The organism is Streptomyces sp. NBC_00887, assembly GCF_045207585.1.
On record NZ_CP108788.1, the window covers coordinates 1,829,842 to 1,885,815 of the forward strand.

Below are 55,974 nucleotides of genomic sequence, written 5' to 3' on the forward strand. Positions count from 1 at the left end.
CGCCTTCGCGGTGGCCACGTCAGCCTTCAGCACATGGACGGGGCGGCCACGCTCCGCTCCGTCGAGCTCCACGCTGAGCGCGGTCTCGTCGGCACTCGCGGGTGCCTGCACCTCGTTCAGCGTGGCCTTGAGCGGCACCTCGACCGACTTGTTCAGGAGCGAGACGTCGAGTGCGGCACGGAGCACGACCGCGCTCGCCTTTCCGCGGCCTTCGGCCGGGGTGGCCGGCGCCGTCGCGGTGGCGGCCTGTGCGGGGACGGCGACCAGCAGTGCGACGGGCGCGGCGGCGACCGCCAGGGCAGCCAGGCGGAAGGTGTTGCTGTTCAAAATGGTGGAACCCCCACAAGAGACATGGAGCCCTCCGGCGCCGTCAATGGGGGACATCGCGTGCGCCGGGGGCCTCGACTCCGTGAATCTTCACTCACTGAGAGTGAACTGACAGACACCTGGCGTCAGTTCACTCCAAAGGGGGGTTTTCGCGTGCCTCTTCGAATATTCCGGCACAGGAGTTCCCCGGAGTCACTCTTTTCGCCCAGCGTGGGCAGCGCGGTCACCGAACGACGGGGAGACGCAACAAGGTGCTTCAACGAGTGGGCGGCGGCCTGGTCACCTGCCGGTCAACTCGGCGCCTCCCCCGGCAGGTCAGCCGACCACCCGTCCGTCGAGCACCACCCGCCGCGGATCCGCCAGCACGCGCACGTCCGCCCGCGGATCCTCGTCGTACACCACCAGGTCCGCCGGAGCGCCCTCCTCCAGCACCGGCCGGCCGAGCCACTTCCGGGCGCCCCAGGCCGTCGCGGAGAGGGCTTCGAGGGGCGGGATGCCCGCCTTCACCAGTTCGGCGACCTCCGCCGCCACCAGGCCGTGGGCCAGCGAGCCGCCCGCATCGGTGCCGACGAAGACCGGGATGCCCGCGTCGTACGCCGCGCGCACGGTGTCGTAGCGGCGCTCGTACAGCTGCCGCATGTGTGCGGACCACCGGGGGAACTTGGACTCGCCGCCCGCCGCGAGGGCGGGGAACGTGGCGATGTTGACCAGCGTCGGGACGATCGCGACGCCTCGCTCCGCGAAGAGCGGAATGGTGTCCTCGGTCAGCCCCGTCGCATGCTCGATGCAGTCGATCCCGGCCTCCACCAGGTCGCGCAGGGCCGCCTCGGCGAAGCAGTGTGCGGTGACCCTGGCGCCCAGGCGGTGCGCCTCGGCGATGGCTGCCTCGACCTCGGCGCGCGGCCAGCAGGCGGTCAGGTCGCCGGCGTCGCGGTCGATCCAGTCGCCTACCAGCTTCACCCAGCCGTCCCCGCGCCTCGCCTCCCGCGCGACGTACGCGACCAGGTCACCGGGCTCGATCTCATGGGCGTAGTTCCTGATGTACCGGCGGGTCCTGGCGATGTGACGGCCCGCCCTGATGATCTTCGGCAGGTCCTCGCGGTCGTCGATCCACCGCGTGTCGGAGGGTGATCCCGCGTCCCGGATGAGCAGCGTGCCCGCCTCCCGGTCGCTGAGTGCCTGCTTCTCGCTGGTCGCCGCGTCGACGGGCCCGTGGCGGTCGAGGCCGACATGGCAGTGCGCGTCGACGAGACCGGGCAGGGCCCAGCCGGTGACGGTCACCGCGTCGTCCGCGCCGGGCGGCCGCTCGTAGGTGATCCGCCCGTCGACGGCCCAGAGACCGTCCCTGACGTCGTCGGGGCCGACGAGCACCCGCCCCTTGATCCGCAGCACCGGGGCCACCTCGTGATCACTCATACCAGCACTGTACGAGGCGGTGGACAAGGCTCCCGAAGAGGCGCTGGGTACCCTCGACGCAAGCGCTGACCGCAGCTGGACCGATCCGAAGAGAGCACCACCGTGACGCACCCCTTCCTCGGCCTTCCCCCGCTCACCGCCGCGCATTTCGCGGCGATCGAGCGTCGGGTGGCCGGCCTCCTCGCCACCGAGCAGGACGTCGTCATCATGCAGGGCGAGGCGCTGCTGCCCCTCGAAGGCTGCATCCGGGGCGGGGCCGGGCCCGGTTCGACCGCGCTGAACATCGTCACGGGTCCTTACGGCCAGACCTTCGGGAACTGGCTGCGCGACTGCGGCGCCGATGTCGTCGATCTCGCGGTGCCGTTCCACACGGCGGTCACCGCCGAGCAGGTCGCACAGGCGCTCGCCGCGCGCCCGGAGATCGACTTGGTGTCGCTGGTGCACGCCGAGGCCGCGACGGGCAACACCAATCCGGTCGCGGAGATCGGCGAGGTGGTCCGGGCCCACGGCGCGCTGTTCATGCTGGACGCCGTCGCGTCGGTGGGGGCGGAGCCGCTGCTGCCGGACGCCTGGGGCGTGGATCTGTGTGTCATCGGCGCCCAGAAGGCGATGGGCGGCCCGGCCGGGGTCTCGGCGGTGTCGGTGAGCGGGCGGGCCTGGGAGCGGATCTCGGCCAACCCGAAGGCCCCGCGGCACTCGTACCTCTCTCTCCTGGACTGGAAGACGCGCTGGATCGACGGTGGGCGCAAGGCGCTGCTGCACGCGCCCGCACAGCTGGAGATGCTGGCGCTGGAGGCTTGTCTGGAGCGGATCGAGGCCGAGGGCCTGGACTCCCTGATGGCCCGGCACGCCTCGGCGGCGGCGGCGACCCGGGCGGGCGCCCTGGCGCTCGGCGGCGGGCTGGAGCCGTACGTCCACGACGCCCGCGACGCGGCGCCGGTCGCCACGACGCTGCGCGCCCCCGAGGGCGTCGACGCCTCCGCCCTGGTCGAGCGGGCGCTCGCCGCCGACCGGTCGCTGCCGCTGATCGCGGGCGGCGGCGCGCTGTCCAAGGAGATGATCCGGGTCAACCACTACGGCGTGGACGCGACGCCGGACGCGGTGCGGTCCTCCCTCGCCGCCCTGGGCGCCGCACTGGACGGCGCCGGACGGACGACCGACCCGGAGGCTGCCCGCAAGGCCGTGTCGGAAACCTGGCCGGGGAAGTGAATTCACCCGGATCCGCAATCCGGAGCCTGAATCGATGAATGCGGGGAGCTGCTTTATCCGAAGCAGCTCCCCGCATTCTTCTTCCCGCTTTCCTCGCAGCTAAACGCCCCAGTTCCGACATGGCCGGGCCGCGTAATCCGGATGCGTGTCACGAGAGTTACAGCCCTGTGACCGACTCCACAGAGAGGCCGTTATGCCGGATAAATTCCGGTCAAATGGCGAGAAAACGTCCACCGATCCGGCCCGGATCGCACCCGCGTGATAACACAGTGAGGCCTCTCGCCCAACCCTCTACGTCGATGCAATTTTGATTTTTGCTGGGTAAATTCAATTCGCATGACCGCAGCACCAGCAGACTTTGCACGTGCCCGAAGCGAATTCCTCAGAATCGACACCCCGCGAGTGGAGGACGGAGCCGCGATCTGGCGCCTTGCCCGCGACTCCGAGGTCCTGGACCTCAACTCCTCGTACAGCTACCTGCTGTGGTGCCGTGACTTCGCGGCGACCTCCGTGGTCGCCCGCGACGAGAACGGCGCCCCGGTCGCCTTCGTTACGGGATACATCCGCCCCGACCGCCCCGAGACGCTCGTCGTCTGGCAGGTGGCCGTCGACCGTGCCCACCGCGGGAGGGGACTGGCCGCCACGCTGTTGGACGCCCTGACCACCCGCGTCGCCGCCGCCCAGGGCCTGGCTTCGGTCGAGACGACCGTCACTCCGGACAACACCGCGTCCGACCGCCTGTTCACCTCCTTCGCGCAGCGCCACGACGTTCCCCTGGAGCGCGAGGTGCTCTTCGACGGCGGGCTGTTCCCGGAGGGAACGCACCTGCCGGAGGTCCTGTACCGCATCGGCCCGCTCCACGCGTAGGGCCTGACCCGCCCCCCGCCCGGGCGCGCCTCACCCACCGCCCGTCACACCCCCCTCGAGCAGGAGATTCGCTGTGACCATCACCCCGCCCGCCCTGAGTGTCTTCGAGACCCTGGAGTCGGAAGTACGGAGCTACTGCCGCGGTTGGCCCGCAGTCTTCGACCGCGCGCAGGGCGCCCGGCTGACGGACGAGGACGGACACTCGTACCTCGACTTCTTCGCCGGTGCCGGATCCCTCAACTACGGCCACAACAACCCGGTGCTGAAACGCGCGCTGATCGACTACATCGAGCGCGACGGCATCACCCACGGTCTGGACATGGCCACGACGGCCAAACGCGCCTTCCTGGAGACCTTCCAGAACGTGATCCTGCGCCCCCGTGACCTGCCGTACAAGGTGATGTTCCCCGGCCCGACCGGCACCAACGCGGTCGAGTCGGCGTTGAAGCTCGCCCGCAAGGTCAAGGGCCGCGAGTCCGTCGTCTCGTTCACCAACGCCTTCCACGGCATGTCGCTCGGCTCGCTCGCCGTGACCGGCAACGCCTTCAAGCGCGCCGGTGCCGGCATCCCGCTGGTGCACGGCACCCCGATGCCGTTCGACAACTACTTCGACGGCCAGGTCCCCGACTTCCTGTGGTTCGAGCGGCTCCTGGAGGACCAGGGCTCCGGGCTCAACAAGCCCGCCGCCGTGATCGTGGAGACCGTGCAGGGCGAGGGCGGCATCAACGTCGCCCGCGCCGAGTGGCTCCGCGCGCTCCAGGACCTCTGCCACCGCCAGGACATGCTCCTGATCGTCGACGACATCCAGATGGGCTGCGGGCGTACCGGCGGCTTCTTCTCCTTCGAGGAGGCCGGCATCGTCCCGGACATCGTCACGCTGTCGAAGTCCATCAGCGGCTACGGCATGCCGATGGCGCTCTGCCTGTTCAAGCCCGAGCTGGACATCTGGGAGCCGGGCGAGCACAACGGCACCTTCCGCGGCAACAACCCGGCCTTCGTCACGGCCGCCGCCGCGCTCGACGCCTACTGGGCGGACGGCCAGATGGAGAAGCAGACCCTGGCACGCGGCGAGCAGGTGGAGCGTGCGCTGCTCGCGATCTGCGACGAGAACCCGCAGCTCGGCGGTCACTTCCGCGGTCGCGGCCTGGTCTGGGGCCTGGAGTTCCCCGACGCCTCGCGCGCCACCGCCGTCTGCGCCCGCGCCTTCGAGCTGGGCCTGCTGCTGGAGACCTCGGGCCCGCAGAGCGAGGTCGTGAAGCTGCTTCCGTCGCTGACCATCACCCCCGAAGAGCTGGACGAGGGCCTGCGCACACTGGCCCGGTCCGTCCGTGAGACCGCCTGACCGGGGTACGCCCCCGGGGCAGGCACAGCTGAGCAGTACAGAAGAGAAAGGCACCATCCCACCGTGATCGTCCGATCGTTCAGTGACATCGAGAACACCGACCGGCATGTCAAGGCCGCCTCCGGCACCTGGGAGAGCAAGCGCATCGTGCTCGCCAAGGAGAAGGTGGGCTTCTCGCTCCACGAAACCGTGCTGTACGCGGGCACGGAGACGTCCATGTGGTACGCGAACCACATCGAGGCCGTGCTGTGCACCGAGGGCGAGGCCGAGCTCACCAACGACGAGACCGGCGAGAAGCACTGGATCTCCCCGGGAACGATGTACCTGCTGAACGGGCACGAGCACCACACGCTGCGGCCCAAGACCGACTTCCGCTGCGTGTGCGTCTTCAACCCCCCCGTCACCGGACGGGAGGACCATGACGAGAACGGTGTCTATCCGCTGCTGACAGAGGAGGGCTGAACCCCATGACCACCGAAGTACGCGCCGACCTGTACCCCTCGCGCGGCGCCGCCGAGATGACCACTCCCCGCCAGGACCCGGTCATCTGGTCCGCGCCGGGCGTACCCGGTCCCGTCGCCGCGAAGGACCTACAGGGCTTCGAGCAGGACGGCTTCCTCACCGTCGACCAGATCATCACGGACGACGAGGTGGCCGGCTACCACGCCGAGCTGGAACGGCTCATCGCCGATCCCGCGGTCCGTGCCGACGAGCGCTCGATCATCGAGCCGACGTCGCAGAGCGTGCGGTCCGTCTTCGAGGTCCACAAGCTCAGTGAGGTCTTCGCCCGGCTCGTGAGCGACGAGCGCGTGGTGGGCAGGGCCCGTCAGATCCTCGGCTCGGACGTGTACGTCCACCAGTCCCGGATCAACGTGAAGCCGGGCTTCGGTGCTTCGGGCTTCTACTGGCACTCGGACTTCGAGACCTGGCACGCCGAGGACGGCCTGCCGAACATGCGGACGGTGTCCGTCTCGATCGCGCTGACCGAGAACTACGACACCAACGGCGGGCTGATGATCATGCCCGGTTCGCACAAGTCGTTCCTCGGCTGTGCGGGCGAGACGCCGAAGGACAACTACAAGAGGTCACTGCAGATGCAGGACGCCGGCACCCCGTCCGACGAGGCGCTGACGAAGATGGCCGACCGGCACGGCATCAGGCTCTTCACGGGCAGGGCCGGTTCGGCGACCTGGTTCGACTGCAACTGCATGCACGGCTCGGGGGACAACATCACCCCGTACGCGCGCAGCAATGTCTTCATCGTGTTCAACAGCGTGGAGAACACGGCCGAGGAGCCCTTCGCGGCTCCGATCCGCCGCCCCGAGTTCATCGGGGCGCGCGACTTCACGCCGGTGAAGTAGGGACGTACGACGGTCAGGAGGGGCGGGTCGCGTCACGCGTCCCGCCCCTCCGGCGTTCTTCGGCCATTGCCAGGAACGTACAAGACGTGCGGAGCCCGAGCACGGCAGGCTCGTGACGCCGGGCGGCCACCTGAGAGGCCGCCGTCCCTCGAGGAAGGACTCCCTGTGTCCATGTCCGCTCTTCCTGTCAACCTCGCTGACAAGCTCTCGCAGTTCAGCGACCTGTGGTCGCAGAAGAAGGTAGCTGTCCTCAACGACTACGAGGTCAAACTGGCCAAATTGAAAGGGGAGTTCGTCTGGCACTCCCACGAGGACACCGATGAACTGTTCCTGGTCATCAGCGGGCGGCTCACGATCCGGCTCAGGGATACCGATGTGGTGCTGGAGCCCGGCGAGTTGTTCGTGGTGCCCCGCGGTGTCGAACACTGCCCCGTGGCCGAGGAGGAGACCGCGATCCTGCTGTTCGAACCGGCGGGAACGATGAACACCGGTGACGCAGGGGGGCCGATGACCAAGGCGGCCGAGATCCTCGGCTGACGGGAACGAGGAGCGCCACCGGCGTCCACCACCGCGGGCCCCACCCCGTCCGTTCACGTCGCTGGACCTCGGACCGGGTCAGCGGAGAGGGTGGCGCCCATGACATCCCTCGTACAGCACGTCACCATCGACTGCGCCGACGCCTACGAGCTGGCCGGTTTCTGGGCCGAGGTCCTCGGTTCCTCCGTGTCCGACGACGACGAGCCCGGGGACCCCGAGGCGCTCGTCGAGACGCCTCGTGCCGCACTGCTCTTCGTCACGGTTCCCGAACCCAAACGCACCAAGAACCGCGTCCACCTCGATCTGCGCCCCGACGACCGCAGCCGTGACGCGGAGGTCGAGCGGCTGCTCGCTCTCGGTGCCACGCTGGTCGCCGACCACCGCAAGCCCAACGGGCGGGGCTGGGCGACGATGGCCGACCCCGAGGGCAACGAGTTCTGCGTGGAGTGCAGCGCCGCCGAGCGCGCGGCGTTGAGCGGGACCCGGATGCCGGTCTCCGCGGACGACGTGGCACGGGCCGTGCATCTCGCGGTCGACGTCCTCAAGGAGTCCCCGGCGGACAACTGGCACGCACCGGCGGGGTCGTTGGAGTGGAGCTGCTGGGAGACCGTCGAGCACCTGAGCGACGATCTTTTCGCGTACGCGGTCCAGCTCGGCCCCCGGAAGCCGCCGACGGGCACCGAAGTGCCCTATCGGTGGGCTGCGGAGCGCGAGGGCGGCCCGGCGAACTCGATCTTCGCGGATCCGGCGGCCGGGTCCGCCGGGCTGCTGCAGACCCTGGAGGCGAGCGGCGCCCTGCTCACGGCGATGGTGCGGACGACTCCGGCGGACGTCCGTTCGCACCATGTGTTCGGGCTCTCCGACCCGGAGGGCTTCGCCGCGATGGGCATCGTGGAGACCCTCGTGCACACCCACGACATCGCCGAGGGCCTGTCCCTGTCCTGGGCGCCGCCCGCGGATCTGTGCGACCGGGTGCTGGCCCGGCTCTTCCCCGGTGCGCCGGACGACGAGGACCGGTGGGCCGTCCTGCTCTGGTCCACCGGCCGCGCCGAACTCCCGGGCCGCGACCGTGTCACCTCGTGGAAGTGGCACGGCGCGCCCCTGTAACCCCTACCGGTGCGAGAACCAGCTCGCCGCCGGGAGCAGCTTCCCGTCGTAGTCGAACACCGCCTGGTTCTCCCACGCGTTGCCCGAAGAGGGGTCGGCCGGGTCCCAGCCGCTGCCGGTGACCGCGGTCCAGGACGGCTCCCAGTAGACGGCGCCGAGCCCGCGGCCGTTCGGGACGGCCTCGACGACGTTCATGACGTCGCGGAGGTTGGCGGCCTGGCCGGCCGGCGTCGCCGGGTAGCCGGTGACCAGCTGGGAGGCGGTGGCCACGTTGTTCTCCAGGCCGTCGTCGTCCGCGAGCGTGTGGGCGTACGCGGTCTCGGCGACCAGCACCGGCTTTCCGTACCGGGAGGCGGTGTCGTCGAGGTTGGTCTGCAGCTCGGACAGCGAGCCGTGCCAGTAGCCGTAGTAGGAGAGGGCGATGACGTCGAAGGGGACGCCCCGCGACACGGCGTTGTCGAACCACCAGCGGGTGCCGGCGTTGTCGCCGCCCTTGGCGAGGTGCAGCGCCACCTTCGTACCGGAGGAGACGGCCTTGGCGGCGTTCGCCCCGGAGGTCAGGAGGCCGGCCAGCTGGGACCAGTTGTCCGTGGACCCCTCGGGCCACAGCATTCCGGCGTTGGTCTCGTTGCCGATCTGCACCATGTCGGCGGTGGTGCCCTGGGCCTTCAGCGCGTTCAGCACGTCGTATGTGTGGCTGTAGACGTCGGTGCGGAGCTGGCTGTAGCTGTGGCCGGCCCAGGCGGCGGGCTTGTTCTGCTTGCCCGGGTCGGCCCAGGCGTCGGAGTAGTGGAAGTCGATGAGCGTCTTCATGCCGAGTGCCTTGGCGCGCTTGGCCATGGCGAGCACACGGGCCTTGTTGTTGTAGCCGTCGGCCGGGTTCACCCAGACCTTGAGACGCACGTAGTTCATCCCGGAGTTCTTGAGGATGGTCATCGCGTCGCCGGCCGTACCGCTCGCGTTGCGGTACGTGGCGCCGTGCGCCTCGTTCTTCGGGAGGGTGGAGAGGTCACCGCCCTTGACGCTCAGCCCGGTGGTGCCCCGGGTGAAGGTGATGTCGTCGAAGTTGGCCCACTCCCCCGCGTGCGCGTCGGAGTTGAGGCTGATCGTGCAGGCCCCTCCGGTCACCTTGACGGAGGTGACGAGCCGGATCCAGGCGCCGTTGGCGGTGGGCGGCAGGTCGGTGCGCTGCTCGGCGCCGCCGCAGTTGCGCAGGGCCATGTAGGCGGAGTTCTGGCCGCCGCCGGAACGGACCCAGGCGCTGAGGGTGTACGTGCCGTCGGTGAGACCGGAGAGGTACTGGTAGGTCTCGACCTTGTACGCCGAGGCGGACCAGTGGCTGAGCCTGGTGCTGCCTGCGTGGCCGCCCGCCTCGGTGAAGGAGGCGGCGGACTGCCCGCCCGCCGAGTAGGTCGACCAGCCGGTGCTGCCCGATTCGAAACCGGGGTTGGCGGGGGTGGTGGCCGCGTGGGCGGCCTGGGCGGGGAGGGCGGCGAACAGCAGGCCGGAGAGTGCGGCCACCGTTCCTGCGGCTCTGCGGGTGTGCGTCGTTCCGTACATCGTCGATGTCCCTTCGACAGTTGTGCGGGGTAACGGGGGATGTGTGTGCGGGTCCTGCGGGGGTTCTCGGTGCGCCTCAGCCGTCGAGCCGTACGACGCGCACCGCGCCCGCCGGGACGGCGAGGGAGTGGGCGGCGGGCTCGCCGGTGAGGAGTTCGGTGCCGGGGGCGTCCAGCGCCACCTCGGTGTCGGTGCCGGTGTGGTTGATCGCGAAGAGGTACGTGCCGTCGTCCCCGGTGCGCCGTACGATCTCGACGTCATGGGCGAGGCCGACGCGCGGTGTGATGGCGGCGTCGGCGCAGGCACGGTCCAGGACGGCGTCCAGGTGGGGGCCGGAGAGCCGCGTGGAGACGTACCAGGCGGTGCCCTTGCCGAGCCTGTTGCGGGTGACGGCGGGGCGGCCGCCCGGGATGCCGTCGGCGTAGGACCAGAGGGTCTCGGCGCCGCGCGGGATCACCACGTCCGTCCAGAGGTCGCCGGTCAGTTCCGGTCCTTCGGGTGCGCCCTCGGGAGTGATCAGGCGGACGTTCTCGCCTTCGCCGAGCGGGGAGAACTCCTCGATCGTCAGGCCCAGGACGTCCCGCAGCGCGCCCGGGTAGGGGCCGGGGTGCACGGCGTCGTGGGTGTCGACGATGCCGGAGAAGTACGAGACGACGAGGGTGCCGCCGTTCTCGACGTAGCGGCGCAGGTTGCGGCCGGTCTCCTCGGTGGCGAGGTAGAGGGCGGGGACGACGACGAGGGGGTACGCGGACAGGTCGGCGTCCGGGTGGGCGAAGTCCACGGTGAGGTGGCGGTCGTAGAGCGAGGCGTAGAACGTGTCGGCGCGCTCGCGGGCGTCGTGGTCCTCGCTGGGGCGCCACTCCAGGGACTGCGCCCACCAGGACTGCCAGTCCCAGAGCATCGCGGCGTCGGCGACGGTACGGGTGCCCCGGATGCCCTCCAGCAGGCCGAGGCCCGCACCGAGCGCCGTCACTTCCCGCCAGACACGGGAGTCGGTGCCGGCGTGCGGAACCATCGCGGAGTGGAACTTCTCGGCGCCGCGCCGGGACTGGCGCCACTGGAAGAACATCGCGCCCTCGGAGCCGCGGGCGACGTGGGCGAGGCTGTTGCGGGCCATTTCGCCGGGGCGCTTGGCGGGGTTGCGGGGCTGCCAGTTGACGCCGCTGGTGGAGTGCTCCAGGAGCAGCCAGGGGGCGCCGCCCGCCACGGAGCGGGTGAGGTCGGCCGCCATGGCGAGGTTGACGTGGGTGCGGCGGCCGTCGGTGATCAGGTAGTGGTCGTTGGTGACGATGTCGACCTCGCGGCCCCAGGCCCAGTAGTCGACGGAGTCGCACTGGCTGAGGGCGGTCATGAAGTTGGTGGTGACGGGGACGCCGGGGGCGAGCCGGTGCAGGATGTCGCGTTCGGCGGTGAAGTTCTCGCGCATCGTGGCGTCGGCGAAGCGGGCGTAGTCCAGCTGCTGGGCGGGATTGCCCACCGTGGGGGTGGTGCGGGGCGGGTCGATCTCGTCGAGGGTGCGGTAGCGCTGGCCCCAGAAGTTGGTGCCCCAGGCCTCGTTGACCGCTTCGACGGAGCCGTGCCGATCGGTGAGCCAGCGGCGGAAGTGGGCGGCGCAGTTGTCGCAGTAACAGGCGCTGACGGGGACGCCGTACTCGTTGTGGACGTGCCACATCGCGAGGGCCGGGTGTTTCGCGTACCGGCGGGCGAGCTGTTCGGTGATGTTCGCGGCGGCCGCACGGTACGGGGCCGAGCTGTGGCAGATCGCGCCGCGTGATCCGAAGGCGTGGCGGACCCCGTCGCGGCTGACCGGGAGGGCTTCGGGGTGGGCGCGGTAGAACCAGGCGGGCGGGGCCACGGTGGGGGTGCCGAGGTCGGCGCGGATGCCGTTGACGTGCAGCAGGTCCAGGAGGCGGTCGAGCCATCCGAAGTCGTAGCTGCCCGGCTCGGGTTCCAGCAGCGCCCAGGAGAAGATCCCGACGCTGACCATGGTGACGCCGGCTTCCCGCATCAGGCGCACGTCCTCGTGCCAGACCTCCTCGGGCCACTGCTCGGGGTTGTAGTCGCCGCCGAAGGCCAGCTTGTGCAGACCGATCGGGGTGGCAGCGGGCGCTGAGTGCGGCATGGACGTCTCCTGGCTCTTTGGAACAACTTCTGGGAACGTGCACACACACTCGTGGCGACGCAGGCCCAACATAACCGCACAGCAACAACCATTGACAAGTGTCGGTTTCGTTTCTCTACTGTGAACGCTCACAGCGTCCGATCGGCCGGTCCGCCGATGCGCCCGCCCGTCTCGTCAGGGGAGAAACCCATGAAATACCGCTCCGTCGCGGTGACCACCGCAGCCGCACTCGCCGCCGGCGCCCTGCTCTCGGGCTGCGGCTCCTCGGACGACGGGGGCGACGAGCCGGCCGCCTCCGGGCCCGCCTCGCTGACCTACTGGGCCTGGGCCCCCGGCCTGGACAAGGTCGCGGACATCTGGAACAAGGGACCGGGCAAGGAAGCCGGCATCACGGTCACGGTGAAGAAGCAGGCGTCGGGCGACGACCTCGTCACCAAGATCATCACCGCGGCGAAGGCGCACAAGGCCCCCGACCTGGTCCAGGCCGAGTACCAGGCCCTCCCCACCCTGGTCTCCAACGACGTCCTCGCCGACATATCCAAGGAGGCGGGCGACGCGAAGAGCGCCTTCGCGGACGGGGTCTGGCAGCAGACGACCCTGGGCTCCGACGCCCTGTACGCCCTGCCGCAGGACTCGGGCCCGCTGATGTTCTACTACCGCCAGGACCTCTTCAAGCAGTACGGCCTGACCGTGCCGACCACCTGGGACGAGTTCGCCGAGACCGCCCGCGCGCTGAAGAAGAAGGCGCCGGACAAGGACCTCACGACCTTCTCCTCCAACGACTCGGGCCTCTTCGCGGGCCTCGCCCAGCAGGCCGGCGCCCAGTGGTGGACCACCGGCGGCGACAAGTGGAAGGTCGCGATCGACGACCCCGCCACGCAGAAGGTCGCCGACTTCTGGGGCGGCCTCGTCAAGGAGGGCGCCATCGACAACCAGCCGATGTACACCCCGGCCTGGAACAAGGCGCTCAACACCGGCAAGCAGGTGGCCTGGGTCAGCGCCGTCTGGGCGCCGGGCACCCTGACCACGGCGGCGCCGGAGACGAAGGGCAAGTGGGCGATGGCCCCGCTCCCCCAGTGGACGGCCGGCGAGAACGTCACCGGCAGCTGGGGCGGCTCCTCCACCGCGGTCACCAATGACTCCAAGAACAAGAAGGCCGCGGCCACGTTCGCGAAGTGGCTGAACACGGACCCGGCCGCGCTCGCCGCCCTCGTCAAGGAGAGCGGCATCTACCCCGCCGCGACGGCCGCCCAGACCGGTGGGGCGCTCGCCCAGGCCCCGGACTACTTCTCCAACCAGCCCGACTTCTACACCGAGGCCGCCAGGATCGCCCAGGGCACCGCGCCCGCCGCGTGGGGGCCGAACGTCAACGTCGCGTACACCGCCTTCAAGGACAACTTCGCGCAGGCCGCCAAGAACAAGTCGGACTTCGGTCCCGCGCTGACCGCGATGCAGGACGCCACCGTCGCCGACCTCAAGAAGCAGGGCTTCGGAGTCTCCGAGTGACACGCGCACCCCGCAGGAGGCCGTACGGGGTCAAGAGCGCCCCGTACGCCTTCCTGATACCCGCGACCGTCCTCTTCCTCCTCTTCTTCGCCCTGCCCATCGGGTACGCGCTCTACCTGAGTTTCCGCAGGACCGAGGTCAAGGGGCTCGGCCTGGGCAAGGGCGCCAGGGACGAGATCTGGGCGGGACCGGCCAACTACACCGACGCGCTCTCCGACTCGGAGCTGCTGCACGGAGCGCTGCGCATCCTCGGGTACGGCGCGATCGTCGTCCCCGTGATGCTCGGGCTGGCCCTGCTGTTCGCCCTGCTGCTGGACACCGAACGGGTCCGGCTGCGCGGCTTCACCCGGCTGGCGATCTTCCTGCCGTACGCGATCCCTGGTGTCATCGCCGCGCTGATGTGGGGCTTCCTGTACCTGCCCGACGTCAGCCCCTTCCTCTACCTGCTCGACAAGGCGGGGCTGCCGCAGCCGGACCTCCTGGACGGCGGCCCGCTGTACCTCTCCCTGGCCAACATCGCGGTGTGGGGCGGCACCGGATTCAACATGATCGTGATCTACACGTCGCTGCGGGCGATCCCCGTCGAGATCTTCGAGGCCGCGCGCCTCGACGGCTGCTCGCAGCTGCAGATCGCGCTGCGGATCAAGATCCCGATGGTGGCGCCCTCGCTGATCCTGACCTTCTTCTTCTCGATCATCGCGACGCTCCAGGTGTTCAGCGAGCCCACCACGCTGAAGCCGCTGACCAACTCGCTCTCCACCACCTGGAGTCCGCTGATGAAGGTCTACCAGGACGCCTTCGTCAACAACGACATCTACGCGGCGGCGGCGCAGGCGGTCATCATCGCCCTGGCCACGCTGGCCCTGTCCTTCGGCTTCCTCAAGGCGGCCAACTCCCGTACGAAGCAGGGAGACTCCCGATGAGTACGCAGTCCCTTGCCACCGGCCCCCGCCGTTTTCCGCTCGTCCCGACGGCCGCGCTGCTCTTCGGCGCGCTGTACTGCCTGCTGCCCGTCGTCTGGGTCCTGGTCGCCTCGACCAAGTCCGGCAGCGAGCTGTTCTCCACCTTCACCTTCCTGCCCGGCTCCGGCTTCTCCGACAACGTCGCCGACCTGACGGCGTACCGGGACGGCGTGTACTGGAAGTGGATGGCCAACTCGGCCTTCTACGCCGGGGTGGGCGCCCTGCTGTCCACGGCGGTGTCCGCGGTCTCGGGGTACGCGCTGGCCGTGTACCGCTTCCGCGGGAAGGAGACCGTCTTCAACATCCTGCTGGCCGGGGTGCTGATGCCGCCGGTGATCCTCGCCGTACCGCAGTACCTGCTGCTGGCCAAGGCGGACATGACCGACTCCTACCTGTCGGTGCTGCTGCCGGTGATCCTCTCCCCGTACGGCGTCTACCTGGCCCGGATCTACGCCGCGGCGGCCGTGCCGGCCGATGTGATCGAGGCCGGGCGCATGGACGGCGGCGGCGAGTGGCGGATCTTCCGGACCATCGCGCTGCCGATGATGCTGCCGGGACTGGTGACGGTGTTCCTGTTCCAGTTCGTGGCTGTCTGGAACAACTTCCTGCTCCCGTACATCATGCTCGGTGACGACGAGAAGTTCCCGGTGACCCTGGGGCTCTACACCCTGCTCCAGCAGGGTTCGAGCACCCCGGCGCTGTACACGCTGGTCATCACGGGCGCCCTGCTGGCGATCATCCCGCTCATCGCCCTGTTCCTCGTGATCCAGCGGTTCTGGAGCCTCGACCTGCTCTCCGGCGCCGTAAAGTCCTGACAGCTCCTCAACAGGGCTCCCCTTGATGAAAGATCATGCACCATGAGCCGCACAGAACAGAACGGCGCGGGACGGCGCCGGCCGCCGACGATCCACGATGTCGCACGGGAGGCCGGAGTATCCCGGGGCACGGTCTCCCGCGTGCTCAACGGCGGCCACAACGTCAGCCCCGCCGCGCTCGACGCGGTCAACTCCGCCATACACAAGACCGGGTACACCGTGAACCGGCACGCCCGGTCGCTGATCACCGGCCGTTCCGACTCCGTGGCGTTCCTGCTGACCGAACCGCAGGAGCGGTTCTTCGAGGACCCGAACTTCAACGTCCTGCTGCGCGGCTGCACCACGGCGCTCGCCGCGCACGACATCCCGCTGCTGCTGATGATCGCGGGTACGGAGGCGGAGCGCCGCCGGAACATGCGGTACATCGCCGGGCACGTCGACGGGGTGCTGCTGGTGTCCAGCCACTCGGGCGACCCGGTCGCCGCCCAGCTGCACGAGGCGGGCGTGCCGCTGGTCGCCTGCGGGAAGCCGCTCGGGCAGGGATCGAAGGTCAGCTACGTGGCGGCGGCCGACCGGGACGGCGCACGGGACATGGTGCGGTTCCTGCACGAGTCCGGGCGCCGCCGGATCGCCACGGTCACCGGCCCGCTGGACACCCCCGGCGGCGTGGAGCGGCTGGCGGGTTACCGCGAGACGCTCGCCGAGTGCGGGCTGCCCTTCGACGAGGCGCTGGTCGTGCCGGGCGACTACAGCCGTGCGGGCGGTCAGGCCGCGGCATCGCTCCTGCTGGAGCGCGCACCGGACATCGACGCGGTGTTCGTGGCGTCCGACCTGATGGCGCAGGGGGTGCTGACCGCCATGGAGCAGGCGGGCCGACGGGTGCCGCAGGACATCGCGGTCGGCGGTTTCGACGACTCGCCCGCGGCGCTCGCGGCCCGTCCCGCTCTGACGACGGTCCGTCAGCCGTGGGACCGGATCAGCTCCGAGATGGTACGGGTGCTGCTGGCGCAGATCGGCGGGGAGGACCCGGCGGCGGTGATCCTGCCCACCGAACTGGTCCGCCGGGACTCGGCGTGATGTCGTCGGGCGGGCCCCGCACCTCTCGGTGATCACACGCGTCGCCCCTGGCGGGCCGAAGCCCGTCAGGGGGCCGGAGCACGCGGTGTGACAGCAGGCCGGTTACCGGTCCTGCAGCGCCGGGTAGTCGGTGTAGCCCTTCGCCCCGCCGCCGAAGAACGTCGACGGGTCCGGAGTGTTGAACGGCCCGCCGGCCTTCAGGCGGGCCGGCAGGTCCGGGTTGGCGAGGAAGAGCGCGCCGTAGGAGATGAGGTCCGCGATCCCGTCGTCGATCACCGTGTGGTGCTCCGGTCCGGTCGGCCCGTCGGTGAAGACGTTGAGGACCACCGTTCCGGAGAACTGCTTGCGCAGCGCGAGTGTCAGCTCACGGATCTCGGCCTCCTCCAGGATGTGCAGATAGGCGAGCCCGAGCGGTTCGAGCTCCGCGACGAGCGCGGTGTAGACGGCGTCGGGAGCGGGCTCCTCGATGCCGTTGTACGGGTTTCCGGGCGAGATGCGCAGCCCGGTGCGCTCCCCGCCGATCTCGGCGACGACGGCTTTGGTCACCTCGACGGCGAACCGGATGCGGGCCTGCTCTGAGCCGCCCCACTCGTCGGTGCGCAGGTTGGTGTTCGGTGCGAGGAACTGGTGGATCAGGTAGCCGTTGGCGCCGTGCAGCTCGACCCCGTCGAAGCCCGCGTCGACGGCGTTGCGGGCGGCCGTGGCGAAGTCCCCGACGGTCGCCCGGATCTCGGCGTCGGTCAGCTCGCGCGGCTCGACGAAGTCCTTCGGGCCCACCTGCGTGTAGACCTGGCCGGGCGCCGCGACCGGGGAGGGGGCGACCGGGGTGAGTCCGTCCGGCAGCAGTACGGGGTGGCCGATCCGGCCCGCGTGCATGATCTGGGCGAAGATGCGCCCGCCGGCCTCGTGGACGGAGTCGGTGACCCTGCGCCACGAGGCGACCTGCTCGGCACTGTGCAGTCCGGGGGTCGCGGGGTAGCCCTGTCCCACCACCGACGGCTGGATGCCCTCGGTGATGATCAGTCCGGCCGAAGCCCGCTGGGTGTAGTACTCGACGACGAGATCGGTGGCCGTACCGCCGTGACCGGCCCGGCTGCGGGTCATCGGGGCGAGCGCGATGCGGTTGGCGAGCTGTGTTCCGGAGAGGTCGATGGGGTCGAACACGGTGGTCATGGAAGCTCCCGTGAAATTTACATGGTCGGCCAAGTAATTATCTCCGCCGCACTGTAACCCATTAGTTGGTCGGCCAAGGTAAAGTTCATGGAGACGTCATGGACCAGGCGACGTCGCGGACCCGGCAGCGGAAACGACCGGGCAGCACCACCGCCCCGAGGAGTCCCGATGAAGGCCGACAGCACGGCCCCCGCAGATCCCGTCTGTGCCGAGGCGCTGCCCAGCGCCGCCCGCGGCGGCCCCGTCAGCCATGCCGTTTCGCGCATCGCCAGGCTGCACCGCATCGCGGCGGGCAGGCTGCTCAAGGGGCTCGGCCTCTATCCCGGCCAGGAACTCCTGATGATGCACCTGTGGGACGGCGGGGCGGTCCGCCAGTCGGAGCTCATCAAGGCCGTGGACCTCGACCCGTCCACCGTCACCAAGATGCTCCAGCGGCTCGACCAGGCCGGGCATGTGCGCCGCTGCCCCGACCCCGACGACCGGCGGGCCGTCCTGGTCGAGGCCACCGCGGACAGCTGCGGGCTCCACACCTCCGTGCGCGACGCCTGGTCCAGCCTGGAGGAGCACACACTGGCGGGGCTGGACCCGGCGGAGCGTACCGAGCTGGCCAGGCTCCTGGCCAAGGTCGAGGCGAACCTCTGCCGGGAGACCGAGGGGTGCCCCGGCACGGAGTGACCGGTTCGGCCGGGCCGCTTCAGCCCGAGAGCACGTCCAGCGCACGGTCCACGTCGGCCTCGGTGTTGTACAGGTGGAACGCCGCCCGCAGGTTCCCCGCCCGGTCCGAGACCATGACCCCCGCCCGCGTCAGCTCGTCCAGGCGGCCGCCGAGTCCCGGCACGGCGACGATCGCCGACTCCCCCGGTACCGCCTCGTGCCCGATCCCGGCCAGCCCGTCCCGGAAGAGTGCGGCGAGCCCGGTGGCATGGGCGTACAGCGCGTCGACCCCGACCTCCGCGAGCAGCTCCAGGGAGTGCTCGGCGCCGTGGTACGCGAGGAAGGCGGCCGGTTCGTCGAAGCGCCGTGCGGTGACGGCCAGTTGCTCGACCGGCCCGTACGTGCTGTTCCAGCGGTCCTCGGCGGAGACCCAGCCCGCGTACAGCACGGGAATCGTCTCCTGCGCCTCCTCGGTCACGGTCAGGAACGACGCGCCCCGGGGGCAGAGCAGGAACTTGAAGCCTCCGGTGACCGTGTAGTCGTAGGCCCCGGCGTCCAGCGGCAGCCAGCCCGCGGACTGGCTGGCGTCGAGGAGGGTCCGCGCGCCGTGCGCGGTGGCTGCCGCCCGGACCGCGTCCAGGTCGGCGACCCTGCCGTCGGCGGACTGGACGGCGGAGAAGGCGACGAGCGCGGTCTCCGGCCGTACGGACTCGGCGAGCTCCTCCAGCGGGACGTACCGCATCTTCAGATCACCGCGGACGGCGAACGGGCTGACGACCGAGCTGAACTCGCCCTCCGGGGCGAGGACCTCGGAGCCCGGCGCCAGCGAGGCCGCGACGAGCCCCACATGGGCGGCGACGGAGCCGCCGGTGGCTACCCGGTCGGGACCGACACCGGCGAGCCGGGCGAAGCCGGCCCGTGCGGCGTCCACCGACTCGAAGCTGCCCGCACCGGCCCGGCGGCCCGTGGCGTTGTCGTCGGCCAGTTCCTTGACCGCCTCGACGGTCCGGCGGGGCAGCAGACCGCAGCTGGACGTGTTGAGGTAGGTGGTCTCCGGTGCGAACTCGGCGGCTGTGACCTGGTGAATCGTAGACGTCTCCATGTGTCCAGCCTGTCTTCCCCTCAACCCCTCGTCAATCACGAAGAGTTGAGGGGCGGACCCAAGAAGTGCTTATGCGTGGCGGTCGGAGGCGCCCTGGGGGACCTCGCAGGCCCCGTCCGCGTCGCAGGCCTCGGCGTCGCCGAGGGTGGTGAGCGCGCTGACCGGACGGTCCTTCCACGCCCGCTCCAGGGCCTGGACGAAGACCTCGGAGGGCTGGCCGCCGGAGATTCCGTAGCGCCGGTCGAACACGAAGAACGGCACCGCGTTCGCGCCCAACTCGGCCGCCTCGCGCTCATCGGCCCGCACCTCGTCGGCGTACGCCGCGGGGTCGGCCAGCACCGCCAGGGCCTCCTCCCGGTCGAGTCCCGCCTCCTCGGCGAGGTCGGCAAGTACCGCGTCGTCGAAGACCGAGCGCTCCTCGGCGAAGTTCGCCCGGTAGGCGAGGCTCAGCAGCTCGTCCTGGCGACCGCGCGCCTTGGCCAGGTGCAGCAGCCGGTGGATGTCGAAGGTGCTGCCGTGGTCACGCCCCTCGGAGCGGTAGCCGAGCCCTTCGGACTGCGCGTTCGCCGCGACATTGGCCTCCATGCCGCGGGCCTCCTCGAGGGTGCGCCCGTACTTCTGCGCCAGCATGTCGATCACCTTGTCGGTGTCGCCCTTCGCACGCCCGGGGTCGAGCTCGAAGGAGCGGTGCACCACCTCGACCTCGTCACGGTGGGCGAACTCGGCCAGGCCCTTCTCGAAGCGCGCCTTCCCGATGTAGCACCAGGGGCAGGCGATGTCGCTCCAGATCTCGACGCGCATGACTCTTCTTCTCTCCAGCTCTGCCGTACGGGTGCGGAGCCACCCTCCGCCGCCCGTTCAACGTTCAAGGGCGACGGCTGATTCCCAGGTGCCCATGGGGCCGGAACCTGACCTGATGGCTTCCTGGCCTGTCCGCATGACACCTGAGACCGAGGGCGTCCTGACCGCTCTGCACGATGCGCGGCGACTCCTCCTCATCACCGTGCAGGACATCACGGACACGCAGGTCGCGGAGCGTCCACCGTGAGCGAGCTGGCGCTCGGAGGCATCCTCAACCACCTCACCCATGGCGAGCGGGTCTGGACGCACATCCTGACCGACACCCCCGGCCGGCCCCCGGACGGCATGGGGACATGACCCAGTACCTGGCACCGGAAGGCGCGACGACCGCCGGTCTGCGCACCGCCTACGAGGAGGCCGCGCGCGCCACCGACGAGGCCGTCTCGAAGGCGGACCCTGCCACGGAGGTACACCTGCCGGAGGCACCCTGGGAGCCGGGCGTCGTGCACCACTGGCCGGTGCGCCGGATCCCGCTGCACCTCCTCCAGGAGACGGCCCAGCACACGGGGCACGCGGACATCATCCGTGAGTCGCTCGACGGTGCGAGCAGCACGGCCCGCCGGGTCCGGTGACGGCGCCGCGCGATCCCGGTGGCGTTGCGGTCACCCGGCCCGCGCGGCGACAACCCGCGCACAGTCCAGGGACTCCGTGTGCGTGGTGTCGACCTCGAGGTCGTAGACCACGCCCCGGTGGACCGTCTCCGCCTGCAGGGCGGCCATCCCCTGGGCACGGTCCCCGCGGGCGACCTCGCGGGCCGCGGCGACCTCACCCTCGCACCTGACGCCGACCCACAGCACGTCCAGTCCGCCCAGGGCCTTCCGCCACCGCTCCTGGGACGCCGCTCCGCCGAGGAAGACGTCGTCGACGATGATCCGGGCGCCCGCACGGGCCATCGCGGCCACCCCCTCCATCCACGCCGCCTCCAGCTCCCGGAACTGCGCGCCGACAGTCACCCCGCCGTCCGCGGCGAACTCGATTCCCGCGTCGGATGTCTGCATGGACGCGGGCATCGCCTCGATCAGCGAGTCGACCGCCGCGGCGAGCCACGGATCCCGCAGTACCGCCTGCAGACACCGGACGATCCCGGACTTGCCCGAGCTGGACCCGCCGTTCAACACAATCACCTGAGTGGCCATCCGGGCACGGTAGAGGCAACCCCTCGGCGCCCGAAGCGATTTTCCCGCCCCTGTGACGATCTCCCCTTGACCTCAATCAGACTTGAGGTCCGACGATGTCTCCCATGACTACGCAATCCACGTCCCGCGCGGCTGACCTCGAAGCGATCAGCCGGCTCGTCGCCACCGTCGAGCACTCCCAGCAGGCCAAGGACCCCGAGGAGTTCCTCGGCCTCTTCCACCCGGACGCGATCTGGACGACCGCCCACGGCAAGGTCCTCGTCGGCCGCGACGCCATCTCGGAATTCACCCGCGAGGTGCTCCCCGCCTCGAACTGGGACGGCAGGGTCACCTACGAGGTCGCCCACGTCCTGTTCATCCGCCCCGACGTCGCGGCGGTCAAGGTCCGTCAGCGCTACCTGGCCTTGGGCGAGGAGAGCGAGGGCGCACCGCTCTACGTCATCTCCAAGCAGGACGACGGCCGTTGGCTGCTGACCGCCTGCCAGAACACCGTGGTCGTCACCTGATTCCGATCTCCGCCCAGACCGTCTTCCCCGAGGGCGGGAACGGCCTCACGCCCCAGTCCACAGCGAGCGCGTCGACGATGACCAGCCCGCACCCCCCGCCGGACGGGGCCAGGGCCCGTTCACCACGCGGGTCCGTGACCTCGATGCGCAACCGCGCACCCGGCAGGAGTACGAGCCCGAGCCGGAAACCCCGCCCCTCCAGCCGCCCGTGCCGCACGGCGTTGGCCGCCAGTTCGGCGACGACGAGCGCGGCCGCGTCGATGGGTTCGCCGCCGCGCGGCCACCCCCAGGCGGCGAGCTGCTCCACGGCGAGCAGCCGGGCGAGGCGCGCACCCCGCCGGGTGGCGCTCAGCAGCTGCGTGAACTGTGGTGCGGGTGTTACCGGTCGGCGCATGCCTGTGTGTACGGATTCGCTCTTCACGCCACTCAGCGTGGCCGGGTGACCGTACGCTGACCAGGAGTGACTACGGTACGCAGCGTGCGTGTACCGGTGCGGGTGGTGATCGGTACCGGTCGTCCGCCGTGCGGCACGCGGGACGAACGGGGCCGGCGATGGGGCTGACGGACGCGATCGGGGAGAACGACGACTCGGAGGGTGCGACGGACCTGTTCCGGGTGATCGGCCGCCAGGTCAGGCTGCTCCGTGAACGGGCGGGGCTCACCCAGCGGGAACTCGGTGAGCGGCTCGGCTACAGCGAGGACCTGGTCCGCTCGCTGGAGGGCGGACGCAGGACGCCGCAGCCGGAGTTCCTGGACGCTGCGCGGACGACGCGCTGGATGCGGGCGGGCTGCTGCGGGCCGCAACGGAGGACGTCGCCCGGGCGAAGGCCCGGGCGCGGGTGAAGCATCCGGCGTGGTTCAGGGACTATGCGCGGCTGGAGGCGGATGCGGTGGAGGTCCACGAGTACGGCAGCCATGTCGTGCCCGGCCTTCTGCAGACCGAGGACCACGCGCGTGCCCTGTTCGCGATGCGCAAGCCGCTGCTGGACGATGCGACCATCGAACTACGGGTCGCGTCGCGCATGGTTCGTCAGGAGCTCCTGACGCGATGGCCTGCGGCGATCCTGACATGCATCATCGAGGAGGCCGTGCTGCGTCGGCCGATCGGCGGTTCCGCAGTGCACACGGCGCAACTGGAGAAGCTGCTCGAACTGGGCCGGCTGAGAAGCCTGGAGCTTCAGGTCATGCCGACCGACCGGGAGCAGCATGCCGGTATGGGTGGGCCGTTCATTCTTCTGACGCCCAAGGGGCGAGCCCAGGTCGCGTACCTGGAGATTCAGAACATCAGCCGTCTGGTCACCGATCCGGACGAAGTCCGTATCCTGGCCGCACGCTACGGCAGCATCAGGGCACAGGCACTCAACCCGCCCGAATCCCTCGCTGTCATCATGGAGTTGCTGGGAGCGGCATGAGTGACAACGGCGCTGTGGACATGACGGCATCCCTCACGTGGACCAAGAGCACCTACAGCTCCAACGAAGGGGGAGCGTGCGTCGAGGTCGCCTCCGGCGGACCCGTCGTCCTCGTACGTGACTCGAAGGACGTCACCCGCCCCCACCTGACCGTCTCCCCCGCCCACTGGGCCCGTTTCCTGCGATTCGCGGCCGACCGCTGAGGGGTGCGCCGCCCGCGTCCGGGCCGCGCACCCCTCGCTCATCCGTCGCGGGTCAGATCTTGCCGGCGCCCGCGCCACCGGTCACCGAGGCCGCGACGGACGAGGCGGGCTCGGCCGTGTACGAGTACGGCGGCGTGGTGAACGAGCCCGTCTGCGAGATCTCCGTGGCCGCGCCGCCGAGGTCGTTGCCCCGCTGGACGACATAGCCGTCCTCGTCGCTGCTGCGGCTGGTCGTGATGGCGATCTTCGTGTTGCGGAAGACGTTGTTCTCGACCAGCATCTGCGCGCCCATGCGGGAGTGCACGGCGGTGTCCGCGCCTTCGACGTAGTTGTCGTAGAAGTGGCCCGTGCCGAAGCGGAGGCTCGGGATGCGGGAGAAGATGTTCTGGAAGTGGTTGTGGTGGTACGTCACGCGCAGATGGCCCTTGTCCTCGCTCTCGTTGCTGTCGCTGTGGCCGACGAGGCTGCCCTTGAAGTGGTTCTTGAAGGTGTTCCAGGACACGGTGACGTTGTCGGACGCGTGCGTGATGTCCAGCAGGCCGTCGTAGTAGTCCTTGTCGTGGTCGCGGTCCGCGAAGAAGGAGTTGTGGTCGATCCAGACCTTGGTGGAGTTCTGGACGGTGATGCCGTCGGAGGGGGCGAGCGGCTTGCTGATGTTCAGGTTGCGGATGACGATGTTCGACTCGCTCTTGAGGCGCAGGCCACCGCCGGTGAATCCGGAGGACGAACCGACGCCGAGCACGGTGGTGTTGGAGCCGATGTCGACCTGGCCGCTGAGTGAGATGAGCCCGCTCACCTTGACCGTCTTGGCGGTGTCGCCGGTGACGGCCGACTTGAACGCGGCGAGGCTGCTGACGGTCACCGCGGCGGCGCTGCCACCGCCGGTGGTACCCGCGCCGAAGCCCACGGGGCTGGACTCGGCGGCACCTGCGGAGTGGGGGAGCACCGCGACGGTGAGCGCCGCGACGGCGGAGGCGGCGGCCAGTGCCGTGATACGGCTTCGGCGGCTGCGGAGAGGGGTGCGCATGGGGGCCCTTTCTCGGTACGACTGAGTACGGGGTGCACTCATGGGTCGCCGCAGGTGGCGCTCAGGTTGCCGGGTCGGGACGATTAATTCACGTACGTGGAACTGGACTTGGATATGTGACACCGTCGGCTGCCGCCGTCTGCGGCAGCCGGGCGGCCGGGACGTCGTCGTCACCGGCGACGCACTGGTGCATGCCGTCCAGTTGGGCAACCCGGCGGTCGACGCCGGCGAGCGTGACCCGGACGCGCCCCCGCCTCCCGTGAGGCGCTGCTGGAGCAGCCCGCGGCGCACCGCGCCCTGTCGGCCCCCGCCCACCTGACTCCGGCGTTCATCGCACCGTAGTGGCCCGACCGCACCTGCCCGGAGCGGTTCTGCGTACGGTTCCTCCACGACACAGGCGGACGGGCAGGCGCGCGGGCGGGAACAACAGGGGGATCGGCCATGGGTGCGCTGGGCTTCACGTGCTTCGCCGCATGCGTGCCCAGCAGGCAAGGGCGATGGGGGTCCCGTCCGTCGTGTTCCTGGTGACGGGGCTGCTGTGCGTCCTGACGCCCGTCGGCCTCGTGGGCTACCTCTGGCTCACGCTGTGGACAACGGGGCCCACCCCCCGGCCGGGGCCGGGGGGTGGGCGCCGCCGGTCGTCAGCTGCCGTCGCGCAGGTCGCCGAGGCCGCCGGGCCGGTACGCGATCCGGTCGAAGGCCACCTCGCAGCCCTCGCCCGTGGGCGCCTGGGCGAGGAAGCCGGCCAGTACCGGGGCACGCTCCGCCCCGAGGGCGAAGACGCGCACGAAGGTCCACTTCTCGCCGTCCTCGGAGGCGTGGAAGGCGAACGCCTTGCCGGTGCGGCTGAGCCGCAGCCAGACGGTGTCACCGTCCACGACGAAGGAGTTGGCGTCGTCGGAGTGGCCTCGGGTGACGACCGTGCAGATGGTGGGGCGCTCCGGGGACAGCTCGAAGCAGAGCTTCGCCCACTCCCGTTCGCCGGCGTGCAGATAGAGCACGCCCGCGTCGAACGCCCCCGCGAAGCCGACCTTCACCCGGGCGGCCAGCCGGAAGTCTCCCTCCGGCACGGCACCCAGCAGGCGCGGGGCGTCGGAGGCGGGTTCCAGGGCGTCGCCGCCCGGCGGGACGAAGCGGTCCTGCTGGGCGCCCGCCCGGCCGGTCAGCACGCCGTCCTCGTACCCCCAGGACCCCTCCGGGCCGAACGGCTCCAGCGGAAAGGGCACTTCGGGGAGGTGCACGGTCATGCGCGGCGCCCGTCGACCCGGCGGGGCAGGCCCTGCGGGTTGTCCTCGCGCAGCTCCGGAGGGAGCAGCGCCTCGGGCGTCGACTGGTAGCTGACCGGGCGCAGCCAGCGCTCGATCGCCGTCGCGCCGACCGAGGTCGAGGTGGAGGTGGTGGCCGGGTACGGGCCGCCGTGGTGCTGGGCCGGGGCGACGGCGACCCCGGTCGGCCAGCCGTTGACCAGGACGCGTCCGGCCAGCGGGGTGAGCGCCGCGAGCAGACCGGCGGCGCTTCCGTCGGCCTCCTCGGTGGCGATCTGGAGGGTGGCCGTGAGGTTGCCGGGGAGGCGGGAGAGGACGGCGGTGATCTCGTCCTCGGAGTCGTAGCGTGCGACGACGGTGACCGGGCCGAAGCACTCCTCCAGCAGCGCGTCGTGCGGCCCTTCGGCGGCCAGCCGCTGTGCGGGGACGGTCAGGAAGCCCGCAGAGACGGTGTGCTCGCTGCCCGCGCCGGGGGTGACGGGGGCCTCCACGTCCGCGAGTGCCGCCCTCTCGGCCACTCCCGCGACGAAGGCGTCCCGCATGCGGTGGTCGAGCATGACGCCCGCACCGGTGTCGCTGACCGTCTCGGTGAGGGACTTCAGCAGTCGGTCACCGGCCTCGCCGGACGGGGCGAAGACGAAGCCGGGCTTGGTGCAGAACTGTCCCGCGCCCATGGTCATGGAGCCGCCGAGCCCGGCACCGAGCTGCTCGCCGCGCTCCGCGGCGGCGGCCGCGGTGATGACGACGGGGTTGAGGGAGCCGAGCTCGCCGTGGAAGGGGATCGGGGTGGGCCGGGCCGCCGCGGCGTCGAAGAGTGCCCTGCCGCCACGGATCGAGCCCGTGAACCCGGCGGCGGTGACGAGGGGGTGCTTGACCAGCTCGACGCCCGCGTCGAAGCCGTGCACCACGGTCACCACGTCTTCGGGCAGGCCGTTCTGCGCGGCGGCCCTGCGCAGGAGCGAGGCGCAGAGTTCGGAGGTGGCCGGGTGGTCGGGGTGCGCCTTGACGACGACCGGGCAGCCCGCGGCGAGCGCGCTCGCGGTGTCGCCGCCGGGGACGGAGAAGGCGAGCGGGAAGTTGCTGGCCGCGTAGACGGCGACGACGCCGAGCGGGATCTTGTAGCGGCGCAGGTCCGGCCAGGGCGGGGTCCTGCTGCCGTCCTCGTGGTCGATGTGGATGTCGAGGAAGGAACCCTCCTCGACGACCTCCGCGAAGGCCCGCAACTGGGCTGCCGTGCGGGCGAGTTCGCCGGTGAGCCGGGCCGGGCCGAGCGCGGTCTCCGCGTCGGCGGCCTCGATGACGTGCTCCCCCGCACCGGCGAGCAGATCGGCCGCGGTACGCAGGAACGCGGCGCGCACCGTGCGGTCGGCCAGCGTGTCGCGCACGGCATGCGCGGCCCTGACCGCGCGGTCGACCTCCTCCGCTGTAGCCTCCACCGCAACCTGCTCACGCGGGTTCCCGGTTCGGGGGTCGACACTCCAGACTGGTGCTGCTGCCACCGTGTTTCCTTCCGGTCCACTGCCACACATCAGGAGTTGTTCGGTATTCTGAACAGAGTTCCTGATCGTGAATATGCAGGGGACTCTATTTCCGGGCGTTCCGTGTTGGCAAGAAGTCGCAGCGTTGCGCAGGTTGTACAAGATGGCTGGAAGGGGCATAGGGCGATGTCGGTTGCCGAGTCCGGTGGGACACAGGTCAAGTCAGCGGTACGGACGGTGGAGCTCCTCGAATACTTCGCGGGGCGCCCCGGTATGCACTCACTGGCCGCCGTGCAGGAGGCCGTCGGGTACCCCAAGTCCAGCCTCTACATGCTGCTCCGCACGCTGGTGGAGCTGGGCTGGGTCGAGACCGACGCGACGGGCACGCGGTACGGGATCGGGGTGCGTGCCCTGCTCGTCGGCACCTCGTACATCGACGGTGACGAGGTGGTCGCGGCCGCCCGTCCCACCCTGGACCGGCTCTCCGACGACACCACGGAGACCATCCACCTGGCCCGTCTGGACGGGACGAACGTGGTGTACCTCGCCACCCGGCAGTCCCAGCACTATCTGCGCCCGTTCACCCGCGTCGGCCGCCGGCTGCCCGCCCACTCCACCTCGCTCGGCAAGGCGCTGCTGGCCACCCACAGCGACGAGCAGGTCCGCAAGATGCTGCCCGAGACGCTGCCCGCGCTGACGGAGCACACCCTCACCGACCGCGAGAAGCTGATCGAGGAACTGCACCTCATCCGCGAGCAGGGGTACTCGGTGGACCGCGAGGAGAACACGCTGGGACTGCGCTGCTTCGGGGTCGCGATCCCGTACCGCACCCCGGCGCGCGACGCGATCAGCTGCTCGGTGCCGGTCGCCCGGCTCACGCCCGCGCACGAACAGATGGTCAAGGACGCCCTGTTCGACGCCCGCGACCGGCTGACCCTGGCGACCCGGAGGCTCTGACACCGTGCGCATCGAACTGCGCGAGGTGCGGGACGGCGACCTGCCCCTGTTCTTCGCGTTCATGAGCGACCCGGAAGCGACCCGGATGGCGGCCTTCACCAGCGCCGACCCCTCCGACCGTGCCATGTTCGACGCCCACTGGCAGCGCATCCGCGCCTCGGACACGGTGATCATACGCACGGTGCTCGCGGATGACGTGGTGGTCGGCAGCGTGGGGGTGTACGGGCCGCCTGCCGAGCGTGAGGTGACCTACTGGCTGGACAGGGCGCAGTGGGGCCGGGGGCTGGCGACCGCCGCGCTGCGGGCCATGCTCGACGCCGTGCCCGAGCGTCCGCTGCACGCGCGTGCCGCGGCCGACAACACCGGTTCGGTGCGGGTGCTGCAGAAGTGCGGGTTCACCCTGACCGGCACGGACCGGGGCTATGCGGAGGCGAGGGGCGAGGAGACCGACGAGGTGCTCCTGCGCCTGGACGCCTGACACACCTGGGCCGATGGCACGGCAGCTGAGAAAACGGTGAGAAGGGACACGAACGGGAACGTCCCGGGCTCCCCCGCTCGTCCTCCAGCGGGATGAACAAGACAATCAGGCGCGCTTCGGTCTTCTGTCTGCTCATGGTCCTCGCCCTGCTGGTGCGGGCGACCTGGGTGCAGGCGTACGAGGCCCGGGCGCTCGCGGACGACGAACACAACCGGCGGAACACGATCGCGCGGTACGCGCAGCCGCTCGGTGACATCATCGTGGCCGGTTCCCCGGTCACCGGTTCGAAGGAGACCACGGGCGGCGATCTCCGCCACAAGCGGACCTACACCCGGGGCGAGCTGTACGCGTCGGTCACGGGCTACAGCTCACAGGCCTACGGCGCCACGCAGCTCGAAGGCATCTACAGCGATGTGCTCGACGGCACCGACAACCGGCTGAAGGATCCCGCCGCGGTGCTCACGGGCGAGCAGTCAGCCCCGGGGCAGGTTCTGACGACCATCGACCCGGACGTCCAGAAGGCGGCCTTCGAGGCGCTCGGGGACGACCGGGGCGCAGCCGTCGCGATGGATCCGGAGACCGGCCGGATCCTCGGCATGGTGTCCTCGCCGTCGTACGACCCGTCCGCCATCAGCGGGACGACCGACGGGGACGCATGGCAGAAGCTGCTCGACGACAGGAGCAAGCCCCTGGTCAACCGGGCGCTGCGGCAGCCGCTCCCGCCCGGCTCGACCTTCAAGCTGGTGGTGGCCTCGGCGGCCCTGGACAACGGTCTGTACGACTCGGTCGACGAGCCGACGGACAGCCCCGACCCGTACACCCTGCCGGGCACGACGACGGTCCTGTCGAACGAGAACCCCTCCGCCCCCTGCGAGAACGCCACGCTGCGCACCGCGCTCCAGTACTCCTGCAACAACGTCTTCGCGAAGGCGGCCGCCGACCTCGGGCAGGACGAGCTGAAGGCGATGGCGGACGCGTTCGGGTTCGACACCGGGAAGCTGGACGTGCCGGTGCGGGCCGCCGAGAGCGTGTACCCGACGGGCATGGACGAGGCGCAGACCGCGCTGACCGGTATCGGCCAGTTCGAGGTGACGGCGACCCCGATGCAGATGGCCATGGTCTCGGCGGCCCTCGCGAACGGCGGTGAGCTGGCCGCGCCGCACATGGTCTCCGAGGTGACCGACGCCGGCGGCTCCGCGCTGCAGGAGTTCGAGGACGGCGACACCGAGCGGGTCGTGTCGGAGTCCACGGCCGAGCAGCTGCGCAGTGCGATGGTCACCGTCGTGGAGGAGGGCACGGGCACCAACGCCCGGATCGACGGCGCGGAGGTGGGCGGCAAGACGGGCACGGCGCAGAACGGCGTGGACAACAGCAACACCCCGTACGCCTGGTTCACCTCGTACGCGAAGGACGACTCCACCGGCAAGCAGGTCGCGGTCGCGGTGGTCGTCGAGGACTCGGGGGCGGCCCGCTCGGAGGTCAGCGGCAACGGTCTGGCGGCGCCGATCGCGCAGAAGATGACGAAGGCGGCGCTCAAGGGCTGACGCACGGTGGGTTCCGGCAGCGGCCGGAACCCACCGTGCCCGCTACTTCACCCCGAGCAGCTGCTCGATCGGGTCGATGGCGAAGTACACCGCGAACAGCGCCGAGGTGCCCCACAGCAGCCAGTGCACCTCGCGCGCCTTGCCGAGGAACGCCTTGATGACGACGTACGCGACGAAGCCGGCGCCGATGCCATTGGTGATGGAGTACGTGAACGGCATCACGGCGATGGTCAGGAAGGCCGGGATGGCCAGCTCGAAGCGGTCCCAGTCGATGTGCTTGACCTGGGTCATCATCAGGAAGCCGACCGCGATCAGCGCAGGCGCCGCGGCCTGCATCGGCACGATGGTCAGGACCGGGGTGAGGAACAGGGCGAGCGCGAACAGGCCGCCGGTGACCATGTTGGCGAACCCGGTGCGTGCGCCCTCGCCGACGCCCGCGGCCGACTCGATGTAGGTCGTGGCGGAGGAAGCGGACGCCGCGCCACCCGCGACGGCAGCCGCGCCGTCGATGAGCAGGACCCGGCCGAGGCCCGGGACCTGGCCGCGCTCGTCGAGCAGTCCGGCCTCGGCCGTGACGCCGACGACGGTGCCCATCGTGTCGAAGAAGTCCGACAGGATCAGGGTGAAGACCAGGAGCACCACGGTCAGCACGCTCACCTGACCGAAGGAGCCGAACAGGTCGAAGTTGCCGAGGAGCCCGAAGTCCGGCGAGGCGACGATCTCGTCCGGCATCTGGGGCACGGTCAGGCCCCAGGACTTGACCTCGGCGAACTCGTTGACCGCAATGGCGACCACGGTCATCAGGAGGATGCTGATGAGGATCGCACCCTTGACCTTGCGGGCGAGCAGCACGATCGTCAGGAGCAGCCCGGCGCAGAAGACCAGCATGGGCCAGCCGCTCAGCGTGCCGGTGCCGAGCTGGACCGGCACGGTGGTCTGGGCGACATCCGGGATGCGTGTGACGAATCCGGCGTCGACGAAGCCGATGAAGGCGATGAACAGGCCGATGCCGACGCTGATGGCTTGCTTGAGCGGCTGCGGAATGGCGTGCATCACCGCCTCTCGCAGACCCGTCAGGACGAGAACGCAGATCAGCAGGCCCTCGAGCACGATGAGACCCATCGCGTCGTCCCAGCTCATGAGAGGCGCGATCTGGAAGGCGACGACTGCGTTGAGTCCGAGCCCGGCAGCCAGAGCCAGCGGCAGATTGCCGCCCACACCCATGATCACTGTCATCACGGCGGCCACCAGAGCCGTGGCCGTGACGAGTTGGACCGGATCGAGCTGGTCGCCGAACTTGTCCTTGGCGCTGCCCAGGATGATCGGATTGAGCACGAGAATGTACGCCATCGTGAAGAACGTGGCGAACCCGCCGCGTATCTCCCTTCCGTACGTCGAACCGCGCTCCGTGATGCGGAAGTAGCGATCCACGGCCGATCCTGATCCTGATCCTGGCCCTGGCCCTGCGGCAGGCGTTCTGGCGGAATCCGCCTTGCCGGTCGCGCTGGTCTGCATGGTTTCTCCTGTTGTCTACGGATGGGCGCGAGGAGTGCACACCCCCAAGCGCACGGCACGGCATGGAGGGGTCAACGCCCTGGTGGGATACGCCGATAGCCGCACAGCGGACGTCACGGACGAACGCACACGCGACGACGGGACGCGTGTGCGGATCATACGCGCGCCACAGGAGTGCCTGATTCCCTTACGGAAAAGGGGAGTTACAGGATCCTCGGGTGTTCGAGACGCGCCATTCGTGCACTGCTTCTTGTCATTTTCCACAAATCGAGCCAGCAGGTTTCCACCAAATCCGACAACTGGCGATACAGACCAATGGGCAGCATGACGATCGCCCCCTACCCTGTGCCCGTGCAGCATCACTCCTCAGCCGACCCGGCGCCCCCCTTCAACGCGCGTGCCTCTCGGGCCATGCGCGAGAGTTTGGGCATGGCGCCCGGGCATGTGGCCTACGGCATGCGCGCCTCATACGGGATGACCCACGTCACCGCGGATCACATCACCGCCTGGGAGCGCGGCACCTCCTTACCCTCGGCATCCGAACTCGCGGCGCTGGCCGGGGCATTGTGGTGTTCGCAGAGTCAACTCATCGGGGCGCCACGAAACTTGCGGGAGCACCGACTCGCGCGCGGACTCGCCGTCGACGACATAGCCCGCGCCACCGGACTGGATGTTCACGCCTACCAGCTCATGGAGTCGACCGGGGAGTGGACCGGCACCAGCCGCCAGTCCGCGGCACTCGCGAGGGTCCTCGCGCTCAACCCCCGGGACTTCATCACAGTGACCGGACTGGACGGGGAACTGACGCAGATGCTGCACGACGCGGTCGGCACTCGCTGGCAGGCCCACACCCGCCCGATCGCCCGCCTGCTGTCCGTGGACCGCCGCGAGCTGTCGGACCCGTTGCGCGAGATGCACCAGGAGTACCAGGCACTGATGACCGCGACCCTGAGCAGGGCCGGCGGTTCGTCCGCCTCGGGCGAGGCGGGTCAGCGCTACCTGGAGGAGATCCTGGACCACTTCTGGTCGAAACTCCCGCCCTCGGGTGCGGGTAGTTGACCTTGGTCCACAGGGTTCACGTTTTCGCTGTGTTACGTCTTACTGGGTTGTGCACCGTGTCGAAGCGCTTCCGCGGTGCGCTGGTACGCTCACGCACCTTGCCCGCGCTCCGCGGGCCGGACCGGGAGCGTACGCAGCCAACAGCCTGAGCGCACGGAATCGGATGCAGGGAGACGTACCCGTGGGCACAGTCGTCGACGATGCTGCCGCCGCCGAGTTCCATGCGTTCTTCGAGGCGCACTATGCCGAACTCGCCCGGCTCGCCCATCTGCTGACCGGTGAGGCCGACGCGGCGGACGATCTGGCGGCCGATGCGCTCATGGCGCTCTGGCACCGGTGGGACCGGGTCAGGGGCGCCGACCACCCCGTCGCGTACGCGCGCGGGGTCGTCGCCAACCTGGCCCGTACGCGCATCCGCAGCGCCGTGCGGGAGCGCCGCAGGATCGCACTGTTCTGGGCGCCGCGCGGGTCCGGTGACGGATACGCCGTGGACGACCCCGATGTGTCGGCGGTGGTGGACGTGCAGGGGGCTCTGCGGAGGCTGCCGTTCCGTAAGCGCGCGTGCGTGGTGCTGCGGCACGCCTTCGATCTGTCCGAACGGGACACCTCGCTGGTGCTGGGGATAACGGTCGGTACGGTGAAGAGCCAGACCTCGCGCGGTGTGGCGGAGCTGCAACGACTGCTGGGCCCCGAAGCCCCGGCGGCGCAGAAGCAGGTGGCCACCGCGGGGCAGCGCACCGGAGGAAGGCACTGATGGACGACGACCTGCGTGAGCGGCTGCGCCACGCCGCCGCCTCGCACCGCCCCGACCGGGAGCGGATGCTGGCCCGGATCGAGCGGAGCATGGCCGAGGAGCCGCCGGTCCGTCTCCCCCTGCGCGCCCCGCACGCCCCGAAGCCGTGGCTCCGGGTCGTGGGCGCGACGGCGGCGGTGTGCGGGGTCCTGGTGGCCGGCGCGATCGCCGTGACCTCGGCGGGGCAGGGCGAGCAGGGCATGGGACGGCCGGGGCAGCAGGTGGCCGGTGAACCCGTGTCACCCGCGCCGGAGTCGCGGCCCACCGCGCGGGGCGGTGCGCTGCCCGCCGAGAACGGGCCGCTGTGGTCGGACGGTTCGGTCGACGCCCACAGCAACAGGTACTGGGCGCAGAGCAATGTGACGCTCAGGACCACGCAGCCGCTGACCGCGCTCGCCGTCGAACTCCGGGTCGCGCTGAACGGCGGGGTGAACACCACCGGATCCTGGCGGTCCCTGCCGGAGGAGGACTTCGTGGCCTCCGCGCAGGAGGAGGACGGGTTCCTCGTCTACCGGTGGACGCTGAAGCCGGGACGGAACGTGCAGGCGGGCACGTACACCTTCGCGGCGCAGTACAACCACACCGAAGGCGTCCGGAGCGCGGGACGGGACGACTACACGGCGCGGGCCCGTGGGGCGGGCGGACAGGCCTCGGTGGGCGGCGGCTTCGGCCTGGGCCGCTGAGGCACCCGGGCCGGCCGGGGCAGGTGGTGCGAGGAACGAGCGCCGGAAAATGATCCGTACACGGCAACCCTTCCGCGCGTCGGTGGCGACCAAGGAGCGCAACACTCCCCCACCACCGAGGAACGGAACAAGGAACATGAGGGAACGAGCCGCACTCCGGCACACCCACCGGCGCCGTCCCGGCCGCCGCCGCATGGCAGCCGCGCTCACCGCGGCGCTGGGCCTCACCGGCGCCGCCCTGGCCACCAACGTGATGCTCCAGCCGGCCGGCGCGGCAGCCGCCGCGGTGCCCGCCTGGCCCACGGCCAAAGGCAGCCAGGCGGCCTCGTCGACCATCGAGGTCTCGGGGACGTACGACGGCGGCCTGAAGCGCTTCTACGGGAGCGGCGACCTCGGCGACGGGGGCCAGGACGAGGGCCAGGACCCGATCTTCAAGCTGAAGGACGGGGCGACGCTCAAGAACGTCATCCTGGGCTCGCCCGCCGCCGACGGCATCCACTGCTCCGGCAGTTGCACGCTCCAGAACGTCTGGTGGGAGGACGTCGGCGAGGACGCCGCGTCCTTCAAGGGCACGTCGACCGGCTCCGTGTACACGGTGTACGGCGGCGGCGCCCGAAAGGCCTCCGACAAGGTCTTCCAGTTCAACGGGGCCGGCAAGCTGGTCATCACGAAGTTCCAGGTCGCCGACTTCGGCAAGCTCGTCCGGTCCTGCGGCAACTGTTCCAAGCAGTACAAGCGCGACATCATCGTCAACGACGTGGACGTGACGGCGCCCGGCAAGTCCCTCGTCGGCATCAACACCAACTACGGGGACACGGCCGCGCTCCGCTCGGTCCGCATCCACGGCGACAGCAGCAAGAAGATCAAGCCCTGTGTCCGCTACACGGGCAACAACACGGGTGCCGAGCCGAAGGAGACCGGCAGCGGCCCGGACGGCACGTACTGCCGCTACTCCTCGTCGGACATCAGTTACGACTAGGAGTCTTCCTTCCGGATCAGGCACAAGGGCCGTGGTCCGGCGCTGTCGGCGCCGGACCACGGCCCTTCGCGGCCGCAGGGTCGATCGCCGGTACACCCCCTCGTATATACGCTCAAGGTAAGTCATCTGTACGAAGAGATCGCATGTCCAAGTTTCTGCTCGAAATCGACGACGCCGCTCCTGCCGGGCCGCCGAGCGAGATCCTCCACCCGGCCCGTTCGGGAACGGACCGACTGGCCAAACAGGAACGGCTGCACCACCTGTTGACCTGGGCGCCCACCCCCGACGGCGTCTTCCGCGGGGCTCGGGAGGTCCAGGAGATCCTGACCGGGTACGGAGAGCACCACTCGGCAGGGCCGGTCGACCCGGTCGTCGCCGCCGTCGCCGAGATGTCGGACCTCACGCTCCGCCACTACGATGCCGACTTCGAAACGATCGCGCGCCGCACGGACCTGCGGACCGGTGGCTCGCCGAACCCGGCACCGCGTAACGGGCTGCCGGGCGGCGACACCAGGTCACACGCAGGGCCGCCAGTCGCCGAGGTAGTCGGCGGGGGTGTGCGAGCGGGCCTCGGAGGCTGCGAGCTGGGGGCGGTTTTCGGGGACGGTGACGCGGGCGCCGGGGCCGGTGTTGCGGTATTCGGCGAAGCGCTGGTCCTGCCAGGGGAAGCCGGCGGACATGGTGGCGTACGGCGTGACGGCGTCGATGCCCGCGCCGAGGTGGCTGTCGCGGACGGTCAGCATCGGCCGTGCGGTGGGATCGGACGAGGGCACCCACGGGCGGGCCAGTTTGTAGTACGCGTCGGGGGCGGTACCGGTGACCCGGGAGCGCAGGACCAGGTAGCCGTGCGGGTTCGCACCGGCGGTGCTGGGCGCGAAGACGAAGCCGTACGGGGCCGACGCGAGGTCGGTACGGGTCAGGGTGCGGAAGTGACAGCGGTCGTACACGGCGGTGGCGCGGCCGAACACGAAGTCGACGTCACCCTCCACGTAGCAGTCGCGGTAGTACTGGCGGGCGAACGCGGTCAGGGACAGCGAGTCGGCGTACAGGGTGTCCTGGTGGCCGAGGAAGCGGCAGCCGTAGAACGCCGAACGGTCGCCCTGGACCTTGATCGCGACGGCCTGGGTACCGGTGTACTCGGGGTTGTCCGAGCGCAGCCAGTCGTTGGCGAACGTCAGGTCGCGGGCGGTGAAGTCGGCGGCCTGGACCGTGACGGTGGCCGATCCGCTGGTGCCGTAGGTGCCCGAGCCGTCGGGCTTGGGCGTGCCGGCCGCGTTGTTGTGGACGATGACGGTGTCACGCGGGTCGCCGCTCGCCCCGATGAGGGTGAGGCCGGCCCGGTCCGCCGGGACGGTGACCGTTCCGCGGTAGACGCCGGGGGCGAGCACCAGGGTGTGCCCCGTACCGGTGGCCGCGGCCACGGCGGACCGGACGTCGGTGTGGTCGCCCCGGCCCTGCGGGTCGACGTAGAGGGTGCGGGAGTCCAGGCGGCGGTCGGGTGCGCCGTAGCGGCCGAACGGACGGACCTGCGCGGGCCGGGCGTGTGCGGTGGGGGCGCCGACGGCGAGGGCGGCGCCCGCGCCGGCGAGCAGTGACAGCGCGCTGCGTCTGCTGGTCATGGCGGTACTCCTGACATGCGAGGCGGGGAAAGTGAGTGGCCGGAGCGGCTCTCTCCGGGGTGGTGGGGAGAGTGCGGTGCCGCTCCGGCCGGTTCGGATGTGCGTCGTCAGCGGCCCGAGACCCTGCCCGCTCCGGCCTTGAGTGCGACGAGCACGGGGACGACGAGCGGGTGGTCGACCTTCGTGCGCAGCTCGGGCGTCCAGCCGGCGCCCACGGTGAGCTGCTCGGCGGGCACACCCGCGTTGTGCACGGCGATCAGGTCGGTCTTGCGCCCGTTGACGTAGTTGTTGTCCGCGGTGAGCGGGGACTCGGACCACTTCTTGAGGATGGTGGCCTTGTCGAAGCCGCTGCCGAGGCTGAACGCGTTGTGCTCGGCGACGAGCTTGGATTCGAATCCGATGCCGTACGAGTAGCCGTAGGCGCTGCCGGTGGTGGCGACGAAGTGGTTGTTGTACGAGTCGACCTGGCCGAAGCGGACGCGGGGCGCGCGCTCCTTCACGTCCTTGAAGAGGTTGTGGTGCAGCGTGACGCGGAGCTTGCCGCGGTCGCTCGCCCCGGCGCCGTCGCTGTTGCCGATGAGCATGGTCTTGTCGTGGTCCTTGAGGACGTTCCACGACACGGTGACGAGGTCGGCGCCGCGGACGATGTCGAAGAGCCCGTCGTGCTGCTGGAACACCTGGCCGAAGTAGAGGGGCTGGTCGGCGTCGGGCCGGTCGCCGTCGCTGAAGGTGTTGTGGTCGACCCAGACGTGGGTGGAGCCGTAGACGACGAGGTTGTCGTACTCGGAGTTCCAGGCGCCCTTGTCCCCGTCGGTGGGGTCCCACTGCGGGAAGCAGTCGTAGGTGTCCTCGAAGGCGATGTTGCGGATGATGACGTTGGAGACGCCCTTCACCTGCAGGCTGGCGCCGATGATCGTCGCGTCGTCGCCGACGCCGACGAGGGTGGTGTTGGAGGGGACCTTCACGTTGACCGCGGCCGCCTGCAGCTTCGCGGAGGCCACACGGGCGTCCTCCAGCGGACCCGCCGGAACCTCGGTCGTGCCCCATACCGCGGGGTCGTAGGCCGCGAGGTACTTCTCCAGGGTGTAGCCGTCCTGCTCGTAGTCCTCGCAGCCGATCGGGGTGCCGTTGACATCGGAGTTGCCGTGGACGGTGCCGGCGATTCTGATGATCTTGGGGGCGTCGCCCGCGTCCTGGAAGGCCGCGATGAGCTCGGCGCGGTTCGTGACGGTGTAGATGTGGTCGGGAGTGGCCTGCGAGCCGCCGGTGGTGGAGCCGTCGGCCGCGGCCCAGCCGTCGCCTGCGGGAAGTACGGCGCGCTCGATCCCCTTGCCGTGGTGCGTGGCCGCCTGGGCGGGGACGCTCACGGCGAGGGCCAGCGATGCGCAGCCCAGCACCACGGCGGTGGCACGGGCGTGGGACATGCGTGCGGGCATGGCGAATCCTTAACTGTCGTACGGGAGGAAGAAGAAGGGGGTGAAGCGGTTCAGGCCTGCGGCCAGGTGATCCACTCGACGGGGACCGGGTCGTCGAGACGGCGCAGGTCCCGCGGGGCGAGCACGCGTTCCGCGCCGAGGGCGCGGGCGGTCGCCCGGGCCACGTCGATCGCGCCCGCAGGCCGGAAGTGGGTGTTGTCCTGCTTGCCGTCCGGGTAGTTCGGGGACTCCCCCGGCTCCAGCCAGTTGAAGTAGGGCTCGGTCCCGTCCGGGCCGAGTTCCTGCCAGCGGGCGAGGGAGAGCGCCTGGAGGTCGAGCAGCGGCACGCGCTCCTCGGCCGCCAGGGCGCGCATGGCGGCGGGATACTCGCCGTGGGTGGGCTTGGCGGTGCCGTCGGCCGCGAAACGGCGTCGCTCCACCGGCGTCAGCAGCACGGGCTCCGCCCGGCGGGCCCGCGCGCCGTTCACGTACTGGCGCAGGTACTCCTGGTACGTGGTGTACGGGTCGGTGCCGCGGGCCGGGTCCTCCGTCTTCTCGTCGTTGTGCCCGAACTGGATGAGGACGAGGTCGCCGGGGCGGACACCTTCGAGGAGGGCGGTGAGGCGGCCCTCGTCGATGAAGCTCTTGGAACTCCGGCCGTTCATCGCGTGGTTGGCGACGGTGAGCCCACGGCCGAGGAAGAAGGGGAGGGCCATGCCCCACCCGGTCTCGGGTGCGGCGTCGGCGTACTTCTGGGCGGCCGTGGAGTCGCCCGCGATGTGGAGCGTCCGGGACCGTGGCCGGCCCCCGCCGTGGGCGAGTGCGGGGGTGGCGGTGAGTGCGAGCGGCAGCGCGAGGAGCGCGGCTGCCGTCTGCCTGCGGGTGAGTGACACAGCGGGACTGCCTCTCTCGTACGACTGGCTCGTACGACGTACCGAACGTGCTCGACGTACCTGACGTACTGGGCCTGGTGTACAGGGGGAGAGGGACCGGCGGCGGGGCGCGACCCGAACCGCCGCCGGATCCCGGTCATCGGGTACCGGCCGTGGCGAGACGGACGGATCAGTGGCCCAGGTCCTTCCACTCCTTCTGGGCGGTGTTCAGCTCGTCGGCCATCTTGTCCAGGAACTGCTTGGCCGTGACCTTGCCGAGCAGCAGCTTCTGGAACTCCGGCTCGTTGTCCGCCTTGCTGATGTTGTTCCAGTCGGGCAGGTAGTACGGCAGCTGCACGATCTTGGTGGAACCGTCGGTGAGCGCCTTCGCGGCGAGCGCCGTCGGCTCGGTCTTGGAGATCCAGGGGTCCTTGGCGGCCTCGGTGTTGGCCGGGATGGCACCCGCGGCCTCGTTCCACTTGCTGTTCGACTCGTGCGAGGCGGCGAACTCGATGAACTTCCAGGCCGCCGTCTTGTTCTCGCTCGCCCGGAACAGGCCGAGCCCGTCGACCGGGTTGGAGACCTGGACCCGGGTGCCGCCCGCGCCGATCGGTGCCGGGATGCCGGCGAACTTCTCCGCCCCCAGTGCCTTCAGGTGGTCCTGGTAGGAACCGAGGTTGTGGCTGAGCATGCCGATGGTGCCGGTGTCCCACTGGGCGACCATCTTGGTGAAGTCGTTGTTGACGTCGGCCGCGGGCGTCGTCTTCTTGAAGAGGGCGGCGTACTTCTCCAGCGCGGCGACGTTCTTGGGGTCGTTGAGCGTCGTCTTGTCGCCGGCCCAGAACTCCGTGATGCCGGACTGGCCGTAGGACGCGTCCAGGGCCTGCGCGATGGAGCCGGCGCCGCCGCGGATGGTGTAGCCGAATTTGTTGTTCTTCGCGTCGGTGAGCTTGTCGGCAGCCGTGTAGAAGCTGTCCCAGGTGGTGGGCGCCTCGAGGTTCGCCGCCTCGAACAGGTCGGTGCGGTACCAGAGCGCACCGTTGTTCGCGGAGGTCGGCACGCTGTACAGGTCGTCGCCCCGGCCGCCCGCGTCCTTGACGCTGTCGACCATGGTCTGGACCAGCTTGCCGTTCAGCGACGACTCCTTGATCCGGTCGGTGACCGGCACAAGGGCTTCCTGCGACACGATGTTGGCGAGGTACGCGGTTCCGACGCCGCCCACATCGGGCAGGCCGCCGCCCGCGATCGCCGTGTCGTACTTGGACTGGACGTCGGCGATCGGGATCGGGACGTACTTGACCTTGATGTCGGGGTACTTCTTCTCGAAGTCCTTGATGATCTCGGTCCAGATGGCGGTGCGCGGACCGCCGTTGTTGTCCCAGAAGGTGATCTCGCCCTTGCCGCTGCCCTCGTTGCCGGTGCCACTGCCGTCGTCACCGCACGCGGTGGCCGTCAGGGCGAGCGCCGCTGTGAGGGACATCGCGGCCATGGCGCGCCCCCGCTGCGTCTTGGAGATGGTCATCGTCGGCTCTTCTCTCTCGGTACTGATCGGTGAAATCGCTGGTGTCGCAGGTGCTGTGCGTTACGTCAGTGGGGGGCTGCCGTGGGGGTGGTCTGTGGTGTGTGCGGTCAGCCGCTGGTACGGAAAGCGGTGAAGGAAGCCGTCCCGGCGGGGCCGGTCCCGGCCGGTGCGGTGGCGAAGAGGCCGAGCAGGGCGCCGACCCAGCGCCAGGGTGTGGCGGCGAAGACCTGGCCCGAGAGCCGGAATCCGTCACCGGTGTCGGCGAAGAAGCGGCAGCGGGCCCCCGTGGTGACCGCGATGCGGATCCGGACCCGCCCCTCGGGTGCCGCGCGGGGGTGTTCGGCGTCCCGTTCGTGTTCGGCGACGGCCTCGGCGTAGCGGTGGACGAGCCGGGCCGTCCCGTCCTCCCCGGCCTCCAGCCCGATCCAGCTGAAGGCGTCCCCCAACACCGCGAGTCCGGCGTTGGCACCGGGCTCCCGGCTGTGCAGCGCGAGGTCGACCTCGACGCTGAACTCCTCGGCCGGCAGGCGTTGGACCAGGACGTTGGACAGGGCCCGCAGATCGTGCGCGTACGCGGTCCGTACGCAGCTCAGCCGCAGCCCGTCACCGCCGTGTTCGACGGTCCAGCCGGGCCGGGGGGTCGCCGTCCACTGCCACTGCCTGCCGTACCGCCCGCCGGGGAAGTCGTCGCTGGAGGCCGGGGCCTCGACGGGCTGTTCGGGCGCCTCGGGCTTGGCGTGCACGGCGACGGGTTCTCCCCCGTCGCCGATGACCGGCCAGCCGTCGCTGTCGACGGGCCAGCTCATGGGCTGGAGGTGGACCACCCGCCCGTAGGGCCCGCGGGACTGGAAGTGGAGGAACCAGTGGGAGGAGGGACCGCCTTCCGCGGTCTGCACCCAGGCGCCCTGGTGCGGCCCGTTGACGCCGGTCGCGCCCTGGGCCAGGACGACCTTCTCCTCGTACGGGCCGAAGAAGTTGCGCGACCGGAAGGCACCCTGCCAGCCGGTCTCCACTCCGCCGGCCGGGGCGAAGATCCAGAAGTACCCGTCGTGGCGGTAGAGCTTGGGCCCTTCCAGGGTGAACCAGCCGGGGATCGTGTCGGCGTCGACGAGGGTCTTGCCCTCGTCGAGCAGCTCGCGTCCGTCGGGGCTCATCCGGTGGCCGGTGAGCCGGTTCTTGATGCCGGAGCGGGACTTGGCCCAGGCATGCACGAGATAGGCCTCGCCGGTCTCCTCGTCCCACAGGGGGCAGGCGTCGATCAGCCCTTTTCCTGCCTTCACGAGGTGCGGGGCGCTCCACGGGCCGCGGATGTCCTCGGCGTTGATCTGGTGGATCCCGTGGTCGGGGTCGCCCCAGAAGATCCAGAAGCGTCCGGCGTGGTGCCGCAGTGAGGGGGCCCACACCCCGCAGTCGTGGCGGGGCACCGCGAAGTCGGCGGCCGGTTCGAGGCGTTCGAGCGCATGGCCGAGGAGTGACCAGTTGACGAGGTCGCGCGAGTGCAGCAGGGGCAGGCCGGGGACCCGGCCGAAGCTGGACGCGGTGAGGTAGTAGTCCTCGCCGACCCGCACGACGTCCGGATCGGACCAGTCGGAGTTCAGGACGGGGTTGCGGTACGTGCCGTTGCCGAGGTCCGCGGTCCAGGGTCTGCTCATGCGGTCGCCACCTTGCGGACGTAGCCGGCGGCGGTCTCGCGGTCGAGCGTGCCGTCGGCGATGACGGTGACCACCCTGCGTACGACGGTGGCACCGGCCGCGACGGGGAGCCGCCGGTCCGCGGCGAGGGAGGATCCGACGCCCGGGTACTCGGTGGTCCGCACGAACCACGGGTCGCGCCGGGTCTCGTCGGTCGCCCCGGCGAAGACGAGGGTCCAGCCGTCGCCGGTCAGGGCCAGCCAGTCGGCGGCCCTTCCGTGCACCGCCTCCTCGCCGTCGAGGGTGCCGCTGAACACGCCGGGCGGGGTGGGTTCCTTGGGGGCGCGCCAGAAGAAGCCGCCGTATCCGGCGCCGGGCCGGCCGTTGGTGGCGGGGCTGCCGATGGAGAGGTCCGTGCTGCCGCGGTTGGTCAGCGAGAAGGAGAAGTCCAGCGCCCAGGCGGTGTCGGTGAGTTCGCTGACGGCCACGGTGCGGTGCTCGCGCAGCAGCTCGGTGCCGTCGGCCTCCCAGCTGAGCTCCTCCACGAAGCCGTCCGGGTCGCGGAGCTTCCAGCCGAGGTGGCGCTGGACCCCGTGGTTGTCGAGCTCGGTGGGGCCCTGGTCGCGGACGAAGGTGCGCCCGCCCCAGAAGTTGTGCCCGGCCACGTCGGGGACGGCGACGGAGGCGCCCAGGTGGTGGATGTGGTCGGCGGGGCGTTCCTCGGTGACGGGGGTGCCAGCCAGGGTGGTGACGGGGTGGAGGTAGGGGCGGCTGTCCGTCCCGGGCCGGTAGCTGTAGCGGCCCACGGGGCGTCCGGCGCAGCTGAGGAGTGCGGTGGTCACGGTGTGCTCACCTCGCTGGGTTGCGCCCAGGGGGCGCCTAGTTCGGAGAAGAGGGTGAGGGTGTCGGCCCCCGCGGCGACCATGGCGTCGATGCCGCGCACGATGCGCCGCACCCCGTCACCGGTCTCGGCGGGCCGGGTGACCCAGGCGCCGGCGGGCAGCGCGGTGGGTTCGGGGGCGGTGCGCACTGCCTCGACGACCCGCATGAACGCGCCGGTGCGGTGGGGCGGTACGAGCAGCTCGGTGCCCCGCAGCAGGTGGTCGACGAGGTTCTCCAGGAGATCGGTCCGCCCGTGCACGGCTTCCTCGGGACCGTGTCCCGCGCGCTGGACGAGGACCCGGTCCTGCTTGTACCAGAAGGTGATGCGCCCCCGGTCGCCGTGGACGATCACATAGGGCTCCCCGGCCTGTTCGGCGCAGAGGGTGACCGCGGCGGTGACCGGCAGCCCGTCCGTGGTGGTGACGCGGACGCTGCTGGTGTCGTCCGCCTCGATGTCGTGGGCCCGGAACAGCTCGGTCTCGATGGACGCCACGTCCTCGGCGGAGCCCCGGTCGGCGAGTTCGAGCGCCGTGGCGAGGGCGTGTGCCAAGGGGTTGGTCAGCACACCGTCGACCACGTCCGTGCCGCCCAGGGTGCGGCGGCCCGCCCAGGGTGCCCGCCGGAAGTAGGCGTCGTCGCGGACCCAGGCACCGGCGGCGCCGATGCCGCGTACGTTGCCGATGGCTCCGGAACGTACGAGTTCCTTGATGGCGGGCACGGCGTGCGAGCCGAAGGACTGGAAGCCGACCTGGCAGGCGATGCCGGCTTCCCGCACACCGTCGGCCATGCGGGCGTAGTCGGCCCAGGTCGCGGCGGGCGGCTTCTCCAGGAGGAGATGGACGCCGCGGTCCGCCGCCGTCAGGGCGAGCGCGGTGTGGGTCGGGATGGGGGTGCAGATGATGGCGGCGCGGGCGCCGGTGGAGTCCAGGAGCGCCCCGAAGTCGGCGGACTGCTCGGGCATCTCGGCGGCGAAAGCGTCGAGTTCGCCGTCGGTCAGCGGGTTCAGTTCGCAGATCCCGGCCAGCCTGACGAGGCCCTGGTGCTGGAGGCGGCGGATGTTGGCGAGGTGCCAGCGGCCGTGGCCCCGGGCGCCTGCCAGGACGACGGTCAGCGGTGTCGTGGTCATCCGGCCCTCCCCGCTCCGGCCCCGCGGGCGACGTCGGCGGCGGCGCGTTCGGCGCTGTCGACCGGGCCGTGCAGGGTGGGTGTCCAGCCGGTGTCGGTGGCGAGGTCGGTCTCGCTGCCGGAGTTGTAGGCGTTGTAGATGGAGACCAGGTCGACGGGGAAGCCGTTGAACACGGTGCCGCGCTGGGTGAGGGCGCTGCCGTTCCAGCTCTTCAGCAGGTCGGCGACCTCCACGTGGCCGGGGCTCTCGAAGGAGTTGTTCTCGGCGACGATCCGGGACTCGGTCGAGACGCCGAGGGAGTAGCGGTAGTCGCCCTCCCCGGGGATGACGTAGCGGTTGTTGTAGAGGTGGACCTGGCCGAAGCGGACGCGCGGTGCGCGCTGCACGACGGAGTGGAACTCGTTGTGGTGCAGGGTGACGCGCAGCTTGCCGCGGTCGGTGGTGACCCCGTCGCCGTTGCCGATGAGCATCGCCTTGTCGTGGTCGGCGAACCGGCTCCAGGAGACGGTGACCAGGTCGGCGCCGTTGGTGATGTCGAGCAGCCCGTCGTGGCGCAGGAAGTTGCGTCCGAAGTAGGTGGGTTCCCGGTCGTCCGGGTGGCCCTTGTCGCTCGCGGTGACGTGGTCGACCCAGACGTGGGTGGCGCCGCGCAGCCACAGGGTGTCGTACGCGGTCTTCCAGTCGCCGAGTCCGCCGGTGTTGGGCTGCCAGGCCGGGAAGCAGTCGTAGGCGTCGCGGAGTTCGAGGTTGCGGACGATGACGTTGTCGGCGTCCTTGACCTGGAGGCTCGCGCCCTTCAGTACGCCGTTGCGGCCCACGCCGACGAGCGTGGTGTGGGAGCCGACGAGCAGCTCGACGCGTTCGGCCTGGCGGGCGGCGGACGCCTTGCGGGCGTCCTCCTGGGGTCCGGCGGGCTTGGCGCCGCCCCAGGTACGGGGGTCGTAGGCGGCGAGGTACGCGTCGAGGGCGTAGCCGTCGGTGGCGTAGTCGTCGCAGTCCAGCCGCCGTCCCCGGTCGTCGGTGTTGGCGTCGATGGTCCCGGCGACACGGATGATCTTGGGTACGGAGCTGCCGCCGTCGAGCGCGGCGACGAGCTGGGCCCTGGTGCGCACGGTGAAGACGTGGGCGTCGTCGGCGGCCGAGCCGCCGGTGGTCCCGGTGCCTTCGGCGGCCCAGCCGTCGTCGGCGGCGAGGACCTCCCGGCCGAGGTCGCGGTCCGCGGCGGGCGGCTGCGCCGCCGGTGCCGGGGTGGCGGCCTCGGCGCCCGGCTGGAGGGCCAGGCTGCCGAGGAGCAGGGCGAGCGCGGCGGCGGCGCGGCGCGCGGCGCGGGGGCGTGGGGTCATGTCCGTCAGCCCTTCACTGCGCCGGCGCTGAAGCCGGTGATCAGCCACTTCTGGATGAAGGCGAAGACGATCACCACGGGCACGGCGGCGATGACACCGCCCGCGGCGAGCGCCCCGAGGTCGACGCTGTCGGCGCCGATCAGGGTGTTCAGTCCGACCGGGATCGTCTGCTTGTCCTGCTCGCTGAGGAACATCAGGGCGAACAGGAAGTGGTTCCAGCTGTGGACGAAGGCGAAGGAGCCGACGGCGATCAGTCCGGGGCGCAGCAGCGGCAGGACGACCGCGCAGAAGGCCCGGAAGCGCGAGCAGCCGTCCACCCAGGCGGCCTCCTCCAGGGAGACCGGCACGTTCTTGATGAAGCCGCTGATCAGGATGATCGACAGGGGAAGCTGGAAGACGGTCTCCGCGATGACGACGCTCCCGAGGGAGTTGATCATCTGGAGGTTCTTGAAGATCTCGAAGAGCGGTACGAGCATCAGCGCGCCCGGGATGAACTGCGAGCAGAGCAGCGCCAGCATGAACGCGCTCTTGATCTTGAAGTTGAACCGGGCCAGGGCATAGCCGCCGGCCAGCGCGACCAGGGTCGTGGCGAACAGCGTGCAGACGCCGACGATCATGCTGTTCTGGAAGAAGAGCGCGAAGCTCCGCTCGTTCCAGACCTTGGAGAAGTGCTCCCCCGTCATCGGCCAGGGCACCAGCGAGGTGGAACCGGCGGGCCGAACGGCGAACAGGAACATCCAGTAGAAGGGGATGAGCGTGAAGAGCAGGTAGATGCCGAGCGGCACGTAGATCTGCCAGCGCGGTACGTCGTCGAAGGCACGCTCGCGCTTGGGTCGGCGGGTCGAGGAGGGCGGCGGGGCGCTGTGTCGCACAGACCGTCCCGGGGCGCTGTTCTTCTCTGCGAGTGCGGCAGTCACTTGTGGTCGCCTCCGAACTTGCTCAGGCGCAGATAGACGATCGAGCAGAAGAGGAGGATCACGAAGGCGACGGTGGTGAGTGCCGAGGCGTAGCCGAAGTCGTGGCCCTCGATGCCGGTATTGGCGACATAGAGCGGCAGGGTGGTGGTTTCTCCGGCCGGTCCGCCGCCGGTCAGGGTGTAGAGGAGGTCGACGTTGTTGAACTCCCAGACACCGCGCAGCAGTGTGGCGAGGATGATCGCGTCCCGCAGGTGCGGGAGGGTGATGTGGAAGAACTGCCGCAGCCGGCCCGCGCCGTCGACCGATGCCGCCTCGTACAGCTCCTTCGAGACGGACTGCAGGTCGGCGAGGATGAGGATGGCGAAGAAGGGGACACCGCGCCAGAGTTCGGAGATGGTCGCCGCCCAGAAGACGGTCCCGGTGTCGGAGAGCACCGAGGTGCCGTACTCGCCGATTCCGGCGTCCGCGAGATAGCGGCTGAAGCCGGTCGAGGAGTTGTAGAGCAGGATCCAGATGGTGCTGGTCAGCACCCCGGAGACGGCCCAGGGCGAGAAGACCATGGCGCGTGAGATGCCGCGGCCGATGAAGCTCTGGTTGACGATCAGGGCGAGTGCGAGACCGAGCGCGAGCTGCAACGTGACCTGGGTGAAGACCCATTGGGCGCTGAAGCCGAGCGTCGGCCAGAACTGCTCGTCCTCGGTGAAGATGCGGGTGAAGTTGTCGAAACCGGCGAAGCCGTTCCGCCACGGCTTGGTGACGTTGTAGTTCTGCAGGCTGTAGTAGAAGACGCTGATCACCGGATAGGCGATGAAGCCCAGCATCAGCAGGCCCGCGGGCGCTATCAGCAAATACGGCAGGCGGCGGGGGCTCGCCGAGCGGCGCCGGGGCACCTTGGGCGGCGGTGTGGCCACGGCTGCGGATTGGGCCATGACACGTCTCCGATCTCTGGGAAGTGCTGGATGTGCCGTGCGGTGGTGCGTGTGCCGTGCGGTGGTACGTGTGCCGTGCAAGCGCTTACCGCATGCCGTTCGGTGTGCCGAACGGATCGGTGCGCGGAATTCTCTTCGCCCGGTTTCAGCCCGCGTACGGGTCGGGCACTTCTCCCTGCCTCGCCAGGAACGCGAAGTCGCATCCGGTGTCGGCCTGGGTGATCTGGTCCTGGTAGAGCGCCCCGTAGCCGCGGCCGTACCGGGCGGGCGGCGGTGTCCACCGGGCCCTGCGCAGCTCCAGCTCCTCGTCGGGAACATCGAGATGGAGCCGGCGCGCCTCGACGTCCAGGGTGATCAGGTCACCGGTGCGCACCAGGGCGAGCGGCCCGCCGACGAACGACTCGGGCGCGATGTGCAGCACGCACGCCCCGTAACTGGTGCCGCTCATCCGGGCGTCGGAGATCCGCACCATGTCCCGTACGCCCTGCTTCAGCAGGTAGTCCGGGATCGGCAGCATGCCGTACTCGGGCATGCCGGGACCGCCCTTGGGTCCGGCGTTGCGCAGCACCAGGACGTGGTCCGCGGTGAGGGCCAGGGCCGGGTCGTTGATGGTGCGCTGCATCTCCTTGTAGTCGTCGAAGACGACCGCGGGGCCGGTGTGGCGCAGCAGGTGGGGCTCGGCGGCGATGTGCTTGATGACCGCGCCGTCGGGGCAGAGGTTGCCGCGCAGCACCGCCACGCCGCCCTCCTCGGCCAGGGGGTTGTCCCGCTCCCGGATGACGTCGGCGTTGTGCACCAGCGCCCCGTCGAGCTGTTCGCGCAGCGTGGTGTGCGAGACGGTGGGACGGTCCAGATGCAGTACGTCGGTGAGCCGGGCCAGGAATCCTGGCAGCCCGCCGGCGAAGTGGAAGTCCTCCATCAGGTACTTGCCGCCGGGGCGGAGGTTGGCGAGGACCGGGACGGTCCGGGCGATGCGGTCGAAGTCGTCCAGGGTGAGCTTCACCCCGGACCGCCCCGCCATCGCGGTGAGGTGGATGACGGCGTTGGTGGAGCCGCCGAGCGCGAGAACGGTGGCTACGGCGTCCTCGTACGCGTCGGCGGTGAGGATCTTCGACAACGTGAGCTGCTGCCACACCAGTTCGACGATCCGGAGCCCGGACTGCGCGGCCATCCGGTCGTGACCGGAGTCGACGGCCGGGATGGACGAGGCGCCCGGCACCGTGACGCCCAGCGCCTCGGCGGCGGCCGTCAGGGTCGAGGCGGTTCCCATCGTCATGCAGTGGCCGGGCGATCGCGCGAGCCCGTTCTCCAGCTCGGCCATCTCGCAGTCACCGATGAGCCCGGCCCGCTTGTCGTCCCAGTACTTCCACATGTCCGTACCGGAGCCGAGCACTTCGTTGCGCCAGTGGCCCGGCAGCATCGGCCCGGCGGGCACGAACACGGTCGGCAGGTCGACGGAGGCCGCGCCCATGAGGAGGGCGGGCGTCGACTTGTCGCAGCCGCCCAGCAGCACGGCGCCGTCGACGGGGTAGGAGCGCAGGAGCTCCTCCGTCTCCATCGCCAGCATGTTGCGGTAGAGCATCGGGGTCGGCTTCTGGAAGGTCTCCGAGAGTGTGGAGACCGGGAACTCGAGCGGGAAGCCGCCCGCCTGCCAGACGCCCCGCTTGACCGCCTGTGCGCGGTCGCGCAGATGGACGTGACAGGGGTTGATGTCGGACCAGGTGTTGAGGATCGCGATGACCGGCTTGCCCAGGTGCTCCTCGGGGAGGTAGCCGAGCTGGCGGGTGCGGGCGCGGTGGCTGAACGAGCGGAGCCCGTCCGTTCCGTACCACTGGTGGCTGCGCAGTTCCTCGGGAGTGATGCGCGTGCCTTCGGTACCCGTCATATGGACCACCCTGCGACCAGGTCGGCGACCTCGGCGCGCTGCGCCTCGGGCAGGACCCTGCTCGGTGCGCGGACGTCGCGGCGGCAGAGCCCGAGTGCGGCCAGGGCCTCCTTGACGACGGTCACGTTGTTGGCGGACTGCCGGTCGGCGCGCAGGTCCTCGAAGCGGCGGATCTGCTCCCAGACCTTCATCGCCGCCGCGTAGTCACCGGCCCGCAGTGCCCCCAGCATGGCCAGCGAGACACCGGGGGCGACATTGACCAGGCCGGAGGTGAATCCGGTGGCGCCGGTGGCGAAGTAGGAGGGTGCGTACAGCTCGGCGAGTCCCGCGACCCAGACGAAGCGTTCCAGGCCGGCGTCCCGGGCGAAGGCGCCGAAGCGGGCGGCGTCCGGGACGGCGTACTTCACGCCGATGACGTTGGGGCAGGTGTCCGCGAGTTCGGCGAGGCGCTCGCCGGCGAGGAGCGGGTTGCGGATGTACGGGACGACACCGAGCTCCGGGACCGCCTGGGCGATGGCCCGGTGGTAGTCGATCCAGCCTTCCTGCGAGATGTAGGGGTGCACGGGCTGGTGCACCATCACCATCTCCGCGCCGGCGTCCCGGGCGTGCTCGGCGGCGGCCACGGCGGTCGGTACGTCGTGTCCGACGCCCACGAGGACGGTGGCACGGCCGCCCGCCTCTTCGATGGTGAGCTCGGTGACGGTGCGCCGCTCGTCGGGGGTCAGCGCGTAGAACTCCCCGGTGTTGCCGTTCGGGGTGACGATGCGGACGCCGCCGTCGAGGAGCCGTCGCAGCAGGGCACGGTGCGCCGTCGTGTCGATGCTCCCGTCCTCGGCGAACGGGGTCACCGGGATCGCCACAACGTCTGCGAGGGCCGCCTTCAGCGGGGTGAGGTCCATGCGGACTGGCCTTTCGTCGAGGTGCTGGTGATTGAGCTCCAGCTGGTTGTTCACGCCGCGTCACCCCCGTCTTCGTCGTCGGGGAAGGCGCGGCGCACGAACGACGCGATGTGGTCGTGCAGAGCCCCGGCCGCCGCCGCCGCGTCGTCCGCGAGCGCGAGCCGCAGGATCTCCCGGTGCTCGGCCGCCTCCCGCTCCCACGACGGGATGGCCGACCAGGCCACGGTCGACACGAGGGCGGCCTGGTCGCGGATCTCGTCCAGCATCCGGGAGAGCAGCGGGTTGCCGCAGGGCAGGTAGAGGGCGCGGTGGAAGTCCCGGTTCGCGAGCGACCTGTCGGCCTTGTCGACCGCCGAGTCGGAGCGCTCCAGGGCTTCCTGCGCCGCGTCGAGCGAGGCCTTGCGGGTGATGGAGCGGCGCAGCGCTTCGGGCTCCAGGAGCAGGCGAACGTCGTACACCTCCCGCGCCATGGTCGCGTCGACGAGTCGCACGGTGGCGCCCTTGTACTGGCTCATGACCACGAGTCCCGTACCGGCGAGCGTCTTCAGCGCCTCACGTACAGGAGTCTTCGACACCCCGAACTGCGCGGCGAGCTCGGTCTCGACGAGCGCCTGCCCCGGTCTCAGCTGCGCGGTCAGGATGGCGTGCTTGATCGCCTCCAGCACGTACTGGGTCCGGGAGGGGATCGGGGTGGGAGCAAAGGTCATGAGTGAAGGGCTCTCGCATCTCGCGTATCGCGTCTCATATATGACGTACGAAGTACGACGCGATGAAGTTAGAGCGGTCGTGAATGTTTCGTCAACGCTTCTGACAGAAGATGTTTCAACGCATCTCTAGGGCTTCTGCCCGATGTCCGGAGGCGCCCTCAGTCGCCGGCATGGCCCCGTTGGCGTGGCCAGGAGGCGAGTGCGCAGGTCACGGTGGTGCGAGGGCGGGCGGCGCCGTGGGCGGAGTGGTATGCGATCGGACGGCCCTGCTCGTTCTGACGGGGTGCTCGTCCCCGGATTCGGTACGTCGGCGATGTGGCTCACCGCCGGGATCCGGGTCAGGCCGCTCACCGGTTCGGACAGCCTGGTGGTCCTGACCGTGTTCGCGAGGTGGGCACCGGTGCTCGCCGGCCCCGCCCTCGGCGCGCTCGCCGATCCGCTGCCCCGCAAACAGCTGGTGATCTGGGGTGAATCTGTCCATGGCGGGGCTGATGACCTCGCTGCTCATGGTCGATCCGGCCGGCCGGGTCCGGGTGCTCTTCGCCGTTCTGTTCGCCTACGGGGTGAGTGGCGTCCTGCTGGACGCGGCCGGCCGAGGCGGCGCTGGTCGCCCGGACGGTCGACGCGCGGCTGCTGGGTGACTTCAACGGGCTGCGGACCATGGCGAACGAGGGCATGGAACTGCTTGCGCCGCCGGCGGGCGCGGGGCTGTTGGCGCGGTACGGCGGCGGGCCGGCGGCACTCCTGGACGCGGTGACGTTCGCCCTGGCCACGCTGGTGTTCGCGCCGTTGCGGGTGAGGGGGCCCGACAGGGCGGGGCGGGTGTCGCGGCGGCGGGCGCACGGCTGCTGCGCGGCTCGCGGGTGCTGCGGCCACTGGTGTGCGCCGAGGCGCTGACGATGCCGTTGGCCGGGCTCAACGGCGCTGCGGTGTACGCCGTCGTCGACGACGTCCTGGGCCGGTCCCCCGCCTACGCAGGGGTGCTGCACGCGGCCCGGGGCGCCGGTTCGGTGGCGGCCGGGCTGCTGGCCGGGCCACTGCTCCGGCGCATGCCCGAGCGTGTCTTCGCGGCGGCGGGGACCGCTGTGTTCGCGGTGGCCGTGGGGGCGCGGGCACCGCCCTGCGAGCCCGTGGCCCTGGAGGCGAGCGCGGCCATCGGTCCGGGTCTGCCGTGTGTGCTGATCGCCACGGTGACGGCCGTGCAGCGGGAGACCCCGGACGCGGTGCTCGGCCGCACGCCGGCGGCGGCCGACTCGCTGATGACGGTGCCGCACGCGGTGGCCCCGGCGCTCGGGGCGGGGCTGGTCGCGGTGGTGGACGTCACCGTGCTGCTGCCGCTGACCGCGGTGGCCGGACTGGCCACCGCGGCATGGCTGGGCACGGGCCGGCGGATGGGGTCTCCCCTGCTCGAACGAAGTCGAGAGCTTGGGGACGGCTGACGGGCGCCCTCACCGGCCCGCCTCCTTCATCGACCGACGCGTGAGAGTGCGTCGGCGACGGCCTCGAGGTCCGGCCCGGAGGCCAGTCCGGCGTGGTACAGGCGCAGTTCGGTGGCGCCGAGCGAGAGCGCGTGCGCCGCGTCCCGCTCCAGCGTTCCGGGGCTGCCGCCCATGCCGGTGACCACACCGAAGTTGGCGGCCCGCACTCCGGACAGCCCGGCGAACGGGCCGAGCACCGCCTCGCGCGCCGCGTCGCCGCCGGTGCAGGGCAGCACCACTCCGTCCGCGGTGGACAGGATGTGGGCGGCGTCGACTCCGACGTTGGCGCCCGTGCGGTACGGGGCGGGGTCGGCGTGCAGCAGGACCTGGAAGTCCCGGCCCTCCGCCGCCTGCCGCACCGCGGCGACGGCCGACTCCTGGAGCGTCCTGGCCACCTGGCCGCGCCATCGCAGGGTGGCATCGGCGAGGCCGGCCCCCAGCAGCTTCTCGACGCCGGACCAGCCGGTCTCCCCGGAACCGGATCCGGCCCAGACCGGCTCCAGGGCACGGCGTACCGCCGCACCCAGCTCGTCCGGGTCCAGACCGTGCCCGCCGTACCCGTCCCGGCACGCGGCGCAGAAGCAGAGCGACATCAGGTACTGCGCCGCGTCCCCGAGGCCCACACCCGCGATCTTGTCGTGGGCGTGCAGATGGGCGAAGCCGTACCAGCCGCAGGACTCCAGCTCGGTGCCGTGCGCCCCGGGGCGCACGGCCGCCTCCGCCGCCAGGTCCACCAGATAGGTGTGGACGGCGGGCTGCGCGATGCACGGTGCCCAGGGGTAGCGGTCGCCGTAGGCGTTGACCACGGAGGTGTCCGGATGCTCGGCGCCCAGGCGGGAGTTGTGCGCGAGGACGACCCAGGAGTTCACCTGGAGACCGGCCTCGGTCAGGGCCTCGGCCGCCTCGGCGTACGGGTCCTCGCCCGCCACCCAGGCTTGCCCGAACGGCCGCAGCTCGCGTCCCGCCCAGCGCGCCGGGTCCGGCGGGTAGAGGACCGCGGCGTGCTCGGCCGTGACGATCCGGCTGTTCGGGTGACGCGGGGTCAGGGCCCGGGTCGAGTGGTACGCGGAGGCGAGCGTCACCTGCTGGACACCGAGGTCCGCGACGCGCGTGGCGGCGTCCGGGTCCCCGACGACGTCCCACGGATAGAGGAAGGCGGAGGTCTTCACCCGCGCTCCTCCTGCCCGGCCCCGTGCTTCTCCAGCAGGGCACGGCCGTTCGCGATGATCACGGTCAGTTCCTCGACGTGCTCGGCGGGCGGTTCGGTGAGCGGGGTGCGCACCTCGCCGACCTCCAGGCCCTCGAGCCGGACGCCCGCCTTCACCAGGGACACCGCGTAACCGCGCCCCTTGGCGCGCAGTTCGACGAGCGGCCGGTAGAAGTGGTCGAGCAGCGCGTTCACCAGGTCGTCGTCGCCGGACTCCATCGCCCGGTAGAAGGCGAGGGCGATGTCGGGTGCGAAGGCGAACACCGCGGAGGAGTAGAGGGTGACGCCGATGCCGCGGTAGGCGAGCCCGGTGAGCTCGGCGGTGGGCAGGCCGTTGAAGTACAGGAAGTCCTGGCCGGGCAGGCCGGTGCGTACGGCGCTGACGATGCGCTGCATCAGGTCGAGGTCGCCCAAGCCGTCCTTGAGGCCGATGATCCCGGGTGTCCGCGCGAGGGCGAGGACGGTCTCCGGGGTGAAGACGGCGTTGTCGCGCTGGTAGACGATCGTCTCCAGGCCGGTGGCCGCGGCGAGCGCGGTGTAGTGGCCCAGCAGGCCTTCCTGGCCGGCGACGACGAGGTACGGGGGCATGGCGAGGAGTCCGTCCGCTCCCGCGTCATCGGCGAGCTTCGCGTACTGGATCGCGAGCGCCGTGCCGTAGCCGGCGCCCGCGACGACGGGCACCTGCCCGGCGGTCTCCTCGACGGCCGCGGCCACGACGATCCGGAACTCCTCCGGCGTCAGCGCGTGGAACTCGCCGGTGCCGCAGCAGGCGAAGACCGCTGCGGCGCCGGCATCGATGCCGGCGCGCACATGCGCACGGAAGGCGTCGAGGTCCACGGTGCCGTCCGGCCCGTAGGCGGTGACGGGGAAGAAGAGCGGCCCGGCGACATCGGTGAGTCGGGCGGCAAGGGGGGCTGAGGTCACGGGCGCTCCCTGAGCAGATTCAGGCGTGCACAATTCTGATCGGTGTCCATATTTCTGAACGCCGCCACGCTAAGGCAGCCGCGCGGGGCAGGTCAAGACGAAAACGCCCAACCTGGAGGCAGAGCAGCTCACTCCGGGTCACACTTGACGTGATCCGCCAGGACTTCTTAGCTTGTCCATGCATGTGAATGTCGTCCATGGATTTGACGCACCGTGCTGATGTGTCATGCCTGCGTGCCGCGCGTACCTTGCTGTCCGTACGCACCACCGCAACGCACGGCACGTCCGCGTACGCCGCGCCCCCGTCCTGTGCCCGCACCGAGGAGATTTCCGTATGCCCGCTCCCCGCACCGTCCTGCTCACCGGCGCCGCCGGCGGCCTCGGCACCCTGATGCGGGGACTGCTGCCCGCGTACGGCTATGAGCTGCGCCTCTTCGACGTCGTCCCCATCGAGGGAGAACCCGACGCGATCACCGCCGACCTCGGTGACAAGGAGGCCCTGAGGGAAGCCGTACGGGGCGTCGACGCGATCATCCATCTCGCGGGCATCTCCCTGGAAGCGTCGTTCGACAAGATCCTGCGCTCCAACATCGAGGGCACCTACAACCTGTACGAGGCCGCACGCGAGGAGGGCGTCGGGCGCATCGTGTTCGCCTCCTCCAACCATGCCGTCGGCTACACCCCGCGCCCCCTGCCCGGCGATCCGCTGATCCCGATCGACACCGCGCACCGCCCCGACACCTTCTACGGTCTGTCGAAGTCCTTCGGCGAGGACCTCGCGCAGCTCTACTGGGACAAGTACGGCGTCGAGACCGTCTCGGTGCGCATCGGCTCCTGCTTCATGGAGCCGACATCGGTCCGGATGCTGTCGGTCTGGATGAGCCCCGGCGACGGTGCGCGCCTCTTCCACGCCGCGCTCACCGCCGAGGACGTGCGCCACACGGTGATCTACGGCTCCTCCGACAACACCCGCCTGTGGTGGGACCTGACGACGGCCAGGTCCCTCGGGTACGAGCCGCAGGACGACTCCGAGCAGTACGCCGACAAACTCGTCGCCGAGCACGGGGAACTGGATCCGGAGAACCCGGACCACGCCCACATCGGCGGTCATTTCGTCACGGACCCGCCGATGTGGCCGTACTAGACCCGGCCCGGCTCCGTCGGCGGGGCCCGGGAAAATAGCGCGACGGCGCACCCGGGGCGCGGGCAGCATGGGGCGCATGCCGAAACCTTCCGGATTCCTGTACGAGCAGCATGCCGACGCGAGCGTCACGATCACCCATCACGGCCGCCCTGCGGGGACCCTGCGTGGCGGCCGTGCGGAGAAGTTCCTCGCCGAGGTGACGTCCGGCGACGCCCAGCTGGTCATGGCGCGCTGGACGGGCGCGTACAAGCACGGCAACGAACGCATGGCGCGCAACCACCCCCGGAACCGGCCCGTGGGCGGGCGCTGAGCCGTACGGAGCACGTACCCGAAGGTAAGGGAACGGCAAAGCGGGGTCATTCGTTAGCCCGAGCATGACCGCAATGACCCCCGGCTCGAACATCCCTCTCTCCGCCGTCCGCGTGGCGGTGGACGTCGCCG

Annotated in this window: 53 protein-coding genes and 2 pseudogenes (2 of these 55 cut by a window edge); 27 read left to right on the forward strand and 28 right to left on the reverse strand. The window is 70.5% G+C overall.

The features are described 5' to 3' along the window. A protein-coding gene (locus OG844_RS08375; protein ID WP_406389206.1) for an SCO1860 family LAETG-anchored protein crosses the window boundary here: on the reverse strand, positions 1-327 show its 5' end (the start). 822 nt of this gene lie to the left of the window's left edge; only the first 327 of its 1,149 coding nucleotides appear in the window; it begins with the start codon at positions 325-327; its stop codon lies beyond the left edge, outside the window. Between the two features lie 315 nt (positions 328-642). Beyond that, positions 643-1,743 (reverse strand): amidohydrolase family protein, encoded by a 1,101-nt coding sequence (locus tag OG844_RS08380; protein ID WP_406389207.1) that lies wholly within the window; start codon positions 1,741-1,743, stop codon positions 643-645. Positions 1,744-1,845: 102 nt separating this feature from the next. Between OG844_RS08380 and OG844_RS08385 the strand changes: the two genes are divergently transcribed. From OG844_RS08385 to OG844_RS08415, 7 genes are all read left to right on the forward strand, one after another. Further along, entirely contained in the window at positions 1,846-2,952 is a 1,107-nt protein-coding gene (locus tag OG844_RS08385) for a pyridoxal-phosphate-dependent aminotransferase family protein (protein WP_406389209.1), read from the forward strand. Positions 2,953-3,288: 336 nt separating this feature from the next. Further along, positions 3,289-3,819 carry a diaminobutyrate acetyltransferase gene (ectA, locus tag OG844_RS08390; RefSeq protein ID WP_406389211.1) on the forward strand — a complete coding sequence of 177 codons (531 nt, stop codon included), beginning with the start codon at positions 3,289-3,291 and terminating at the stop codon, positions 3,817-3,819. A gap of 73 nt (positions 3,820-3,892) precedes the next feature. Next, a complete protein-coding gene (gene ectB, locus OG844_RS08395) occupies positions 3,893-5,161 on the forward strand; it encodes a diaminobutyrate--2-oxoglutarate transaminase (protein ID WP_406389213.1) in 1,269 nt (422 codons plus the stop codon). A 63-nt stretch (positions 5,162-5,224) separates the two neighbouring features. After that, positions 5,225-5,623, forward strand: coding sequence for an ectoine synthase (locus OG844_RS08400; protein ID WP_037691652.1), 399 nt, complete (start codon positions 5,225-5,227; stop codon positions 5,621-5,623). 5 nt (positions 5,624-5,628) lie between these two features. Continuing rightward, a complete protein-coding gene (thpD, locus tag OG844_RS08405) occupies positions 5,629-6,522 on the forward strand; it encodes an ectoine hydroxylase (RefSeq protein ID WP_406389214.1) in 894 nt (297 codons plus the stop codon). A 171-nt stretch (positions 6,523-6,693) separates the two neighbouring features. Further along, on the forward strand, positions 6,694-7,059 hold the full coding sequence (locus tag OG844_RS08410) for a cupin domain-containing protein (protein WP_406389215.1): 366 nt from the start codon (positions 6,694-6,696) through the stop codon (positions 7,057-7,059). Between the two features lie 99 nt (positions 7,060-7,158). Further along, entirely contained in the window at positions 7,159-8,166 is a 1,008-nt protein-coding gene (locus OG844_RS08415; RefSeq protein WP_406389217.1) for a VOC family protein, read from the forward strand. Positions 8,167-8,169: 3 nt separating this feature from the next. Here OG844_RS08415 and OG844_RS08420 read toward each other — a convergent pair whose 3' ends face one another. Both OG844_RS08420 and OG844_RS08425 read right to left on the reverse strand, forming a co-directional pair. After that, the gene (locus OG844_RS08420) at positions 8,170-9,726 is read right to left on the reverse strand and encodes an arabinogalactan endo-beta-1,4-galactanase (protein ID WP_406389219.1); all 1,557 of its coding nucleotides are present in this window, start codon (positions 9,724-9,726) and stop codon (positions 8,170-8,172) included. A 76-nt stretch (positions 9,727-9,802) separates the two neighbouring features. Further along, positions 9,803-11,848, reverse strand: coding sequence for a beta-galactosidase (locus tag OG844_RS08425; RefSeq protein WP_406389221.1), 2,046 nt, complete (start codon positions 11,846-11,848; stop codon positions 9,803-9,805). Between the two features lie 189 nt (positions 11,849-12,037). Between OG844_RS08425 and OG844_RS08430 the strand changes: the two genes are divergently transcribed. Genes OG844_RS08430 through OG844_RS08445 form a run of 4 tightly spaced genes read left to right on the forward strand, consistent with a single transcriptional unit; the run spans position 12,038 to position 16,208 of the window. Next, positions 12,038-13,354: an ABC transporter substrate-binding protein gene (locus OG844_RS08430; RefSeq protein ID WP_406389222.1), complete on the forward strand. Its 1,317-nt coding sequence runs from the start codon at positions 12,038-12,040 to the stop codon at positions 13,352-13,354. Beyond that, positions 13,351-14,277 (forward strand): carbohydrate ABC transporter permease, encoded by a 927-nt coding sequence (locus OG844_RS08435; protein WP_406389224.1) that lies wholly within the window; start codon positions 13,351-13,353, stop codon positions 14,275-14,277. The genes OG844_RS08430 and OG844_RS08435 overlap by 4 nt, the downstream gene beginning before the upstream one ends. Next, entirely contained in the window at positions 14,274-15,131 is an 858-nt protein-coding gene (locus OG844_RS08440) for a carbohydrate ABC transporter permease (protein ID WP_406389225.1), read from the forward strand. The genes OG844_RS08435 and OG844_RS08440 overlap by 4 nt, the downstream gene beginning before the upstream one ends. Positions 15,132-15,173: 42 nt before the next feature. Then, positions 15,174-16,208 carry a LacI family DNA-binding transcriptional regulator gene (locus tag OG844_RS08445; RefSeq protein ID WP_406389226.1) on the forward strand — a complete coding sequence of 345 codons (1,035 nt, stop codon included), beginning with the start codon at positions 15,174-15,176 and terminating at the stop codon, positions 16,206-16,208. 102 nt (positions 16,209-16,310) lie between these two features. Here the strand turns inward: OG844_RS08445 and OG844_RS08450 are convergent, their stop codons facing one another. Then, a complete protein-coding gene (locus tag OG844_RS08450; RefSeq protein WP_406389227.1) occupies positions 16,311-17,381 on the reverse strand; it encodes an alkene reductase in 1,071 nt (356 codons plus the stop codon). Between the two features lie 168 nt (positions 17,382-17,549). Here OG844_RS08450 and OG844_RS08455 point away from each other — a divergent pair, with 168 nt between their 5' ends. Then, positions 17,550-18,056: a MarR family winged helix-turn-helix transcriptional regulator gene (locus tag OG844_RS08455; RefSeq protein ID WP_406389229.1), complete on the forward strand. Its 507-nt coding sequence runs from the start codon at positions 17,550-17,552 to the stop codon at positions 18,054-18,056. 19 nt (positions 18,057-18,075) lie between these two features. On the opposite strand, the gene OG844_RS08460 is transcribed toward OG844_RS08455, so the two are convergent. Both OG844_RS08460 and OG844_RS08465 read right to left on the reverse strand, forming a co-directional pair. Beyond that, positions 18,076-19,137: an aminotransferase class V-fold PLP-dependent enzyme gene (locus tag OG844_RS08460; RefSeq protein WP_406389230.1), complete on the reverse strand. Its 1,062-nt coding sequence runs from the start codon at positions 19,135-19,137 to the stop codon at positions 18,076-18,078. Positions 19,138-19,206: 69 nt separating this feature from the next. Continuing rightward, a complete protein-coding gene (locus OG844_RS08465) occupies positions 19,207-19,938 on the reverse strand; it encodes a DsbA family oxidoreductase (protein WP_406389231.1) in 732 nt (243 codons plus the stop codon). A gap of 353 nt (positions 19,939-20,291) precedes the next feature. Between OG844_RS08465 and OG844_RS08470 the strand changes: the two genes are divergently transcribed. Beyond that, positions 20,292-20,570 carry a DUF664 domain-containing protein gene (locus tag OG844_RS08470; protein ID WP_406389233.1) on the forward strand — a complete coding sequence of 93 codons (279 nt, stop codon included), beginning with the start codon at positions 20,292-20,294 and terminating at the stop codon, positions 20,568-20,570. Positions 20,571-20,600: 30 nt separating this feature from the next. Here the strand turns inward: OG844_RS08470 and cpt are convergent, their stop codons facing one another. Further along, entirely contained in the window at positions 20,601-21,134 is a 534-nt protein-coding gene (gene cpt / locus OG844_RS08475; RefSeq protein WP_406389234.1) for a chloramphenicol phosphotransferase CPT, read from the reverse strand. Between the two features lie 95 nt (positions 21,135-21,229). Here cpt and OG844_RS08480 point away from each other — a divergent pair, with 95 nt between their 5' ends. Beyond that, the gene (locus tag OG844_RS08480; RefSeq protein WP_406389235.1) at positions 21,230-21,640 is read left to right on the forward strand and encodes an SgcJ/EcaC family oxidoreductase; all 411 of its coding nucleotides are present in this window, start codon (positions 21,230-21,232) and stop codon (positions 21,638-21,640) included. Here the strand turns inward: OG844_RS08480 and OG844_RS08485 are convergent. Further along, positions 21,633-22,034, reverse strand: a complete 402-nt coding sequence (locus tag OG844_RS08485; protein WP_406389236.1) for an ATP-binding protein — start codon at positions 22,032-22,034, stop codon at positions 21,633-21,635. The two genes, OG844_RS08480 and OG844_RS08485, sit on opposite strands and share 8 nt — an antisense overlap. 158 nt (positions 22,035-22,192) lie before the next feature. On the opposite strand from OG844_RS08485, the pseudogene OG844_RS08490 reads away from it, so the two are divergent. Both OG844_RS08490 and OG844_RS08495 read left to right on the forward strand, forming a co-directional pair. Continuing rightward, positions 22,193-23,052, forward strand: a pseudogene (locus tag OG844_RS08490) (Scr1 family TA system antitoxin-like transcriptional regulator). After that, entirely contained in the window at positions 23,049-23,255 is a 207-nt protein-coding gene (locus tag OG844_RS08495; RefSeq protein ID WP_406389237.1) for a DUF397 domain-containing protein, read from the forward strand. The pseudogene OG844_RS08490 and the gene OG844_RS08495 overlap by 4 nt, the downstream one beginning before the upstream one ends. 52 nt (positions 23,256-23,307) lie before the next feature. Here OG844_RS08495 and OG844_RS08500 read toward each other — a convergent pair whose 3' ends face one another. The 3 genes from OG844_RS08500 to OG844_RS08510 form a co-directional block, all read right to left on the reverse strand. Continuing rightward, complete coding sequence (locus tag OG844_RS08500) at positions 23,308-24,282, reverse strand: polysaccharide lyase family 1 protein (RefSeq protein WP_406389238.1); 975 nt, start codon at positions 24,280-24,282, stop codon at positions 23,308-23,310. A 641-nt stretch (positions 24,283-24,923) separates the two neighbouring features. Continuing rightward, the gene (locus tag OG844_RS08505) at positions 24,924-25,529 is read right to left on the reverse strand and encodes a DUF1349 domain-containing protein (protein WP_406389239.1); all 606 of its coding nucleotides are present in this window, start codon (positions 25,527-25,529) and stop codon (positions 24,924-24,926) included. Next, positions 25,526-27,046, reverse strand: coding sequence for an aldehyde dehydrogenase (NADP(+)) (locus OG844_RS08510; protein ID WP_406389241.1), 1,521 nt, complete (start codon positions 27,044-27,046; stop codon positions 25,526-25,528). Before OG844_RS08510 ends, OG844_RS08505 begins: the two co-directional genes overlap by 4 nt. Positions 27,047-27,211: 165 nt before the next feature. Here OG844_RS08510 and OG844_RS08515 point away from each other — a divergent pair, with 165 nt between their 5' ends. From OG844_RS08515 to OG844_RS08525, 3 genes are all read left to right on the forward strand, one after another. Beyond that, positions 27,212-27,982 carry an IclR family transcriptional regulator gene (locus OG844_RS08515; protein ID WP_406389242.1) on the forward strand — a complete coding sequence of 257 codons (771 nt, stop codon included), beginning with the start codon at positions 27,212-27,214 and terminating at the stop codon, positions 27,980-27,982. Between the two features lie 4 nt (positions 27,983-27,986). After that, complete coding sequence (locus OG844_RS08520) at positions 27,987-28,460, forward strand: GNAT family N-acetyltransferase (RefSeq protein WP_406389243.1); 474 nt, start codon at positions 27,987-27,989, stop codon at positions 28,458-28,460. 92 nt (positions 28,461-28,552) lie between these two features. Further along, positions 28,553-30,004 (forward strand): peptidoglycan D,D-transpeptidase FtsI family protein, encoded by a 1,452-nt coding sequence (locus OG844_RS08525; protein WP_406389245.1) that lies wholly within the window; start codon positions 28,553-28,555, stop codon positions 30,002-30,004. A gap of 42 nt (positions 30,005-30,046) precedes the next feature. On the opposite strand, the gene OG844_RS08530 is transcribed toward OG844_RS08525, so the two are convergent. Next, entirely contained in the window at positions 30,047-31,519 is a 1,473-nt protein-coding gene (locus tag OG844_RS08530) for an NCS2 family permease (RefSeq protein WP_406389246.1), read from the reverse strand. Between the two features lie 429 nt (positions 31,520-31,948). Here OG844_RS08530 and OG844_RS08535 point away from each other — a divergent pair, with 429 nt between their 5' ends. The 4 genes from OG844_RS08535 (at position 31,949) to OG844_RS08550 (ending at position 35,033) form a co-directional block, all read left to right on the forward strand. Next, positions 31,949-32,578, forward strand: coding sequence for an XRE family transcriptional regulator (locus tag OG844_RS08535; RefSeq protein ID WP_406389247.1), 630 nt, complete (start codon positions 31,949-31,951; stop codon positions 32,576-32,578). Between the two features lie 181 nt (positions 32,579-32,759). Next, positions 32,760-33,332: a SigE family RNA polymerase sigma factor gene (locus OG844_RS08540; protein WP_406389248.1), complete on the forward strand. Its 573-nt coding sequence runs from the start codon at positions 32,760-32,762 to the stop codon at positions 33,330-33,332. Then, positions 33,332-34,054 carry a hypothetical protein gene (locus OG844_RS08545; RefSeq protein ID WP_406389249.1) on the forward strand — a complete coding sequence of 241 codons (723 nt, stop codon included), beginning with the start codon at positions 33,332-33,334 and terminating at the stop codon, positions 34,052-34,054. The genes OG844_RS08540 and OG844_RS08545 overlap by 1 nt, the downstream gene beginning before the upstream one ends. 136 nt (positions 34,055-34,190) lie before the next feature. After that, positions 34,191-35,033 carry a pectate lyase gene (locus OG844_RS08550; protein ID WP_406389251.1) on the forward strand — a complete coding sequence of 281 codons (843 nt, stop codon included), beginning with the start codon at positions 34,191-34,193 and terminating at the stop codon, positions 35,031-35,033. A 515-nt stretch (positions 35,034-35,548) separates the two neighbouring features. On the opposite strand, the gene OG844_RS08555 is transcribed toward OG844_RS08550, so the two are convergent. The 13 genes from OG844_RS08555 to OG844_RS08615 all read right to left on the reverse strand — a co-directional run bounded on the left by OG844_RS08555 (position 35,549) and on the right by OG844_RS08615 (position 50,780). Further along, on the reverse strand, positions 35,549-36,652 hold the full coding sequence (locus OG844_RS08555) for a pectinesterase family protein (protein WP_406389252.1): 1,104 nt from the start codon (positions 36,650-36,652) through the stop codon (positions 35,549-35,551). A 107-nt stretch (positions 36,653-36,759) separates the two neighbouring features. Continuing rightward, positions 36,760-38,088, reverse strand: coding sequence for a polysaccharide lyase family 1 protein (locus OG844_RS08560; protein ID WP_406389254.1), 1,329 nt, complete (start codon positions 38,086-38,088; stop codon positions 36,760-36,762). 50 nt (positions 38,089-38,138) lie between these two features. Then, the gene (locus OG844_RS08565; protein WP_406389256.1) at positions 38,139-38,960 is read right to left on the reverse strand and encodes a rhamnogalacturonan acetylesterase; all 822 of its coding nucleotides are present in this window, start codon (positions 38,958-38,960) and stop codon (positions 38,139-38,141) included. A 169-nt stretch (positions 38,961-39,129) separates the two neighbouring features. Next, positions 39,130-40,461 (reverse strand): ABC transporter substrate-binding protein, encoded by a 1,332-nt coding sequence (locus OG844_RS08570; RefSeq protein WP_406389257.1) that lies wholly within the window; start codon positions 40,459-40,461, stop codon positions 39,130-39,132. 107 nt (positions 40,462-40,568) lie between these two features. Further along, positions 40,569-42,113: a family 43 glycosylhydrolase gene (locus tag OG844_RS08575; RefSeq protein ID WP_406389258.1), complete on the reverse strand. Its 1,545-nt coding sequence runs from the start codon at positions 42,111-42,113 to the stop codon at positions 40,569-40,571. Beyond that, positions 42,110-42,934: a PmoA family protein gene (locus OG844_RS08580; RefSeq protein WP_406389260.1), complete on the reverse strand. Its 825-nt coding sequence runs from the start codon at positions 42,932-42,934 to the stop codon at positions 42,110-42,112. Before OG844_RS08580 ends, OG844_RS08575 begins: the two co-directional genes overlap by 4 nt. Then, positions 42,931-44,100, reverse strand: a complete 1,170-nt coding sequence (locus OG844_RS08585) for a Gfo/Idh/MocA family protein (protein WP_406389261.1) — start codon at positions 44,098-44,100, stop codon at positions 42,931-42,933. The genes OG844_RS08580 and OG844_RS08585 overlap by 4 nt, the downstream gene beginning before the upstream one ends. Beyond that, on the reverse strand, positions 44,097-45,443 hold the full coding sequence (locus OG844_RS08590; RefSeq protein WP_406389262.1) for a polysaccharide lyase family 1 protein: 1,347 nt from the start codon (positions 45,441-45,443) through the stop codon (positions 44,097-44,099). The genes OG844_RS08585 and OG844_RS08590 overlap by 4 nt, the downstream gene beginning before the upstream one ends. Before the next feature lie 5 nt (positions 45,444-45,448). After that, positions 45,449-46,360, reverse strand: a complete 912-nt coding sequence (locus tag OG844_RS08595; RefSeq protein ID WP_329212322.1) for a carbohydrate ABC transporter permease — start codon at positions 46,358-46,360, stop codon at positions 45,449-45,451. Further along, positions 46,357-47,289, reverse strand: coding sequence for a sugar ABC transporter permease (locus tag OG844_RS08600; RefSeq protein ID WP_329212320.1), 933 nt, complete (start codon positions 47,287-47,289; stop codon positions 46,357-46,359). The genes OG844_RS08595 and OG844_RS08600 overlap by 4 nt, the downstream gene beginning before the upstream one ends. Positions 47,290-47,434: 145 nt before the next feature. Then, positions 47,435-49,174: an L-arabinonate dehydratase gene (gene araD, locus OG844_RS08605; protein WP_406389263.1), complete on the reverse strand. Its 1,740-nt coding sequence runs from the start codon at positions 49,172-49,174 to the stop codon at positions 47,435-47,437. Next, positions 49,171-50,073: a dihydrodipicolinate synthase family protein gene (locus tag OG844_RS08610; RefSeq protein ID WP_406396051.1), complete on the reverse strand. Its 903-nt coding sequence runs from the start codon at positions 50,071-50,073 to the stop codon at positions 49,171-49,173. Before OG844_RS08610 ends, araD begins: the two co-directional genes overlap by 4 nt. Before the next feature lie 50 nt (positions 50,074-50,123). Next, positions 50,124-50,780 carry a GntR family transcriptional regulator gene (locus OG844_RS08615; RefSeq protein ID WP_383183942.1) on the reverse strand — a complete coding sequence of 219 codons (657 nt, stop codon included), beginning with the start codon at positions 50,778-50,780 and terminating at the stop codon, positions 50,124-50,126. Positions 50,781-50,950: 170 nt separating this feature from the next. Here OG844_RS08615 and OG844_RS08620 point away from each other — a divergent pair. After that, positions 50,951-52,219: pseudogene (locus OG844_RS08620) on the forward strand (MFS transporter). 26 nt (positions 52,220-52,245) lie between these two features. On the opposite strand, the gene OG844_RS08625 reads toward OG844_RS08620, so the two are convergent. Together OG844_RS08625 and OG844_RS08630 are read right to left on the reverse strand one after the other, a co-directional pair. Then, positions 52,246-53,427 (reverse strand): hypothetical protein, encoded by a 1,182-nt coding sequence (locus tag OG844_RS08625; RefSeq protein ID WP_406389265.1) that lies wholly within the window; start codon positions 53,425-53,427, stop codon positions 52,246-52,248. Continuing rightward, positions 53,424-54,389 carry a 5-dehydro-4-deoxyglucarate dehydratase gene (locus tag OG844_RS08630; RefSeq protein WP_406389266.1) on the reverse strand — a complete coding sequence of 322 codons (966 nt, stop codon included), beginning with the start codon at positions 54,387-54,389 and terminating at the stop codon, positions 53,424-53,426. Before OG844_RS08630 ends, OG844_RS08625 begins: the two co-directional genes overlap by 4 nt. A 334-nt stretch (positions 54,390-54,723) precedes the next feature. Between OG844_RS08630 and OG844_RS08635 the strand changes: the two genes are divergently transcribed. The 3 genes from OG844_RS08635 to OG844_RS08645 form a co-directional block, all read left to right on the forward strand. After that, entirely contained in the window at positions 54,724-55,533 is an 810-nt protein-coding gene (locus tag OG844_RS08635; RefSeq protein WP_406389268.1) for an NAD-dependent epimerase/dehydratase family protein, read from the forward strand. Between the two features lie 76 nt (positions 55,534-55,609). Then, positions 55,610-55,843 carry a hypothetical protein gene (locus OG844_RS08640; protein ID WP_351174211.1) on the forward strand — a complete coding sequence of 78 codons (234 nt, stop codon included), beginning with the start codon at positions 55,610-55,612 and terminating at the stop codon, positions 55,841-55,843. 64 nt (positions 55,844-55,907) lie between these two features. Then, positions 55,908-55,974 carry the 5' end (the start) of a TerD family protein gene (locus tag OG844_RS08645; protein ID WP_406389270.1) on the forward strand. 1,175 nt of this gene lie beyond the right edge of the window, so the window shows 67 of its 1,242 coding nt (coding positions 1-67); its start codon is at positions 55,908-55,910; its stop codon lies beyond the right edge, outside the window.

Excerpts from the sequence above, each read along its gene's own strand:
- OG844_RS08420 (WP_406389219.1), bottom strand. The coding sequence starts at position 9,726 with ATGTACGGAACGACGCACACCCGCAGAGCCGCAGGAACGGTGGCCGCA.
- OG844_RS08455 (WP_406389229.1), top strand. The coding sequence starts at position 17,550 with ATGAAGGCCGACAGCACGGCCCCCGCAGATCCCGTCTGTGCCGAGGCG.
- OG844_RS08410 (WP_406389215.1), top strand. The coding sequence starts at position 6,694 with ATGTCCGCTCTTCCTGTCAACCTCGCTGACAAGCTCTCGCAGTTCAGC.
- OG844_RS08525 (WP_406389245.1), top strand. The coding sequence starts at position 28,553 with ATGAACAAGACAATCAGGCGCGCTTCGGTCTTCTGTCTGCTCATGGTC.
- thpD (WP_406389214.1), top strand. The coding sequence starts at position 5,629 with ATGACCACCGAAGTACGCGCCGACCTGTACCCCTCGCGCGGCGCCGCC.
- OG844_RS08480 (WP_406389235.1), top strand. The coding sequence starts at position 21,230 with ATGTCTCCCATGACTACGCAATCCACGTCCCGCGCGGCTGACCTCGAA.
- OG844_RS08590 (WP_406389262.1), bottom strand. The coding sequence starts at position 45,443 with ATGACCCCACGCCCCCGCGCCGCGCGCCGCGCCGCCGCCGCGCTCGCC.
- OG844_RS08485 (WP_406389236.1), bottom strand. The coding sequence starts at position 22,034 with ATGCGCCGACCGGTAACACCCGCACCACAGTTCACGCAGCTGCTGAGC.
- OG844_RS08550 (WP_406389251.1), top strand. The coding sequence starts at position 34,191 with ATGAGGGAACGAGCCGCACTCCGGCACACCCACCGGCGCCGTCCCGGC.
- OG844_RS08635 (WP_406389268.1), top strand. The coding sequence starts at position 54,724 with ATGCCCGCTCCCCGCACCGTCCTGCTCACCGGCGCCGCCGGCGGCCTC.
- OG844_RS08465 (WP_406389231.1), bottom strand. The coding sequence starts at position 19,938 with ATGCGCGTCGAGATCTGGAGCGACATCGCCTGCCCCTGGTGCTACATC.
- OG844_RS08450 (WP_406389227.1), bottom strand. The coding sequence starts at position 17,381 with ATGACCACCGTGTTCGACCCCATCGACCTCTCCGGAACACAGCTCGCC.
- OG844_RS08470 (WP_406389233.1), top strand. The coding sequence starts at position 20,292 with ATGACCCAGTACCTGGCACCGGAAGGCGCGACGACCGCCGGTCTGCGC.
- OG844_RS08495 (WP_406389237.1), top strand. The coding sequence starts at position 23,049 with ATGAGTGACAACGGCGCTGTGGACATGACGGCATCCCTCACGTGGACC.
- ectA (WP_406389211.1), top strand. The coding sequence starts at position 3,289 with ATGACCGCAGCACCAGCAGACTTTGCACGTGCCCGAAGCGAATTCCTC.
- OG844_RS08425 (WP_406389221.1), bottom strand. The coding sequence starts at position 11,848 with ATGCCGCACTCAGCGCCCGCTGCCACCCCGATCGGTCTGCACAAGCTG.
- OG844_RS08535 (WP_406389247.1), top strand. The coding sequence starts at position 31,949 with ATGGCGCCCGGGCATGTGGCCTACGGCATGCGCGCCTCATACGGGATG.
- araD (WP_406389263.1), bottom strand. The coding sequence starts at position 49,174 with ATGACGGGTACCGAAGGCACGCGCATCACTCCCGAGGAACTGCGCAGC.
- OG844_RS08640 (WP_351174211.1), top strand. The coding sequence starts at position 55,610 with ATGCCGAAACCTTCCGGATTCCTGTACGAGCAGCATGCCGACGCGAGC.
- OG844_RS08460 (WP_406389230.1), bottom strand. The coding sequence starts at position 19,137 with ATGGAGACGTCTACGATTCACCAGGTCACAGCCGCCGAGTTCGCACCG.
- OG844_RS08545 (WP_406389249.1), top strand. The coding sequence starts at position 33,332 with ATGGACGACGACCTGCGTGAGCGGCTGCGCCACGCCGCCGCCTCGCAC.
- OG844_RS08615 (WP_383183942.1), bottom strand. The coding sequence starts at position 50,780 with ATGACCTTTGCTCCCACCCCGATCCCCTCCCGGACCCAGTACGTGCTG.
- OG844_RS08555 (WP_406389252.1), bottom strand. The coding sequence starts at position 36,652 with ATGACCAGCAGACGCAGCGCGCTGTCACTGCTCGCCGGCGCGGGCGCC.
- OG844_RS08505 (WP_406389239.1), bottom strand. The coding sequence starts at position 25,529 with ATGACCGTGCACCTCCCCGAAGTGCCCTTTCCGCTGGAGCCGTTCGGC.
- OG844_RS08415 (WP_406389217.1), top strand. The coding sequence starts at position 7,159 with ATGACATCCCTCGTACAGCACGTCACCATCGACTGCGCCGACGCCTAC.
- OG844_RS08380 (WP_406389207.1), bottom strand. The coding sequence starts at position 1,743 with ATGAGTGATCACGAGGTGGCCCCGGTGCTGCGGATCAAGGGGCGGGTG.
- cpt (WP_406389234.1), bottom strand. The coding sequence starts at position 21,134 with ATGGCCACTCAGGTGATTGTGTTGAACGGCGGGTCCAGCTCGGGCAAG.
- OG844_RS08500 (WP_406389238.1), bottom strand. The coding sequence starts at position 24,282 with ATGCGCACCCCTCTCCGCAGCCGCCGAAGCCGTATCACGGCACTGGCC.
- OG844_RS08445 (WP_406389226.1), top strand. The coding sequence starts at position 15,174 with ATGAGCCGCACAGAACAGAACGGCGCGGGACGGCGCCGGCCGCCGACG.
- OG844_RS08570 (WP_406389257.1), bottom strand. The coding sequence starts at position 40,461 with ATGACCATCTCCAAGACGCAGCGGGGGCGCGCCATGGCCGCGATGTCC.
- OG844_RS08585 (WP_406389261.1), bottom strand. The coding sequence starts at position 44,100 with ATGACCACGACACCGCTGACCGTCGTCCTGGCAGGCGCCCGGGGCCAC.
- OG844_RS08575 (WP_406389258.1), bottom strand. The coding sequence starts at position 42,113 with ATGAGCAGACCCTGGACCGCGGACCTCGGCAACGGCACGTACCGCAAC.
- OG844_RS08440 (WP_406389225.1), top strand. The coding sequence starts at position 14,274 with ATGAGTACGCAGTCCCTTGCCACCGGCCCCCGCCGTTTTCCGCTCGTC.
- OG844_RS08515 (WP_406389242.1), top strand. The coding sequence starts at position 27,212 with ATGTCGGTTGCCGAGTCCGGTGGGACACAGGTCAAGTCAGCGGTACGG.
- OG844_RS08430 (WP_406389222.1), top strand. The coding sequence starts at position 12,038 with ATGAAATACCGCTCCGTCGCGGTGACCACCGCAGCCGCACTCGCCGCC.
- OG844_RS08610 (WP_406396051.1), bottom strand. The coding sequence starts at position 50,073 with ATGGACCTCACCCCGCTGAAGGCGGCCCTCGCAGACGTTGTGGCGATC.
- OG844_RS08530 (WP_406389246.1), bottom strand. The coding sequence starts at position 31,519 with ATGCAGACCAGCGCGACCGGCAAGGCGGATTCCGCCAGAACGCCTGCC.
- OG844_RS08560 (WP_406389254.1), bottom strand. The coding sequence starts at position 38,088 with ATGCCCGCACGCATGTCCCACGCCCGTGCCACCGCCGTGGTGCTGGGC.
- OG844_RS08600 (WP_329212320.1), bottom strand. The coding sequence starts at position 47,289 with ATGGCCCAATCCGCAGCCGTGGCCACACCGCCGCCCAAGGTGCCCCGG.